The organism is Synechocystis sp. LKSZ1, from assembly GCF_040436315.1.
Classification (GTDB): Bacteria; Cyanobacteriota; Cyanobacteriia; order Cyanobacteriales; family Microcystaceae; genus Synechocystis.
Genome location: NZ_AP031572.1, coordinates 3,163,652 through 3,220,207 on the forward strand (window position 1 = coordinate 3,163,652; position 56,556 = coordinate 3,220,207).

At 51.3% G+C, this 56,556-nt stretch carries 53 protein-coding genes, 2 tRNA genes and 1 riboswitch (2 of these 56 only partly in view); of the genes, 25 read left to right on the top strand and 30 right to left on the bottom strand.

Translation table 11 applies throughout. The features are described 5' to 3' along the window. The 3 genes from ABXS88_RS14325 to psbD all read right to left on the bottom strand — a co-directional run. Positions 1-270, bottom strand: partial view of a hypothetical protein gene (locus ABXS88_RS14325; protein ID WP_353672726.1) — the start only. The gene continues 372 nt to the left of window position 1, outside the view; the window shows 270 of its 642 coding nt (coding positions 1-270); its start codon is at positions 268-270; its stop codon lies beyond the left edge, outside the window. A gap of 12 nt (positions 271-282) precedes the next feature. After that, entirely contained in the window at positions 283-1,485 is a 1,203-nt protein-coding gene (locus tag ABXS88_RS14330; RefSeq protein ID WP_353672727.1) for a class I SAM-dependent methyltransferase, read from the bottom strand. 156 nt (positions 1,486-1,641) lie between these two features. Continuing rightward, positions 1,642-2,700, bottom strand: a complete 1,059-nt coding sequence (gene psbD, locus ABXS88_RS14335) for a photosystem II D2 protein (photosystem q(a) protein) (protein WP_353671912.1) — start codon at positions 2,698-2,700, stop codon at positions 1,642-1,644. A gap of 279 nt (positions 2,701-2,979) precedes the next feature. Here psbD and ABXS88_RS14340 point away from each other — a divergent pair, with 279 nt between their 5' ends. Continuing rightward, complete coding sequence (locus ABXS88_RS14340; protein WP_353672728.1) at positions 2,980-3,252, top strand: hypothetical protein; 273 nt, start codon at positions 2,980-2,982, stop codon at positions 3,250-3,252. A gap of 268 nt (positions 3,253-3,520) precedes the next feature. Here ABXS88_RS14340 and ABXS88_RS14345 read toward each other — a convergent pair whose 3' ends face one another. Continuing rightward, positions 3,521-3,847: a DUF3155 domain-containing protein gene (locus ABXS88_RS14345; protein WP_353672729.1), complete on the bottom strand. Its 327-nt coding sequence runs from the start codon at positions 3,845-3,847 to the stop codon at positions 3,521-3,523. 234 nt (positions 3,848-4,081) lie between these two features. Between ABXS88_RS14345 and ABXS88_RS14350 the strand changes: the two genes are divergently transcribed. Continuing rightward, the gene (locus ABXS88_RS14350) at positions 4,082-5,425 is read left to right on the top strand and encodes a GAF domain-containing sensor histidine kinase (RefSeq protein ID WP_353672730.1); all 1,344 of its coding nucleotides are present in this window, start codon (positions 4,082-4,084) and stop codon (positions 5,423-5,425) included. Here the strand turns inward: ABXS88_RS14350 and ABXS88_RS14355 are convergent. Beyond that, positions 5,426-5,498: transfer RNA gene (locus ABXS88_RS14355), tRNA-Arg, on the bottom strand. Positions 5,499-5,723: 225 nt separating this feature from the next. Here ABXS88_RS14355 and ABXS88_RS14360 point away from each other — a divergent pair. Both ABXS88_RS14360 and ABXS88_RS14365 read left to right on the top strand, forming a co-directional pair. Next, on the top strand, positions 5,724-7,109 hold the full coding sequence (locus ABXS88_RS14360) for a DUF4335 domain-containing protein (RefSeq protein ID WP_353672731.1): 1,386 nt from the start codon (positions 5,724-5,726) through the stop codon (positions 7,107-7,109). A 261-nt stretch (positions 7,110-7,370) separates the two neighbouring features. After that, positions 7,371-9,566, top strand: a complete 2,196-nt coding sequence (locus ABXS88_RS14365) for a DUF5777 family beta-barrel protein (RefSeq protein WP_353672732.1) — start codon at positions 7,371-7,373, stop codon at positions 9,564-9,566. On the opposite strand, the gene ABXS88_RS14370 is transcribed toward ABXS88_RS14365, so the two are convergent. The 3 genes from ABXS88_RS14370 to murA form a co-directional block, all read right to left on the bottom strand. Then, complete coding sequence (locus ABXS88_RS14370; RefSeq protein ID WP_353672733.1) at positions 9,563-10,279, bottom strand: RibD family protein; 717 nt, start codon at positions 10,277-10,279, stop codon at positions 9,563-9,565. The genes ABXS88_RS14365 and ABXS88_RS14370 overlap by 4 nt on opposite strands. Positions 10,280-10,285: 6 nt before the next feature. Then, positions 10,286-11,212 carry a serine hydrolase gene (locus ABXS88_RS14375; protein WP_353672734.1) on the bottom strand — a complete coding sequence of 309 codons (927 nt, stop codon included), beginning with the start codon at positions 11,210-11,212 and terminating at the stop codon, positions 10,286-10,288. A 90-nt stretch (positions 11,213-11,302) separates the two neighbouring features. Beyond that, positions 11,303-12,679 carry a UDP-N-acetylglucosamine 1-carboxyvinyltransferase gene (gene murA / locus ABXS88_RS14380; RefSeq protein WP_353672735.1) on the bottom strand — a complete coding sequence of 459 codons (1,377 nt, stop codon included), beginning with the start codon at positions 12,677-12,679 and terminating at the stop codon, positions 11,303-11,305. Between the two features lie 115 nt (positions 12,680-12,794). On the opposite strand from murA, the gene ABXS88_RS14385 reads away from it, so the two are divergent. From ABXS88_RS14385 to ABXS88_RS14395, 3 genes are all read left to right on the top strand, one after another. After that, a tRNA-Leu gene (locus tag ABXS88_RS14385) sits at positions 12,795-12,878 on the top strand. Positions 12,879-12,890: 12 nt separating this feature from the next. Further along, on the top strand, positions 12,891-13,694 hold the full coding sequence (locus ABXS88_RS14390) for an RNA methyltransferase (RefSeq protein ID WP_353672736.1): 804 nt from the start codon (positions 12,891-12,893) through the stop codon (positions 13,692-13,694). A 9-nt stretch (positions 13,695-13,703) separates the two neighbouring features. Next, a complete protein-coding gene (locus ABXS88_RS14395) occupies positions 13,704-15,221 on the top strand; it encodes a hypothetical protein (RefSeq protein ID WP_353672737.1) in 1,518 nt (505 codons plus the stop codon). 18 nt (positions 15,222-15,239) lie between these two features. Here the strand turns inward: ABXS88_RS14395 and ABXS88_RS14400 are convergent, their stop codons facing one another. After that, positions 15,240-16,937, bottom strand: a complete 1,698-nt coding sequence (locus ABXS88_RS14400) for a SulP family inorganic anion transporter (RefSeq protein ID WP_353672738.1) — start codon at positions 16,935-16,937, stop codon at positions 15,240-15,242. Next, on the bottom strand, positions 16,931-18,370 hold the full coding sequence (locus ABXS88_RS14405) for a YdiU family protein (protein WP_353674829.1): 1,440 nt from the start codon (positions 18,368-18,370) through the stop codon (positions 16,931-16,933). The genes ABXS88_RS14400 and ABXS88_RS14405 overlap by 7 nt, the downstream gene beginning before the upstream one ends. A gap of 223 nt (positions 18,371-18,593) precedes the next feature. Between ABXS88_RS14405 and ppsA the strand changes: the two genes are divergently transcribed. The 3 genes from ppsA (at position 18,594) to ABXS88_RS14420 (ending at position 22,765) form a co-directional block, all read left to right on the top strand. Beyond that, positions 18,594-21,050 carry a pyruvate, water dikinase gene (gene ppsA / locus ABXS88_RS14410; RefSeq protein ID WP_353672739.1) on the top strand — a complete coding sequence of 819 codons (2,457 nt, stop codon included), beginning with the start codon at positions 18,594-18,596 and terminating at the stop codon, positions 21,048-21,050. 145 nt (positions 21,051-21,195) lie between these two features. Then, complete coding sequence (gene argC / locus ABXS88_RS14415) at positions 21,196-22,254, top strand: N-acetyl-gamma-glutamyl-phosphate reductase (RefSeq protein ID WP_353672740.1); 1,059 nt, start codon at positions 21,196-21,198, stop codon at positions 22,252-22,254. 88 nt (positions 22,255-22,342) lie between these two features. After that, entirely contained in the window at positions 22,343-22,765 is a 423-nt protein-coding gene (locus ABXS88_RS14420; protein ID WP_353672741.1) for a DUF1036 domain-containing protein, read from the top strand. Positions 22,766-22,793: 28 nt separating this feature from the next. On the opposite strand, the gene ABXS88_RS14425 is transcribed toward ABXS88_RS14420, so the two are convergent. After that, positions 22,794-23,933, bottom strand: coding sequence for a 5-(carboxyamino)imidazole ribonucleotide synthase (locus ABXS88_RS14425; RefSeq protein ID WP_353672742.1), 1,140 nt, complete (start codon positions 23,931-23,933; stop codon positions 22,794-22,796). A 25-nt stretch (positions 23,934-23,958) separates the two neighbouring features. Further along, entirely contained in the window at positions 23,959-24,465 is a 507-nt protein-coding gene (locus ABXS88_RS14430) for a pentapeptide repeat-containing protein (RefSeq protein ID WP_353672743.1), read from the bottom strand. Positions 24,466-24,641: 176 nt separating this feature from the next. Between ABXS88_RS14430 and ABXS88_RS14435 the strand changes: the two genes are divergently transcribed. The 3 genes from ABXS88_RS14435 to ABXS88_RS14445 are packed head-to-tail and all read left to right on the top strand — an operon-like array spanning position 24,642 to position 26,820. After that, the gene (locus ABXS88_RS14435; RefSeq protein WP_353672744.1) at positions 24,642-25,019 is read left to right on the top strand and encodes a hypothetical protein; all 378 of its coding nucleotides are present in this window, start codon (positions 24,642-24,644) and stop codon (positions 25,017-25,019) included. Positions 25,020-25,040: 21 nt separating this feature from the next. Continuing rightward, entirely contained in the window at positions 25,041-25,958 is a 918-nt protein-coding gene (locus tag ABXS88_RS14440; protein WP_353672745.1) for a MoxR family ATPase, read from the top strand. Between the two features lie 10 nt (positions 25,959-25,968). Continuing rightward, a complete protein-coding gene (locus ABXS88_RS14445; protein ID WP_353672746.1) occupies positions 25,969-26,820 on the top strand; it encodes an ABC transporter ATP-binding protein in 852 nt (283 codons plus the stop codon). Positions 26,821-26,826: 6 nt separating this feature from the next. Here the strand turns inward: ABXS88_RS14445 and ABXS88_RS14450 are convergent, their stop codons facing one another. Next, positions 26,827-27,480, bottom strand: a complete 654-nt coding sequence (locus ABXS88_RS14450) for a bifunctional 4-hydroxy-2-oxoglutarate aldolase/2-dehydro-3-deoxy-phosphogluconate aldolase (RefSeq protein ID WP_353672747.1) — start codon at positions 27,478-27,480, stop codon at positions 26,827-26,829. 7 nt (positions 27,481-27,487) lie between these two features. Next, entirely contained in the window at positions 27,488-28,324 is an 837-nt protein-coding gene (locus ABXS88_RS14455; RefSeq protein WP_353672748.1) for a 3'(2'),5'-bisphosphate nucleotidase CysQ, read from the bottom strand. A 248-nt stretch (positions 28,325-28,572) separates the two neighbouring features. Here ABXS88_RS14455 and glcD point away from each other — a divergent pair, with 248 nt between their 5' ends. Both glcD and ABXS88_RS14465 read left to right on the top strand, forming a co-directional pair. Continuing rightward, entirely contained in the window at positions 28,573-30,051 is a 1,479-nt protein-coding gene (glcD, locus tag ABXS88_RS14460; protein WP_353672749.1) for a glycolate oxidase subunit GlcD, read from the top strand. A gap of 345 nt (positions 30,052-30,396) precedes the next feature. Further along, positions 30,397-31,131, top strand: a complete 735-nt coding sequence (locus ABXS88_RS14465; protein ID WP_353672750.1) for a Tic22 family protein — start codon at positions 30,397-30,399, stop codon at positions 31,129-31,131. 172 nt (positions 31,132-31,303) lie between these two features. On the opposite strand, the gene psb29 is transcribed toward ABXS88_RS14465, so the two are convergent. Both psb29 and ABXS88_RS14475 read right to left on the bottom strand, forming a co-directional pair. Beyond that, positions 31,304-32,014, bottom strand: coding sequence for a photosystem II biogenesis protein Psp29 (psb29, locus tag ABXS88_RS14470; protein ID WP_353672751.1), 711 nt, complete (start codon positions 32,012-32,014; stop codon positions 31,304-31,306). 67 nt (positions 32,015-32,081) lie between these two features. Continuing rightward, positions 32,082-32,741: a response regulator transcription factor gene (locus ABXS88_RS14475; protein WP_353672752.1), complete on the bottom strand. Its 660-nt coding sequence runs from the start codon at positions 32,739-32,741 to the stop codon at positions 32,082-32,084. 118 nt (positions 32,742-32,859) lie between these two features. Between ABXS88_RS14475 and ABXS88_RS14480 the strand changes: the two genes are divergently transcribed. The 3 genes from ABXS88_RS14480 to ABXS88_RS14490 all read left to right on the top strand — a co-directional run bounded on the left by ABXS88_RS14480 (position 32,860) and on the right by ABXS88_RS14490 (position 36,952). Then, positions 32,860-35,064 carry an ATP-binding protein gene (locus ABXS88_RS14480; RefSeq protein ID WP_353672753.1) on the top strand — a complete coding sequence of 735 codons (2,205 nt, stop codon included), beginning with the start codon at positions 32,860-32,862 and terminating at the stop codon, positions 35,062-35,064. Positions 35,065-35,140: 76 nt separating this feature from the next. Beyond that, positions 35,141-35,980, top strand: a complete 840-nt coding sequence (locus ABXS88_RS14485; RefSeq protein ID WP_353672754.1) for an inositol monophosphatase family protein — start codon at positions 35,141-35,143, stop codon at positions 35,978-35,980. A gap of 48 nt (positions 35,981-36,028) precedes the next feature. Further along, entirely contained in the window at positions 36,029-36,952 is a 924-nt protein-coding gene (locus tag ABXS88_RS14490; RefSeq protein ID WP_353672755.1) for an NAD-dependent epimerase/dehydratase family protein, read from the top strand. A gap of 5 nt (positions 36,953-36,957) precedes the next feature. Here the strand turns inward: ABXS88_RS14490 and ABXS88_RS14495 are convergent, their stop codons facing one another. Continuing rightward, on the bottom strand, positions 36,958-37,293 hold the full coding sequence (locus ABXS88_RS14495; RefSeq protein WP_353672756.1) for an STAS domain-containing protein: 336 nt from the start codon (positions 37,291-37,293) through the stop codon (positions 36,958-36,960). A 137-nt stretch (positions 37,294-37,430) separates the two neighbouring features. Here ABXS88_RS14495 and ABXS88_RS14500 point away from each other — a divergent pair, with 137 nt between their 5' ends. Continuing rightward, on the top strand, positions 37,431-39,092 hold the full coding sequence (locus ABXS88_RS14500) for an NAD(P)/FAD-dependent oxidoreductase (RefSeq protein WP_353672757.1): 1,662 nt from the start codon (positions 37,431-37,433) through the stop codon (positions 39,090-39,092). A gap of 5 nt (positions 39,093-39,097) precedes the next feature. After that, the gene (locus ABXS88_RS14505; RefSeq protein WP_353672758.1) at positions 39,098-39,502 is read left to right on the top strand and encodes an NIL domain-containing protein; all 405 of its coding nucleotides are present in this window, start codon (positions 39,098-39,100) and stop codon (positions 39,500-39,502) included. A 225-nt stretch (positions 39,503-39,727) separates the two neighbouring features. Here ABXS88_RS14505 and ABXS88_RS14510 read toward each other — a convergent pair whose 3' ends face one another. Next, positions 39,728-40,840: an extracellular solute-binding protein gene (locus ABXS88_RS14510; protein ID WP_353672759.1), complete on the bottom strand. Its 1,113-nt coding sequence runs from the start codon at positions 40,838-40,840 to the stop codon at positions 39,728-39,730. Between the two features lie 139 nt (positions 40,841-40,979). On the opposite strand from ABXS88_RS14510, the gene ABXS88_RS14515 reads away from it, so the two are divergent. The 3 genes from ABXS88_RS14515 to ABXS88_RS14525 all read left to right on the top strand — a co-directional run bounded on the left by ABXS88_RS14515 (position 40,980) and on the right by ABXS88_RS14525 (position 44,005). Then, on the top strand, positions 40,980-41,759 hold the full coding sequence (locus ABXS88_RS14515; protein WP_353672760.1) for a hypothetical protein: 780 nt from the start codon (positions 40,980-40,982) through the stop codon (positions 41,757-41,759). A gap of 234 nt (positions 41,760-41,993) precedes the next feature. After that, positions 41,994-42,674: a response regulator transcription factor gene (locus ABXS88_RS14520; RefSeq protein WP_353672761.1), complete on the top strand. Its 681-nt coding sequence runs from the start codon at positions 41,994-41,996 to the stop codon at positions 42,672-42,674. Beyond that, positions 42,674-44,005, top strand: coding sequence for a HAMP domain-containing sensor histidine kinase (locus tag ABXS88_RS14525; protein ID WP_353672762.1), 1,332 nt, complete (start codon positions 42,674-42,676; stop codon positions 44,003-44,005). Before ABXS88_RS14520 ends, ABXS88_RS14525 begins: the two co-directional genes overlap by 1 nt. A 98-nt stretch (positions 44,006-44,103) precedes the next feature. Here the strand turns inward: ABXS88_RS14525 and ABXS88_RS14530 are convergent, their stop codons facing one another. Next, on the bottom strand, positions 44,104-44,289 hold the full coding sequence (locus ABXS88_RS14530; protein ID WP_353672763.1) for a hypothetical protein: 186 nt from the start codon (positions 44,287-44,289) through the stop codon (positions 44,104-44,106). A 210-nt stretch (positions 44,290-44,499) separates the two neighbouring features. Here ABXS88_RS14530 and pta point away from each other — a divergent pair, with 210 nt between their 5' ends. Further along, on the top strand, positions 44,500-46,611 hold the full coding sequence (gene pta, locus ABXS88_RS14535) for a phosphate acetyltransferase (protein WP_353672764.1): 2,112 nt from the start codon (positions 44,500-44,502) through the stop codon (positions 46,609-46,611). Between the two features lie 8 nt (positions 46,612-46,619). Here pta and ABXS88_RS14540 read toward each other — a convergent pair whose 3' ends face one another. Beyond that, positions 46,620-46,964, bottom strand: a complete 345-nt coding sequence (locus tag ABXS88_RS14540) for a XisI protein (RefSeq protein WP_353672765.1) — start codon at positions 46,962-46,964, stop codon at positions 46,620-46,622. Further along, the gene (locus ABXS88_RS14545; RefSeq protein WP_353672766.1) at positions 46,952-47,365 is read right to left on the bottom strand and encodes a XisH family protein; all 414 of its coding nucleotides are present in this window, start codon (positions 47,363-47,365) and stop codon (positions 46,952-46,954) included. The genes ABXS88_RS14540 and ABXS88_RS14545 overlap by 13 nt, the downstream gene beginning before the upstream one ends. Positions 47,366-47,619: 254 nt before the next feature. Between ABXS88_RS14545 and ABXS88_RS14550 the strand changes: the two genes are divergently transcribed. Further along, positions 47,620-50,169: a response regulator gene (locus ABXS88_RS14550; RefSeq protein ID WP_353672767.1), complete on the top strand. Its 2,550-nt coding sequence runs from the start codon at positions 47,620-47,622 to the stop codon at positions 50,167-50,169. 70 nt (positions 50,170-50,239) lie between these two features. Here the strand turns inward: ABXS88_RS14550 and ABXS88_RS14555 are convergent, their stop codons facing one another. From ABXS88_RS14555 to ABXS88_RS14595, 9 genes are all read right to left on the bottom strand, one after another. Then, positions 50,240-50,683 (bottom strand): HupE/UreJ family protein, encoded by a 444-nt coding sequence (locus tag ABXS88_RS14555; protein WP_353672768.1) that lies wholly within the window; start codon positions 50,681-50,683, stop codon positions 50,240-50,242. 123 nt (positions 50,684-50,806) lie between these two features. Next, entirely contained in the window at positions 50,807-51,937 is a 1,131-nt protein-coding gene (locus tag ABXS88_RS14560; RefSeq protein ID WP_353672769.1) for a hypothetical protein, read from the bottom strand. Positions 51,938-51,972: 35 nt separating this feature from the next. After that, positions 51,973-52,194 carry a CbtB domain-containing protein gene (locus tag ABXS88_RS14565; RefSeq protein WP_353672770.1) on the bottom strand — a complete coding sequence of 74 codons (222 nt, stop codon included), beginning with the start codon at positions 52,192-52,194 and terminating at the stop codon, positions 51,973-51,975. Beyond that, positions 52,178-52,323: riboswitch (cobalamin riboswitch) on the bottom strand. (Overlaps the previous gene by 17 nt.) Positions 52,324-52,359: 36 nt before the next feature. Next, a complete protein-coding gene (locus tag ABXS88_RS14570) occupies positions 52,360-53,280 on the bottom strand; it encodes a dienelactone hydrolase family protein (RefSeq protein WP_353672771.1) in 921 nt (306 codons plus the stop codon). 7 nt (positions 53,281-53,287) lie between these two features. Next, on the bottom strand, positions 53,288-54,208 hold the full coding sequence (locus ABXS88_RS14575; RefSeq protein ID WP_353672772.1) for a hypothetical protein: 921 nt from the start codon (positions 54,206-54,208) through the stop codon (positions 53,288-53,290). 68 nt (positions 54,209-54,276) lie between these two features. Then, positions 54,277-54,861, bottom strand: a complete 585-nt coding sequence (locus tag ABXS88_RS14580; protein WP_353672773.1) for an OsmC family protein — start codon at positions 54,859-54,861, stop codon at positions 54,277-54,279. A gap of 102 nt (positions 54,862-54,963) precedes the next feature. Then, complete coding sequence (locus tag ABXS88_RS14585) at positions 54,964-55,944, bottom strand: homocysteine S-methyltransferase family protein (RefSeq protein ID WP_353672774.1); 981 nt, start codon at positions 55,942-55,944, stop codon at positions 54,964-54,966. A 103-nt stretch (positions 55,945-56,047) separates the two neighbouring features. Then, positions 56,048-56,206: a hypothetical protein gene (locus ABXS88_RS14590; protein ID WP_353672775.1), complete on the bottom strand. Its 159-nt coding sequence runs from the start codon at positions 56,204-56,206 to the stop codon at positions 56,048-56,050. 95 nt (positions 56,207-56,301) lie between these two features. Continuing rightward, positions 56,302-56,556, bottom strand: the final stretch of a protein-coding gene (locus ABXS88_RS14595; RefSeq protein WP_353672776.1) for an AI-2E family transporter. 822 nt of this gene lie beyond the right edge of the window; the window shows 255 of its 1,077 coding nt (coding positions 823-1,077); its start codon lies beyond the right edge, outside the window — the gene reads right to left on this strand; it ends in the stop codon at positions 56,302-56,304.

Below are 56,556 nucleotides of genomic sequence, written 5' to 3' on the forward strand. Positions count from 1 at the left end.
CTGGCCAGCGGCCCGCACTTCCCCCTGGTTACTGGAGTGAATTTCCAACAATCCGTACAAACGCTCAACGAATAGAACCCCCGGCCGAACAACCGCTGACTTGAGGGCAATATCCGTAATGCGATTAATCTCGATCCCCGGCGACACCTCCACCCAGAGGGAGCAGTCCCCCGGTAGGGGCAAAAAACCCACCGCCACTGTGCCAATATAGGCGGCATGTTGAGGTTGTAGGCTATCGAGATAAACGTAACTCCGCAGTTCTAAACCCATGGGGATTGATTTCTAGGCATCGGGGGGATTCACCGGAAAGAAAAATTCAACCCCTTGGTCGATGAGGGCCTGGTTATTGGCGAGGATTTCCCGCTTGAAGTTCCAGGCCAGGACGTAGTAAATGTCCGGCAGTTCAGTTAATTCCTTTTCAATCACCAGGGGAATGTGCATGCCCGGAGAAATCAGGCCCCGGCGCAATTCATTTTTTTCCACCAGGCAATCGAGGTACTGAGGGCCAATGCCAAAGTAGTTGAGCAGGGTATTGCCCTTAACGGGGGCCCCAAAGCCCCAAATGCGCTTACCGGCCTGCTTCGCTTGCTCAAGGTAGGCCAAATTCTCCGTTTTCATCTGTTCAATCCGGCGGGCAAAGTCTAGATAGGTCTCAAAGTCATTGCTTTTTTCGTCTACCTCAGCCTGCCGCAGAGCCAACAAGCGTTCGCTGGGTTCCCGCCGGCCCTGGTGGGTAACAAAGCCCATAATCGAGCCGCCATGGATTGGAGCCAAGTAGGCATCAAATAGGGAAAGGCCATGGCGATTCAGCAGGACTTCGATGGTTTGCAGATTATAGTACAGTAAATGTTCATGATAAATCTGGTCAAAGGCCAGGTTTTCCACAATGCGCTTCATGTAAAGAAACTGCACCACAAAGACCCCGTCCTCTGCGAGAGCCTCGCGAATGCCCTCCGTCACGGAATGGAGTTCTTCAAGATGGAAAAAGACGCCCGCCGCATTGATCACATCAAACTTACGGTTGAGTTTCTTGACGACGTCTAGATTAAAAAAATCATTCAGGGTCGGCACACCGGCATCGTTGGCAATCTTGGCCGTGGTTTTGGAGGATTCTACCCCCAGCACATCGTAGCCCAGGGCCTGGAAATGCTTGAGTTGGGTACCATCGTTGGAACCAATATCCAACACCGATTTTTGAGCTTTGTCCGCTAGGAACCGTTGATCAACTTCCTCGGCAATTTTGCGAAAATGCTCACTCAGGGATTTCGTCACACCCGACAAGTAGGTATGATCGCCAAACATGATTTCTTTTTTGACGGTGTAATCCAACTGGGCCGTACCGCAGTCCTGACAGTACAGCACCCGTAGGGGATAGTAGGGTTCCTGCCCGACTTCCTCTGGCCGCAGAAAATGGTTACACCAGGGTTGTTTCCCCAGGTCAATGGCCAGGTCTAGGTGGGTAGAATCACAAACACGACATTTCATGAGCAATCTGGAGGATGCGAAGGGAGTCGGCTCAGCGAACAATATTGCCAAAAGCCTTATCATCTTCCCATGTTTCTTGGCCTCCTCGGCAAAAAAATAACCCCCAAACGGGGGCTATCACCAATTATCGAGAGTGTGTTCGCACCAGAGCAACGCTTAGAGCGCGTTACCACGGGGCAGAACTTCTTCGGGGAAGATGAAGTTTTCGTGGGGTTGATCTTGGGGGGCCATCCAGGCACGCATCCCTTCGTTCAACAGAATATTTTTGGTGTAGAAGGTCTCAAATTCAGGATCTTCCGCTGCCCGTAATTCCTGAGAGACAAAGTCGTAGGCCCGCAGGTTCAGCGCCAGACCGACGATGCCCACAGAACTCATCCACAGACCCGTCACCGGCACAAACAGCATGAAGAAGTGCAACCAGCGTTTGTTGGAAAAGGCAATCCCAAAGATTTGAGACCAGAAACGGTTCGCCGTCACCATGGAGTAGGTTTCCTCGGCTTGGGTCGGCTCAAACGCCCGGAAGGTGTTGGCTTGGTCACCGTCTTCAAATAGGGTGTTTTCCACCGTCGCACCATGAATAGCGCAGAGCAGAGCACCGCCCAGAATCCCGGCAACGCCCATCATGTGGAAGGGGTTCAGCGTCCAGTTGTGGAAGCCTTGCAGGAAGAGAATGAAGCGGAAGATACCAGCGACGCCAAAGCTGGGAGCAAAGAACCAGCTAGATTGGCCCAAGGGGTACATCAGGAAAACACTGACGAAAACCGAGATGGGGCCAGAGAAGGCAATGGCGTTGTAGGGACGAATGCCGACCAGACGGGCAATCTCGAACTGACGGAGCATAAAGCCGATCAGACCGAAGGCCCCATGGAGGGCAACGAAGGGCCACAAACCACCAATTTGACACCAGCGGGTGAAGTTACCTTGGGCTTCAGGCCCCCAGAGGAAGAGCAGGGAGTGACCAAAGGCATCCGCAGGAGAAGAAACGGCAACGGTGAGGAAGTTAGCCCCTTCGAGATAGGAGCTAGCCAAACCGTGGGTGTACCAGGAGGTAACGAAGGTGGTGCCGGTGAGCCAACCGCCCAGGGCCAAGAAGGCGCAGGGGAAGAGCAACAGACCAGACCAACCGATGAAGACGAAACGATCGCGCTTTAACCAGTCATCAAGGGCATCAAACCAGCCTCTTTCCACTGGGGCGCGTCCGACTGCAATAGTCATGGGCGCGAATCTCCAAAAATTATGAATAATTACGAGATAGCTGACTTCTCTACCTCTCTCCAGCGGTTTAGGCTTAAACAGGCCACCCTAGAGATGAAATGTGAGAAATCTTAACTTTTCTTAACTTACACTATATTAGGGAAAATTGACGGGCGTGGCTAGGGCAATCCTAAACAAAAGCTAAAATTTGTCCCTTGGGGATCCGAGCCGGATTTTAGGGAACGCCTTCTTCATGCCTGATAATGATTTTGTCCTCCTTCAACCCCATCGTCCGAGCCTATGATTAGCATTGATTTGACTCTAAAGTATTCTCCCGTCCCCGTTTCTGTTCAGCGCAAAGAAGCCGCAGATGCCGAGGCCCTCTACGCCCAGATTACAGCGGCCATGCGTTCTGCTACCCCGGAATTATTGGAACTCACCTGCGAGAAACAAACGGAAAAAAAAGTGGCCCTGATGAGTGATCAGATTAGCGCCGTGATTCTTTCCCAAAAAGACGGCTCGGCAGTAGCAGGTAAGGTACCCGGTTTCTTTGCTCTGGCCCAGGACAGCTAGGAAAATCGGCATCAAAGCTAAGCCGTCTCCCCAATCTCTCTAGGCCATGGGTTAAGGCAAAAATGAGAATGGCTATGACATCAGTGGTCAACCCTGCACCCGAGTGCGGGGAAGAAAGCCCATGGACTTGAGTTTCGGGTAAACAGATGCCCCCGTGTCCGTATTTCAGCGCTCACCCATCCGAAAAAATATCCCACCCAAGTCCAGAGAACTTGATGGGAATACAGGATATTTTTTAATAGCGATTTTTTTAAAAAACCTCAAGTTTTTAACGACCACTACCAACAGCCACAGGGGTTTTGGTAGCAGGAACAGGGGGCTGATATTCACGTAGACTGGGGAAGAGGAAATGATTCTCCTCGACGTACTGAGCACCAAAAAGTCCTTTTTCAGCCCAAAAATATCTGTCGGTGGTGTGCTCGTTTCGTTTTACAATAAGTAGCGCAGGTGGTTGAATCCCAACGGACTGAATATACTTGCGGGCCGCTGTAACCGGCTTATCTTCACCGCTTTCTATATTAAATTGAGGGATTAATTCGAGTATCTTGCGACCTTCCTGCCGACGGCGACTTTTCCGTTTGCGTTTACGTGCCAACCCAGTTACCTCCTATTTCAGGTAGATGCTGTAATCATAGTTACAAAAGCCGGGTCGATTATATCCGGTCTGGCCTAGAAAATCAACCACTGTTTCTGCTTTCTAGGCATCTACCATCTCTACAGTTAGGCCCTAGCTGAAGCCTGGTTTCACCGTTTTGGAGGTCTAGTTTTTAGGGAAGCCCCCATGCTCAAAATCTTATTATTCCTTCACAAATCTCTTCTAAACGATTAAATGTCTGCCCAGGACTATTCGGTCTACGCTTTTAGCCCAGAGTTAGTGGCCCTTTGTCAGTCACAGGTTCGGCTTTTGCAACAAGGATTGCGAGTGGACTGGGGGGGAGTCTATTTGCGGGTACCGGAGGAGGTTTATACGCCCCTAGGCGAGGAAACGGAACTTAGTTTTATTCCGATTGCCGTCTATCCGACTTATCTAGAAGCGGAGACCAGCATTACCACAGGGCTCATTAGCTTACCACGTCTCGGTCATTTTCCGTCTAATTTTTCTTTACCCATGGGCAATGACCCGTTTTCTTTGGCGGGGGTTCCTGTCGGAGATGGAGAGTCCCTGCCCCCAGGGGCGCTGATGCCCTTGCCAACAGAGCCGCTGGTTCTGCCCCTACTCTATCAAGAGATGATGTTAGGGGTTTTAGTCGCTAGCCGTACGAAGGATGAATGGCAAGCCTCGGAACGTCAACAACTGGAGGCGGTCGCTTACTCCTTGGCCATTGCCTGTGTCCTAGACCGTCGTCAGGCCTGGTATCAAAACCAATGGCAACGGCAACAACAACGACAGCAATGGGAACATGACCATTGGGATGACCTGTTGCACCAACTCCGTAACCCAATTACGGCCCTGAGAACCTTTGGCAAGTTACTCCTAAAACGCTGGACTGGCGATGATAAAACCCAAGGGATTATTCAGGGGATTGTGCGGGAAGGGGAGCACCTGCAAGATTTATTAGTCCATTTTGAACGGGACGTGACAGCAGTCGAGGCCAATAGCCTGGAGGCCGATGAGGAAATGTCGGCCCGTGAGCCAGCGGCCCTCTTGCCGAGTCGGTCGTTGTCCCTCGTTCCCCTATCCCTTCAACAGGCCCTAGAACCGGTCATTCTAGCCATCCAAGCCATTGCAGAGGAACGGCACCTGGCCCTAACGGTGCCTATTTCGGAGTCTGAACCCTGGATTCATGCCCAGGCGGCGGCACTCCGGGAAGTCCTGAGTAATTTACTGGATAATGCGGTGAAATATAGTCCCGATGGGGGCCAGATTTTTCTCACCTACCGCTCCCATACCATTGCTCCCGAGGCCTGGATTGGGTTAGAAATTGCGGATACAGGCTACGGTATTCCCCCCGATGATCAGCAACATATTTTTGAGCGGCATTATCGTGGCCAGCAGGCCCGAGGGCCAATTCCTGGTAGTGGACTGGGTCTCGCCATTGTCAAGGAGTTGATGGAGGCGATGCAGGGCCAGATCGAAGTCATTAGTCCTAACCACGCCGATCCCCAAGGTCATTACCCTGGCACGAGTTTTCGGCTATGGTTTCGGCGGGCTGACCCCTTGATTCATCCTTAACAGGTGCGGCAGGATTCGAACCTGCGACCGTCCGCTTAGAAGGCGGATGCTCTATCCACTGAGCTACGCACCCTAGAACCATGCCAATTATACCAAGCTCAGCCTTAGAAGAGGGCCAATTCATCCTTGACAGTCTCTGGGCTTGGGGCCTCAAATACTATCTTGGGAGCCTGACGCTTCGATAGAGGTTTTTGCATCGGCGGCAGGAGCTGAGCTGAGGATGATACCATGCTAGGGAAGATTCTTGAAGTAAGCCACTGTTCAAGCGTCGTCGTCAGGCCTCGAACGCTGTATGCCAATGCTATCCCGTACCCGGATTCTCCGCAGTTATACCCCACCGACCTGTCGGCTAGAATTATTGGCCCGGCTCCCACTCTGGGAGGCCCTGGGGCGTCAATCCCATTCCCCTCTGCCTGAAGATTTTCAATTTGAGCTTCGTTTTGATGACCCCCGTCTACCGGAAGACCGTCAGGCAATCCTCCGAGGGAGCGCCACTCAATTGCGGGAACTCCAGCAGGTGCTTGAGGCCTATTTACAAAATTTTCTCTCCCGCTCTCTTGTCCCAGCTTCAGCGGCTCTCCCCGAATCATCCGAGGCCCCCGTTCAATATGCGACCCTTAATTCCTTAAGCTTGCAATACTGCCCTCCTCTCCACCACCAATTCTGCTTTGGTCGTTTAGACAGTCCCAGTCATGCCAATCCCCTCCTGACCCTAAGTAGCTCCCAACTTTTTGATTTAGCCCAGGCCCTAACGGCTTTTGCCCAAGAGACGCACGCGCCAGCCGCGCCCCTGCCCTGGAGTCGTACTCAACGCTGGGGCTGGGGGGTTGGGGCCGTCGTTGGCATCGCGACGGTCATGGCCCTCACCCATTTTGGTATTCGGACTATCTCAGAAAACCCAACGGCCCTAGAGAATTTACCGAGCAACCCTCCCATAAAAAACCGCTTTAGCTTTACAGAAGTCATCCCCCCAGTTCCCCCTGCTCCTGGACAAGGCCCTTTTCCCCAGGCTAATCTCCCTACGCCATTAGCGGCCAGGCCAACCTTACCTCCGCCGGGTAACCTCTCCAGTGCAACACCTCCGCCCCGCAATGCCACCGTTAATCTCGTCGTCCCGCCGAGCCGAGTTCTGCCCCCGCCTCCCGTCGTACCTCCGGCCCCAGCCAGTAATACGATCACCATCCCCCCTCCTAGTGCTGTCGGTAGTTCGGTTATTCCTGAAGCGGCCCTCCTGCCCCAGGCTAATTTGCCCATCTTGCCACCGCAAGGCCCGGGCATCGCCAATTTTCAAGGTCAAATTCTGCCCCAGGCCCCCCAATTGCCGCCCCTGGCCCAAGGAAATGTGGGTTTCTCTTTCCCCTCAGCCCCACGTCCCGAAATGCGCCCGACTCCCAGCCTGCTAGACCCTATTCCCCAGGTCGCAGAAGTCAGGGCCTACTACGAAAAATATTGGCAACCGCCCCAGGAACTCCAGCAAACCCTAGAATATCGCCTACAACTGGATCCCAATGGAACCTTAAAGCAAACGACTCCCCTGGGTAAAGCAGCCAGTCTCTACTTGGCAAAACTGCCCCAGCCTAATCCTGGTTCTCCCTGGGTTTCTCCCCTGACCGTTGAGGGAGAAAGAACGATTCGCCTTGTGCTCAGTCCTAATGGTAGTGTTAAGACTTTTCTGGATGAGTAAGGAAGTTACGGCTCCATCTTGAGGTTGACTCACTGCTAATTTAGGGGCTAATGCCAAAGTAAAAGGGGAGGTGGATCGGCCATCACCCTAGGTGACTAGTGGATTAAATTAGAAAAGCCGTTAAGAGTGTACCACGTTGCACAAATACTACGTTTATCTCCTGGAAAATTCTTATATAATTTCAATAAATTTTAAAGCGTGAGGAGTTTTAAGATAATGCATTTAGCGTGGCGATATCCTAGTTTAGCCCTTGGTTTACTAATGCTAGGTATTTGGAAGGCTCCTGTTTACGCTAACGAAGCTCTTGCTACTGAGGGACAGGAAACCCTGACGGCTAGGCCTACGACCGTAGATAGTCAAGAAGAAATATTGACAATTGTTGAAGAAGTTTCTGTCACTAGCGAGGGCCTCGTTCTTAAAATTCAGGGAACGGCCCCTCAAACAAAACTCAAATTGACAGTTGATGAGCAAAACCAAACGAATCAATTATTATTAACCCTAGAAAAAACCAAACTGGCCTTTTCTGTTCCGATCAACAAAAATCAACCCACTCAAGACATCAGTGGCCTGCAAATTCGCCAAGACTCGACACGCCAAGTCGTTGAAATTCGTTTTAATTCTCTACAAAACTGGCAAGTTATCACCCAGCAACAAGCTTTACAACTAAGACCCGCCGCCCTGGCCCAAAATCCACCTGATTCTGTTACCCCCCATTCCCCTAGTCAACCAGTCGTGACACCGGAAAAGTCTCCGCTCTCGACAGAACCCAAAGCCCTAGCGCCCCTGGCCCAGAGTGCCCCAGAGCAAGTACCCACAACCCCAGAGGAATCTCTTCCAGAAACGGAGAATATACTGGAAACTCCGATTGATAAGGCTCCGATGCAGCCGGTTACCCCCCTCAATCGTCAACCGATTCGTCTACTTCATTTGAACACAGCGAATCAACTCCAGCAGGGCGATGTTGCTATTAGTTTCGGCGAAACTCAAACCATCCAAGGGGGCTTTGGTACGGGTAATCAAAGCTACTTTGCCTATCTGGATTGGGGCGTGACGGATAATTTGCAACTCGGTTGGACTTATATGATCAATGACGATCCGACCTACAACCCAATTAATAGGGTTTTCATTCCTCAGCAATATCAGGCCACTGGCCCCAACTTGAAGTATCGATTTTATCAAGATGAGCACTGGAGTTTAGGAATTCTAAGTTCCTTGGAACAATTCCAAATCTATAGTGGCCCTGGCCTGTTTAATAATTATCGCTCTCCAACGGTGAGTAACACGATTGCAGGAACTGTTCAATTCCCTATTTCCTATCGTTTTAATGAGCAATTTCAAGTTCACATTACGCCAGCGGTCAATATTTTTTCCAATAGCCTGAATGGCGTTCCCTTCTATGGAACTGTCTTTAATTTAGGCCTGGGCGGTAGTTGGTTAGTTAGCCAAGATTTTTCTCTCTTTGCCAATGCCGTGATTCCTTTAACCGGCGATAATGCCTTCAATGCTAATCGAGATTTTTATAAAACTGTTATTTGGTCTGCGGGTGGAACCTACGCCTTCAATAAGGCGATTGCTGTAGAACTTCATGTCACCAATTCCTTTGGGGGAACGCCAACGACAGGAGTGCTAACCTTGCCAACGGCGGCCAATGAAGTATTGATTGGAGGTCAATTTATCATGGTTCCCTCCGCCAAAGAAGTGCGTCAGATTCCCTACAGTGAGCACCAGAAAAAATTACTGTTTGATGGTTTTACCCTCACCTCTCCCTACGTTCTACCCACGGATAATTTTGGCATCCGACTGGCGGGGGATTCCAAGGGCAGTATTGGCGGGGGCCTCTACTACGGTTTCTTGCAAAACTTTCAAGCCGAAGTTCTTTTTTCTTCCATTAGTGGCTTTGATACCCAATCGGTGCTGCAAACCGAAGCAGGTACAGAAACCCAGTATCGGCTTGGGGGCAAGCTGATGTTTTTAAATCAAGCAGACCAGGACCCCTTTTCCCTAGCGGGCCGCTTAACGGTGGGTCGAGATATTGGCAATGAACAGGGATATATGATGCTGGAATTTCCGTTCATGTACGAATTCAATTCCCAGTTAGCGGCTTTGTTTTCACCGAAAGCGGCCATTAACGGTGGTAATACCCCTGTCGGTTTGGGGCTTGGCCTGAACTATCAAATCTTACCGGCTGTTCAATTGATTGGTGAAGTGACTCCCATTGTGACCGGTGAGCGAACTGTCTGGGCAGCGGGTTTGCGTTTCTTGCCCATGGATAGTTTGGCCATTGACCTACTGGGAACCAATGCGACGAGTCTATTAGATCTGGGAGAATTAGTGGCAGAACCCGGTACTCGATTTTCGGCTAGTATTCAGTGGCATTTTGGCCCATCCTCTAGTAGTCGTCCATCCCCAGCTGCTGTACCCTCCTCTCAGGATAATCCCCAGAAGTCATTGAATTAAGCGCTGGGACTTCTAGGCCAGAAGCGATAATGCAAAAAAACTTCTTGGTCAATCGTCGCTGCACTCAACAATTCTAGGCCCTGGGCCTGATTAAGGGGCAAACCGATTCCCCCCAGCGGTGTCGGGGCCAAACGGCCGCCCACCCAGTAGGGACACAGAGTCAACCAAAGGAAATCCAATAAATCGTCAGCAAAGAGGGACGCGATCAGTTGACCGCCCCCCAGCAGGCCTAATTGGTGAATGCCTTGCTGCTTGAGCAGGGCCAGCGTTTGGGGCCAATGGATATTTAGGCCGTCCTCCTGATAGGGTGTGAGGATAATGTGCTCAAAAGTCTGGGGCCTGGCCTGCCATTGTGCCAACGCCTCTGGGCTGGGTGTTAGGAGCCAGCGGGAAAAGGGTTGCTGAAAAAAGCGGCAGTGGGGGTCTAACTGGCCGGTGGCTGAACAAACGATTTGAACCGGCTGGGGTGGGCGCCCTTGGCTTTCTCGCTCGGCCAGCAGGGCCGGTTGGGTGATCACTAAACTGGAGCCGTAGGCCCGTAGGGTTTCAGCACCGAATAGGACGGCATCCATCTGGGCCATTTGTCGTTCTAGGTGCTGTTTATCTGCCGCAGAGGCAAATCGTGCCGCTGAGCCGTATTCATCACTGATCTTGCCATCGGCAGTCATGGCCAGAATCACCGTGATTTTGGGACGGGGCAGGGATGGGGTCAAGGTGATTTAATGGGCGCTGGCAAAGGCCTGGGAGAGAAAGGGTAAGATCTGGCGATTGCTAGCGTTCTCTGGCCCTTCCACAAAAACAGTTAGGAGATAGGGATTGCGATTGGGGATTTCGATATAGGCGCAATCGTGGCGGACTTGACTCGTCCAACCGGCCTTCGACCAAAGCAGGGCCTTGCCTGGCAGGGCCTCCCCTAAAAAGCCGCTGACTTGATTTTCTTCCCCAGGAATCGGAGCAGTAGCCGGTAGAGAGCGTTGGAGCAGGGCCATCATGGCCTGGGAGCGAGCAGAAGAGACGGCTACCCCACCAACAATGGCATGGAGTAGACGGGCGACGGCATTAGTCGTCAGCATATTGCGATTTTCAAATAATTCCCCCAGGAAGGCCCGTTCTCGTCCGTAGGGGCCATCGCACCAAGTTTTTTGATTGACATTGATCGCTTGTAGTTCTTCCCAGCCAAGGCTTTGCAGATAGCGATTGACAATATTGCGCTGGTGTTGCCAGGTGGTGAAGGGCCCTGCCGTTAGCATGGGGCCACTGGTGGTACCGCTGAGCACATCAACAATCAGACTGGTAGCATCGTTACTCGAATCGACGATCATATCCCGCGTGGCCCGCTGGAGTTCCGGTGAATCTTCCACCATGCCCCCTTCCAGCCATTCCTGGATAGCGAGGAGATAGAACAGTTTGACGACACTAGCGGGATAGATGCGCTCAATGCCACGGTAATGGAAACCTCGCACCGGATGTTGCCAAAATTCTTGGGCCGACAGGGCCCCGCCGGTATTGACGATTACGGGTGGATCATAAACGAGCCAGGTCAGGGCAATCTGATCCCGCTGCAGACTGGGAAAGGTTTGCCAAGCGCTCTCTAGAATGACCTCGGCCATATCTTGCAGGGCCGTATCCGGTTGAAAAAATGGCATGGTGTGTTTCGGTCAGCAAGGTTAGAAAATGGGGCCAGAAAAGATGGACTTCCTGGCCTGAAAATAAGGGAGAAAAAGCAACTTGGATGGTTACGGCTCAATCCGGCGCAGGTTGGCCCCTAGGCCTTTTAGCTTACTCACAATGTCCTCATAGCCTCGATCTAGGTGTTTGAGACCTTGGATCACCGTGGTTCCTTCCGCAGCGAGACCCGCGATAACTAAAGCCGCCGAGGCCCGTAAGTCCGTGGACATCACCGGCGCACCAGAGAGGAATGGGACACCTTGAACCACGGCCGTATTGCCTTTGACCTTGATATTGGCCCCCATGCGCTGGAGTTCAGCAACATGCTGGAGACGATTTTCAAACACCGTTTCCGTCACCAAGCTATTGCCCTCACTGACGGCCAACAGGGCCATAAATTGGGCCTGCATATCCGTGGGAAAACCGGGATAGGGCAAGGTTTCAATATCTGTAGCCCGTAATTCAGCCGGCACGAGGCGGACACGATCTGGCCCTTCAATCACCACCTCCGGGCCAATTTCCCGCAGTTTTGCAATAGCCGAAGCCAAATGGTCGGGAACGACGGGATAGAGACTGATTTCAGAATGGGTAATGGCCCCAGCACAAAGAAACGTACCCGCTTCAATGCGGTCGGGAATAATGGGAAAGTCGGTGGTGTGTAGGCGTTCGACCCCCTGAATGACAATAGTATTGGTGCCATCGCCTTGGATTTGGGCTCCCATGGAGCGGCAGAAATTAGCTAAATCGATGATCTCCGGCTCCTGAGCCGCATTTTCGATGATGGTTTCCCCTTCTGCCAGGGTCGCCGCCATCATAATCGTTTCCGTGGCCCCGACACTGGGATAGTCGAGGTAAATGCGAGCGCCGCTGAGGCGTTGACTGCGACCTTTTACATTGGCATGAACCACCCCATGCTCAATCCGCACATCGGCTCCCATGGCCTGGAGTCCTCGGACATGGAGATCAACAGGTCTGGCCCCAATGGCACAACCACCGGGTAGGGGAACTTGGGTGGTGCCCAGACGGGCTAGGAGAGGGCCAATCACAAAAAAGCTGGCCCGGAGTTGGGAAACCAGTTCGTAGGGGGCCTGGGACTGGCCAATGTTGCGGGCATCAATGTCTAAAACATCCCCTTCTCGCTTGAGCTTAACGCCGATGGCCGCCAGGATTTGGCCCATGCGGTCGATATCCGCTAAGGCCGGCAAATTACGGAGACGGCAATCGTCAGCACAGAGTAGGGTTCCGGCCATAATCGCCAGGGCCGAGTTTTTAGCTCCACTAATCCGGACTTCGCCACTGAGGGGGGCCCGGCCATAGATTTCGATAACGGGTTCCAGGATCGCCGTCGTTGGGGTGGTCTGATAGGTCGCTTTAATAGTCGTTTCCTCCCGTTGCAATACTAAATATTTTTTTCTATACCGCTGTGTTATAGAAATCGGTAACATCTTAGCCGAATTTAGTCAATTTTCCCGCCCTTGAAAATTTTTTGGGCCAGAGCGTTGACTTCTCGCCCTAACTACGCCATGATAGTTATTCGGAAATTATTCCGACCCCTAGCCAGCGGAACTGGCGGAATTGGTAGACGCGCTAGATTCAGGTTCTAGTGTTCGCAAGGACTTCCGGGTTCAAGTCCCGGGTTCCGCATTTCAATAAGCGATGTCTGAGTTGACCCCAGCCATTACCAGCCCCCAAAACCCTTTGGTCAAGCAGATTCGTCAGTTGCACCGACCCAAGGGCCGACGGGAACAGGCGCAGTTTTTGCTTGAAGGGACTCACCTCCTAGAGACGGCCCTAGCACTGGAATGTTCCCCGATAGTGGCCTGTTATACCCCCGCTTGGCAGGCTCGCTATCCCCAGCTTTGGCAACGGCTCACCCAGCAGGCCCAACGAGCGGTCTTGGTTAGTCCTGACGTATTGGCCCTCCTGGCCACAACCGTTAACCCCGATGGGGTTGTTGCTACTTTGGCCCAATCGGATTTTGAAGCCCCCCCTCCTGCAGTGATGCAGTTGGGCCTAGTCCTAGAGTGTCTCCAAGACCCCGGTAATTTGGGAACGATTTTGCGTACTGCCGTGGCAACCGAAGTTGGGGGCCTCTGGTTAAGTCAAGACAGTGTGGATTGGCAGAATCCAAAGGTGCTACGGGCTTCCGCCGGTGCCTGCCTGCAATTAATTCCTCAGACAGCAACTAATCTTAAAACCGTCATTCAATCGTACCAGGTCCAAGGCTTCCAGATCATCGCGACCCTGCCCCAGGCAACAAAAACCTATTGGGAGATCGATTTCCGGCGACCCAGCCTGCTCCTGTTCGGCAATGAAGGTCAAGGCTTGAGTCCTGAGCTTGTTGCACTGACCGATGAACAGGTAGTCATTCCCCAGGCCCGGGCAGTAGAATCCCTCAATGTAGCGGTAGCGGTGGCGCTTCTGCTATACGAGGCCCAACGCCAAAAACAGTTTACGTGACATTCCTTCATGGTGCTGAAATTAAATAAGGTCCGCTATTTTGAGGCTGGGTTACTGCTGGCTTTTTTCCTTCTCGGTCTAGGAGGGATTCTCAACCATGCTATGTGGCGGGATGAACTCAATGGTTGGTTAATTGCTAGAGATAGTTTAAGCCTGGGAGATTTTTGGCACAATGTACGCTACGAGGGCCATCCTCTGCTGTGGTATTTGTGCCTGTTAGCACTCAACCAAATAACGAGCCATCCCCTTGCCATGCAACTGTTTCACCTGGTTTTGGCTACGTTAGCTATCAGTCTTTTTATTTTCTATTCTCCCTTTACTCGCCTACAAAAATTATTATTTTGCCTAGGTTATTTGCCAATCTATGAATATTTGCTGATTAGCCGCAATTATGCCATTGGTTTGCTTTTTTTATTTGCTTTCTGCTGGATTTTTCCTCGACGAAAAAAAGATTATTTGGCCTTGTCTTTTATCCTGGCCCTGATGGCCAATACTAATGCCTACGCCTTATTAATCAGTGTTTGTCTAGCCATGGCCTTGGGTTATGAATATTTTTTTCGTCGGTTCCTCGGTTTTAGAAGCCAGGCATCAAAGTTAAATATGGGTCTCAGTATCATCATTTTTGCGGTTGGCTTAGGCCTGTCCATCATCATGTTATTCCCCCCAGCAGATAGCCTACTCCAGGGGGGAGCAGAGCAATGGTTTTGGCAATGGGATGGCCATCGCTTTAATCAGGCCCTAACCCGCCTGTGGAATAGCTATATTTTAATTCTAGTCCCTGGTGATTCCCAACCCTGGGCTGTCGGATTATTTGCAATTTTATCTACTCTAATTCTTAGTTTTTGGCTAATTTTCCTAGTAGATAGGCCGGTCATTTTTGTTTTTTACCTTTTGGCCACAGGGGTAATTTTGTTGTTTACTTACCTTAAGTTTTTAGGCTCACCCCGTCACTATGGCCATTTATATTTAATCTTGATTAGTGCTCTCTGGTTAAAAACCTATTATCAACCAATGGCTCTAACGACAAAACTAAGCCATCGATTGCCTCGACTCCAGGCCTGGGTAAAAAAACGAGCTTCTTTTTGTTTGATGATTATTTTAATCTGCCAACTGTTAGCCGGACTCGTGGGCTATATCCGGGATCTAACCCTGCCCTACTCTGCTAGTCGAGCTGTGGCCTATTATCTTCAGGAACAAAGGCTAGATCATAACTTCCTTGTCGGTAGTGAGGACTTTGCCGTCAGTCCGATTAGTGGTTATTTAGGCCAGAAAATTTATTATCCCGAAAGCCAAGGTTTAGGCAGTTTCGTGCTGTTTAATCGTCAACGTCAAGGCGTGAGCCAAGCTGAAATTCTCCGACAAATTCAGACCCTGGCTAAGTTTCCCACTGTATTAATTCTCAATCATCCTTTAGACACTCAGTCTCCAGGTTTAGAGTTTCAATTTTTAGCTGATTTTAAGCATAGCTTCATTGGTAATGAGCAATACTATCTCTATCAAATTAGCCCGAATGTTTCTATTCCTTAATTTGGTCGCTCAATTGACTTAATCTGCGGCCTGAATCAAAAAAGCTACAACCCCCTCACTAATCCGTTCATAAAAACACTGTGGCCCCAGCGTCTTGACAAAACTATCGCGCTCCATTAATTGATAGACGGGGTCTCGGACTCGGGCAAAGCTGAGACGGATCCCCTGAGCTGTTAATTCTCGGTGGACAGTTTTAAGCATTTCCACAGCGGTAATATCGATTAAATTAATACTTTCCGCGTCAATTAAGACCTGCTGAACTGGGAAAGGAGATGACGCCAGGGCCTGGCGTAGTTGAGCACGAAAATAATTGGCGTTGGGAAAAATTAAACTACTGCCAAAGCGAAAGATAAGGAGGCCAGGAATCAGAGCCGCATCGGGATGGCGCTTGATGTCCCGATACATTTCTTCTTGGGGTAGTTTGCCTAAAATAGCCGTCTCGGGGTGGGTGGCCCGTTGGATCAGTAGGAGTAGGGACAGGCCAACGCCTAAGCTAATGCCGGCCAAAACCCCCAGCATCAAGACTCCCCAAAAAGCAACCATGGCCAGGGCAAAGGCCAGAGGATCGATGCGTCGCAACCGCCACAGGGCCTGCCACTGGACTAAATTCAGCATCGCCATAATTACCACCGCAGCCAGGGTCGTGTGGGGCAAAAGCCGAAAGAGAGGCATGAGAAGGCCCAAGGTTAGCAAAATCAAGCCAGCATGGATGAAGGCCGTCAGTTGGGTTTTCACTCCCGCCGCCTTAGCTACCGAGGTTTTGGATAAGCTCCCCGCCACCACAAAGCCAGAGGAAAGGGCCGAGCCCCAATTGGCTAGCCCATAGGCAATGAGTTCCTGATGTCCGTCAATATCTGGCTGGCCAGGGGTAGCCGTTGCCATGGCGGCCCCCAGAGATTCCACATAACACAAGAGGGCAATGGCCAAGGCCCCCGGTAACAGGGCCTGGAATCGTTCTAGGTCTAGTACGGGCAGGGTCAGGGAAGGAAGGCCGGTGGGGGCCGTGCCAATTAAAGCCAAAGAGCTATTTTCTAGATGCAACAGGGCCACCAGGCCCAGTGCCCCGATGACCGTTAGTAATTCGGCGGGGAGTTTCGGCCAGGCTCGTTTCAAGCCCCAGAGGAGAGCGCAACTGCATAAGCCCAGAACACTTGTGAGCAGGTCAAGCTGGGGAAATTGTAGAAGGAATATCCTGAGTTTTTCTAGAAAAGGGCCCTGGGCTCCCTCCAGACCAAACAGGATCGGTAGTTGACCCAAGATCGTCACCCAAACCAGGCCCTGAATAAAGCCCCGCATCACCGGCAAGGGAATAAAGTCCGCTAACCAGCCCATTTTGAGCAGGCCCGCTGTGAAGAGTACAGTGCCAACCAGGGCCGCCATCAAAGCCGTGGTTGCAATGTAATCCCCCGTTCCGGCCTGGACTAGGGGAGCAATCGTCACTGCCGACAACAAAGCCGTGGCGGAATCAGGGCCCACCACTAAACAGCGGGAGGTACCCAGGATACCGTACAGCAATAGGGGTAGGGGAACGGAATACAGCCCATAGATGGCGGGCACCCCGGCGATACTGGCGTAGGCCAGGGCCTCCGGTACCATGACGGCCCAGAGGGTCAGGCCCGCTAGAATGTCCGCTTTGAACCAGGGCCGCTGATAGCGGGGAAACCAACCAAGAACCGGCAAATAGTGTTTCAGACCCGATTCTAGCCCCGTTAACATAGCGTAAAGGGCTGTTGAGTTTGTAAACAAGCCACCAACTGCTGGAAGGGTTGCCAGTTGTCCTCCTGGTCAATGGCCTCCCAGACCAATTCAATCACCGGCCGGAGCAGGGCCGTGGGAGGATTGGCCGCCGCGAGGGTCTGGGCTATCTCTGTCATATCCGCCGGGGAAAGCGCCTGTAGATAACGGTGGTAGAGTCGTCGCCAGGTGCCCCAATCTGCCGAACCCAGCTCACTGTTTTCCAGAATAAAATCCGCCGACTCCCGCCAACTGGGGTTAAATCCCTCGGTGAGGGCCGAAAAAAAGCCGGGATAGCTACATTGACTTTCTTCGAGACACAGGAGCGTCATTTCCAGCAGTTCTCGTTGCAGATCCGCCAGGGACGGTTTCGGTGTCGCCAGGCCCAATCGCCGTAGCAAAAGCTGTTCATAGGCGTGCCAATATTCCCGCTCAAATTCCGCCAGGGCCGTTTTCATCTCCAGGGCCGGTATGACTCGGGCCAGGGGCAACTGAAGTAGTTCTAAATTATGACGACAGATCAAGGGCTGATTGCCGTAACAGTAGAGGCCGTGGTAGTCAAAATAGGCCGCCACAAAACGCGGATTGTAAGTAGGAATAAAACCATAGGGGCCATAGTCAAAACTTTCCCCGGTGATGGACATATTGTCTGTATTCAGAACGCCATGGCAAAAGCCCGCCACCATCCACTGGGCCACTAGCTGAGCCGTTCGTTGAACTAGGACCCGATAAAATTGGCTGTACTGCCCCGGTTCCAGTTCAGGGTAATAGTATTCAATTACATGATCCAGCAAGCACTGTATCAAGTCCGTCCGCTGGTGGTAGTGCAGACGCTCGAACGTACCAAAGCGAATGTGGGAACGACTAAAGCGAATCATCACCGAAGACCGGGTGGGGGAAGGTTCATCGCCCCGCCAGAGGGCCTCCCCCGTCTCGATTAAACTCAGGCAACGGGAGGTTTTGACCCCAAAACTAGCCAGGGCCTCCGCCGCCAAGACTTCCCGGACACCGCCCTTGAGGGTCAGTCGTCCATCCCCCCGGCGAGAATAAGGGGTCTGACCCGAGCCTTTGGTGCCAAAATCATAGAGTTCTCCATCCTGGCCCCGAACTTGACCGTAGAGAAATCCTCGGCCGTCACCCAGATCGGGATTATAGGATTGGGTTGGCCCTGCAATCTGATGACCGTGGTAACGCAGGGCCAGAAAGGGACGCACCCCAACAAACAGGCCAAAACATTCAATAAATTCCTGATCTGTGACCTGCTGAGGATCGAGGCCCAGCTTGGGCAACAGTAAATCATTCCGAAAGCGTAACTGATGACTTGGAAAAGACGCCGCCGCCACAGGGTCGTAGAATTCACTTCCCAGAGATTCCAGGGCCGGCTCGTAGGCTAGATTCAAAAAGGCGTTACTCACATCACTGCGCTCAATAACCACGCTTCACATCCTAACGGTCTTTCCCCATCCTTGTTGTGAAAGAAAACCCTCTTGCAGTTCATTAGTGTTTATTCTGGCTTGGTCGGCCGCAGGATAGGCTCAACGGTTTCTGTAAATAAATTCAAACTTATCTCGGGGGAATTAGGGGACGTTGCTAGACTATAAGTATTACCCGTAAGGAATATATACTCGGGAGGCTTCTATGGTCAGTACCGTCCTAGAAACAACTAGCAAGCTTGATAAAGAGACCGCTCTAATCCTCTGGTTTGAGGAGGTCGGAACCCATGATGTGGGCCTCGTCGGGGGTAAAAACTCTTCCCTCGGTGAAATGATTCAACAGCTACAGCCGAAGGGGGTGAATGTGCCCTCTGGTTTTGCAACCACCGCCTACGCCTATCGTTACTTTATCCAATCCGCTGGCCTAGAAGCCAAGTTACGAGACCTCTTTGCTGATTTGGATGTCAATGATGTTGCTAATCTCCAGGAACGGGGGGGCCTGGCCCGACAGTTAATCCTCGATACGCCTTTTCCCCAAGATCTACAGGTGGCCATCGCTGAAGCCTACAGTGCCATGTGTGACCGCTACAATCACAAGATGCACCGGGCCGGGGTAGATGTGGCGGTTCGTTCCAGTGCGACGGCGGAAGATTTGCCCGAGGCCAGTTTTGCGGGGCAACAGGAAACTTACCTTAATGTCCATAGCCTGAGTGGGGTTTTGGAATCCTGTCATAAATGCTTTGCCTCTCTCTTCACCGACCGGGCTATTTCCTACCGTCACCACAATGGTTTTGACCATCTGGCCGTGGCCCTGTCCGTTGGGGTTCAAAAAATGGTGCGGTCTGACCTGGCCACCTCTGGGGTGATGTTTTCCATTGATACCGAAACCGGCTTTAAAAATGCGGCCTTGATCACCGCCGCCTACGGCCTCGGAGAAAACGTGGTGCAGGGGGCCGTTAATCCCGATGAGTACTTTGTTTTTAAGCCGACTCTGAAGGAAGGCTACCGGCCGATTCTCGAAAAACGCCTGGGTAGCAAGGCCATCAAGATGGTGTACGACGTGGGCGGCTCTAAACTGACCAAAAACGTTGAAGTTCCCGAGCCCGACCGGCAAAAATATTGCATCACCGACGATGAAATTCTGCAATTGGCCCGCTGGGCCTGCATCATCGAAGACCACTATTCTCAAGTGCGGGGTATTTATACTCCCATGGATATTGAATGGGCCAAGGATGGCAAAACCGGCGAGTTATTTATTGTTCAGGCCCGGCCCGAAACTGTGCAGTCCCAAAAATCTGCCAACGTCATTAAAACCTACGAACTCAAGGCCCATAGCGACATTCTGGCCACGGGTCGCAGTGTCGGGGCCGCCATTGGCCAGGGTAAGGCCCAGGTAATTCACAACGTCTCAGAAATTACTCAGTTTCGACCTGGGGAAGTGCTGATCACCAACCGCACTGACCCTGACTGGGAACCGATCATGAAACAGGCCTCGGCCATCGTTACCAACCAGGGGGGGCGCACCTGCCATGCCGCAATTATTGCCCGGGAAATGGGCATTCCGGCCATTGTTGGTTGTGGCGATGCCACGGAAACCATTCCGACGGGTCAGGATGTCACCATCTGCTGTTCTGAAGGGGATGAGGGCCATGTTTTTACCGGTCTATTGCCCTATGAAGTCCGCGAAACTGCTCTGGATAACCTGCCCCGGACTAAAACCCAGATTTTAATGAATGTGGGCAACCCCGAACAGGCCTTTGGTCTGGCCAGCTATCCCGCTGATGGAGTCGGCCTAGCTCGTTTAGAGTTCATTATTGCTAACCATATCAAGGCTCATCCTCTAGCTTTGATGAAATTTGACGAACTAGAAGAGGGTATGGCTAAAGCTGAAATTGCTGAACTGACCAAACTCTACGAAGACAATCGGGCCCAATTCTTTGTTGATAAACTGGCCCATGGCATTGGTATGATTGCCGCCGCCTTCTATCCCAAACCAGTGGTGGTGCGGATGTCGGATTTCAAATCCAATGAGTACGCCAACCTACTCGGTGGCCGTCAATTTGAACCGAAGGAAGAAAACCCGATGATCGGCTGGCGCGGGGCCTCTCGCTACTACGACCCCAACTACCGCGAAGCCTATGCCCTAGAATGCCAGGCCCTCAAAATGGTGCGTGACGACATGGGTCTGACCAATGTGATTCCCATGATTCCCTTCTGTCGGACGCCAGAGGAAGGTCGCAAAGTCTTGGCAGAAATGGAAAAACACGGCCTGAAACGGGGCGACAATGGCCTGCAAGTTTACGTTATGTGCGAACTGCCCAGTAACGTGATCCTAGCCGATGAATTTAGTCAAGTCTTTGACGGTTTCTCCATTGGTTCAAATGATTTAACCCAATTAACCCTTGGCCTAGACCGGGATTCCTCGCTGGTGGCCCATCTCTTCGATGAACGCAATGAAGGGGTGAAACGGATGGTTAAACTGGCCATTGAAACCGCCAAACAGCAGGGTCGTAAGATCGGGATTTGTGGTCAGGCCCCCTCAGATTATCCTGAATTTGCTGAATTTTTGGTGCAATTGGGCATTGACTCCATTAGCCTCAACCCCGATTCTGTCCTAAAAACCATTTTGCGGATTGCGGAGGTGGAAAAGGCCAACGCCTAAGCGGTGACATGCTCCTAGGGCCTACTCTTTGAGATCTTTCTCAGGAGGAGTATCAGAACTCCTCCATTTTTTAGCGAAATTGATTGGCTTAAATGGGGAGTTTGGCCCTAAAATTCAGCATCAGTTGTTTTTGCGGGCAATTATCATGACGGGGCAAGAACGGGTACCAGTTGGCATTATCGGGGCATCGGGGTATGGCGGCATTCAGTTGGTTCGACTTCTTTTGGAACATCCGGGGGTTGAACTGGTATATCTAGGGGGCCACAGTAGTGCGGGCAAGGCCTATACGGATATTTATCCCCACTTAACCCATCGTTGCAATCTGAAAATAGAACCCATCGATTTAGAGGTCATTGCGGCGCGTTGTCAGGTGGTCTTTCTCGGCCTGCCCAATGGCCTGGCCTGTGACATGGCCCCGGCTTTGCTGGCAAAGGGTTGTAAGGTGCTTGACCTGTCAGCAGACTACCGCTTTAGGGATTTGAGCGTCTATAGCGAATGGTACAAAAAGGAGCGTAGTGATAGCACCATTGTCGCCAAGGCTGTTTATGGATTGCCGGAGCTTTACCGTGAAAAAATTAGGACTGCCCAATTGATTGGTTGTCCTGGTTGTTACCCCACCGCCAGTTTAATGGCCCTGTCTCCCTTGCTCAAACAAGGCCTGATTGACCCAGCTACCACAATCATTGATGCTAAATCAGGAACCTCCGGTGGTGGACGCGAGGCTAAGGTCAATATGCTTCTTGCGGAAGCCGAAGGATCTTTAGGTGCCTATGGTGTTGCTAAACATCGCCATACCCCAGAAATTGAACAGATTTGTCGGGATTTAGCCGGCCAAGAGGTGCGAGTCCAGTTTACGCCCCATCTGATTCCCATGGTGAGAGGCATCCTGGCTACCGTCTACGCTACTTTGCGAGATCCGGGCCTGGTGCGAGACGACTTAATCACCATCTACAGTGCCTTTTATCGAGCCTCTCCCTTTGTCAAGATTTTGCCCAATGGCCTTTATCCCCAAACCAAATGGGCCTGGGGAACCAACCTCTGCTACATCGGCATTGAAACCGACCCCCGCACTGACCGCGTTATCGTCATGTCGGCCATTGATAACCTGGTTAAGGGCCAGGCGGGTCAAGCGGTTCAGTGCCTGAATTTGATGATGGGCTGGGAAGAATCACTTAGCCTACCCCAATTGGCCTTTTATCCTTAAAAATAGAGCTTTTTTATTACTGTCATCAGAAATTTTTCCAGTAAAATCGGCGTAGAGATTATTTCACTTCGGTAGTGAGGACATTGTTGTGATTAAGCGTACATTGCATTATCTTGGCCTTGGTCTATTGCCGGCCCTGTTGGGAAGTGTGTTTGTGGCGACCCCTAAGGCCCAAGCCGGCCAGACCTGCAACTATATCAATCAGAATTTATTCATGGCCCAGGCCTATCAAAACGCGAACCAAGTGTGGGTCAGCGAGGGCTGGTGGGTTATCGAGCCGGGAGAATGCGTTGTCTATGCCGACAATGTCAGCACCTTTTTTAAAATTTCTGAAAACGTTACACCGCCCCGCCTCCAACCCAAAGACGTACAATTAGCAGATTTATGCGTTGTCAATGACCGCTTCATGGTCTACCAAGCGGACAATTTAGCAGCCTGTGATAGTCAAGATGGGGATCTAGCAACCTTTCTCAATCCAGGTTCTGGTAAGGAATTGCTTCAAGAACCCTAGGCTCTGGATTTACTTTCCAACAATGGGCTCAGGGGGCCGGATACCAAAGGCCCTCTACCTGGGCAATTAACCCCTGTAGTTCTGTCGAGGTTAAGGGAGGGGTTCTGTCCACCAGCACCGTGACATGGCCTAGTTTACGACCGGGACGGGCATCGCTTTTGCCATACCAATGCACAATGGTATGGGGCAGGGCCGCCAGGGCCTGGCGTTGGGGCAGATAATCATTCTGGGCCGTTTCGTAGCCTAATAAATTGACCATCACGGCCTGGGAAATCTTCAGAGCCGGGGAGCCTAGAGGCAGTCCGGTAATGGCCTGGAGTTGCAGGGCAAATTGGGAGGTTTCGCAGGCATCGAGGCTGTAATGACCCGAATTATGGGTACGTGGCGCTAATTCGTTGACCAAAACCTGTTGATCTGGGGTGAGAAAAAACTCAATCCCCAGTACACCCACAAAATTCAGGGCCGTTAAAATGCGCTGGGTATAGTCAGCAATCGTTCGCTGAACCTGGGCCGATACCTCCGCCGGCGCGATCACCCAACGACACACCTGATCGACTTGCCGGGTTTCTACCACGGGATATAGACGCATTTCTCCCTGGGGATTACGGGCGGCCACAATGGCTAATTCTCGCTCAAAGGGGATGAATTCTTCTACCAGCCACTGGCCGGCCCCCAGTCGAGTTTGCTGGGCTGACCAATCTGCCTGGGTTTTCAACACGAAAGTCCCCTGGCCATCGTAGCCATGGCGACGGGCCTTGAGGACGCAGGGCAAGGGCAGGGACAAAGGGGCACCGGGGGAGTAGGCCTGAAAAGTCGGTACGGGAATATCCAGATCTTTGAGCAAGGTGCGCTGATCCAGCTTATCCAGCAACGGGGCCAGGGAAGCCAGGGAAGGGTAAAAGCAAGTTCCCGCCTGAACGAGGGGCGCGAGAGCCGCCAAGTCAACGAACTCATTTTCAAAGGTGATTACCCCACAGCTTTGGGCCAATTCTGCCGTTGCCGGGGCCGAATCCACGGGGGCCAACACCACTTGCTGGGCCAGGGCCACCGCCGGGTCATCAGCCTGGGGCGTTTGCACTCCCATCTCTAGCCCCAAACGCTGGGCTTCCTGGGCCAACATCCAGGCCAGTTGTCCACCGCCAATCACGCCAATCCGTTGCACTGCCATGGCCAAGGGTCTTTTCTACCGGTGCTCAAGAACAACCCAAGGATTCCCGCGTACTGACGCCGGTTGTGGGGTTAATGCCGTCGGCCACTTCACAAAGACGACTGACCTGTTCACTATCCAGGACGGCCAGACTAAAGTCGGCGCCTTCAATCTGGGCATTTCTAAAGGTGCTTCGCATCATGATGGCCTCCGTTAAAACCGCATTGCGCAGATCCGCATTATTGAAACTACTGAGGTAGGCTAGACCATTGGTGAGGTCGGCCCCCTGCAAATCTGCTTCATTGAGGACAGCGCCGTTAAAAACGGCCCCCCGCAGATCTGCTTCCCGGAAGTTGGTTTGGGAGAGGTCAACGTTAGTGAACTGGGCCATCTGTAAATTTTGGCCGGTAAAATCTTTGCCCACGAGTGCCGTATTTTCAAAGGTAGAGCTGGAACCCGTCACCGAGGCAGAACTGGCGGCCAGGGCCGGCCCTGACGACAGAAACAACAGGAGCGGCAACAGGGCCAGGAAAAACCGAGCCAAACTTTTCATAAATAATTCTCAAGGGACACGACGCAAGGGCGTTCTTTATTGTATCGGAATTGGTTCTTTTCCCCTAGAAACCCGAACAAAAACACCATTTTTGCCGGTAGTACCGAGTCTAGGCGCGGTCTAGGGAGTGTGTCACAATAAGCACTAGCGTTTTCGGAAGATTTTTGACTTATTGCATGGTGTGTCTTAGTTCCCAAGCCATTGCCCAGTATCGTTCCCAGCTTGCGTCCCTACCGGAAGCCCTCTGGGCCCTGGATTGCATTGAAGATTGTGAAGGGGATTTAGAAGATGCGGCCCTCACCCTGGGGATTCAAGTCGGCCAGCAACCCGACTGTACCGACTGGCTAGCAGGTCTGGCCAAGCGCTGTCGAGCCGTTCTCTGCGAGGCCCCCTGGGAAGCCGAATTACGCCAGGGCAATCTGGCCACTGTTGTGAGCCATCTGATGGACAGCCAAATGTGTCATCCCCGCTTAGCCCCGGTCATTGTGCTCTACGTCCAGGCCCTAGGAGTACAAGCTTTTTGTGAGCCCCTCCATCTCAAGCTAAATTATTAGTGACTAGCGTTCCCATCATCCATGCGCCAACAAATTACTACCCTGACCGATAACCTCAGTCGTACCATCGTCGGCAAAGGTGAGGCCATCCGTCTCGTCCTCGTGGCGCTCCTCAGCGGCGGTCATGCTCTCCTAGAAGATGTGCCCGGGGTCGGCAAAACCCTGCTAGCCAAGTCCTTAGCCCGTTCCATTAACGGCAAATTCCAACGGGTGCAATGTACGCCTGACCTTCTCCCCACCGATATTACCGGCACCAATATTTGGAATCCCAACCGCCGGGAATTTGAATTCCTGCCTGGCCCAGCCTTTGCCAATGTCCTGCTGGCAGATGAAATCAACCGGGCCACCCCCCGCACCCAGTCGGCCCTGCTGGAAGTGATGGAAGAAAAACAGGTAACGGTGGATGGCGAAACCCGGCGCGTCCCCCATCCCTTTTTTGTGATCGCCACCCAAAACCCCATTGAGTACCAAGGCACTTTTCCCCTGCCCGAGGCCCAGATGGATCGCTTCACCCTCTCCCTCAGCTTGGGCTACCCCACCGAAGCGGAGGAGCTACAGATGTTACAACGCCAGCAAAATCCTCTGCCCGTTGAGGCCCTGGAACCTTGTATTTCCCTAGAAACCGTGGAGGCCCTACAACGGTCGGTGCTAGAGGTAAAAGTCAGCTTGGCCCTCCAGCAATATATGCTTAATCTGGTTCGTTGTTCCCGCCAGGATGAGGATATTACCCTCGGAGTTAGTCCCCGCGGTACCGTTGCCCTGCAAAAGGCAGCCCAGGCCCTGGCCTTTTTAGAGGAACGGGACTACGTGATTCCCGATGATGTCAAGACCGTTGCCCCCCACGTCCTGGCCCATCGTCTGATTCCTGCTGGCAACAAAAATGCCAAAACCATCGTGGAACGCCTCCTCCAGCAGGTTCCTGTGGATACTGACGTATAAAACCAAGGCCATGACCGTTGCTATTCGTTTAGACCAAGTTTTTAAGTATTACAATCAAGTCCCCGTGGTTCACAATCTGTCCTTTGAGATTGGGGCGGGGGAAATGTTTGGCCTGCTAGGCCCCAACGGCGCGGGCAAATCCACCACCATCCGCATGTTGATTACCCTGACCGAACCCAGTCAGGGGCGCATTGAAGTGGCCGGTTACGATGTCCAAAAATCCCCGGAGGGAGTTAAGCGAAGTATTGGGGTGGTGCTCCAGCAGGTGAGCGTGGATGGCGACCTGACGGTATGGGAAAATATGGAATTTCACGGCCGCATGCACCATATCCGCAACCCCCAACGTCAGCATCTGATTAGCCAGTGGCTGGATTACGTGGGCCTGACGGAGCGACGGGATAGTGTGGTGAAAACCTTGTCGGGGGGTATGAAACGTCGTCTCCAGATTGCCAGGGCCCTGTTGCATGAACCCCAGATTCTGTTCTTAGATGAGCCAACGGTGGGCCTCGATCCCCAAAATCGTCGCCGCCTCTGGGAAGTGATTCGTGACCTCAACCGTCAAGGCATGACTATCCTCCTCACCACCCACTACATGGATGAAGTGGAATTTCTCTGCGACCGCATTGGCATTATGGATGAAGGGAAATTGATTGAGTTAGGAACCCTGGCCCAATTCCGGGCCAAGTATGGTGAAGGGCTGGCGGTACGGCAGGTGGAAGACCGCCTCCAGTCCCAATTCTTTCCGACCCTCCAGGCCGCTAAAGACTATCTGGCCCAGGCAAGTGATCAAACAGGCCTGATGGTTAGGCCCTCGAACCTCGAGGATATTTTTGTAGAGTTAACGGGTCATCAATTGGATTAATTTCCTTTAAGTCGGGTCAACAAGACTATTGACTACCTGTTGAATCCGCTGGTGAATAGCTGGCCAATCCTGGCTTTGTACCCAAGCCGGGGGAAACAACTGCCCCGCCAGGCCAACGGCAATGGCTCCCGCTTGGATTAAGGGGGCCGCATTCTGCACAGTTACGCCCCCGGTGGGAATAAGAGGAATCGACCCCAGAGGGCCTTGGAGGGCCTGGATGTAGGTTACCCCGCCCAGGGCCTGGATGGGAAACACCTTTACCGCACTGGCCCCGGCCTGCCAGGCTGTGACAATTTCTGTCGGGGTTAAGGCCCCAGGAATAATCGGAATATTGGCCCTCACGGCCTGCTCAATCAGGAGGGGATTGGTGTGGGGCGTAAAGCAAAACTGACTGCCACAGGCCAGGGCCTGCTGGAGATCTATGGGCGTTAAAACCGTGCCCGTTCCCACCCAGCAGTGGGGCAAGGACTGGCGTAAATGGCTAATCACCCGTTCCGGCTGAGTACTATTCCAAGTAATTTCGATTAAACGGACACCGGCCTGAGCCGCGAGTTCCGCTAGTGTGATAGCAAGTTCTGGGGAATCGGTGCGGAGTACCGCAATTAGGCGATGATGTCGCAGACATTGGCCCCAGGTTTCCCGTAGCGTTGTCAAGGTCATCGGCAAGCTAGATGGGTAGCGTGGCCAGGGTTTGCGTCGCTAATTGACAGAGGGCCAGGTGTTGGGGGCTATTACTGGCCAAAATCCCGCCCCATTGGCAGACATCACCCCGGTTGTACCGTAGGGGTTGGCCATCAAAAAAGGTGAACTGGCCCCCGGCTTCCGTCAGAATAAGCTCCGGGGCGGCAAAATCCCAATCCTTGGCGGCGGATTTACCCGATAGGGAAATATAAACGTCGGCTTGCTGTTCGAGGATGGCCACGATTTTGCAACCGACACTGCCCACGTAATGACGGTCACGGAAGGGCAGTTGGTCGATCAGGTTTTGGAACCGTTGGTCTCGGTGGGTGCGGCTGACCACGAGGGTCAGGGCCTGGTCAGGGGCCGGGGCCACGATGGAGACGGGCCGGATTTCCCCACCAGAGCCATTTTCGACAAAACAACCCTGGCCTTGGGCCGCAAAGTAAAGTTTGTTGGCCTCAGGCACACCGACAAAGGCGAGGACGGGCCGTTGTTGATAGGCCAAAGCAATATGCAGGGCATATTCCCCAGTCCGGTCGATAAAATCACGGGTGCCATCGAGGGGGTCAATAATCCAGACCCAATCCTGGGGCAGGGGGTCTTGGCCCTGGTGGGTTTCTTCGCTGAGATAGCCAAAGGCCTCCGTACCAAAAGCCGCTGTCAGTTTTTCTAGGATGTGATGATTAGCCGCCAGATCTGCCGCCGTCACAGGGCCATCAGGTTTGCGGTGATCGATATTTAGTTGGGCACTGTCCTCGCCCTGGTAATAGGTCTGGAGAATTTTCATCGCGCCCCAGGCAATGGCCCGGACGGTATCAGCCATAGAAGCAATAACAGGGTCAGGATTGGGGTAAAGCACGGGCAAAATTCAAAACAAGAGCGGAGTACCTGCCGGAATCGGAATGATTTATCGAGCCAACCTCATCATAGCGGTGTTGTAGAGTCGTTAATGCACCGAATTGTTGCTAGAGTCCTCATCGGGAAAAGCACCCAAGGCTCAGCTCAGGCTAAACCGGCTGAAAATATGGCAAAATCCAGATCATTCCTTTTATTTTCCTCACCTTTATAATCATGGCTCTTTCTGCCCCTCCCCAAGGGAATCCTGTGTTCCAAATGCTTCTACCACAGCTTGAAAAAATAGTGGGGCCCGATGGGGTAATTAAGCGGAAAGATGAACTTTTGACCTATGAATGTGATGGCCTGACAGGTTATCGACAACGACCGGCGGTGGCAGTGTTACCCCGTACTACAGAACAGGTTGCGGCCATTGTTCGCCTTTGCCATGAGCAAAAAATTTCGTGGGTGGCCCGCGGGGCCGGCACGGGCCTCTCTGGTGGAGCCTTACCCCTAGAGCATGGCCTGCTCATCGTCACTACCCGGATGCGGGAGATTTTGAGTATTGACCTGGAAAATCAGCGCATTGTGGTTCAGCCCGGTGTGATTAACAATTGGGTCACCCAGGCCGTTAGTGGGGCCGGTTTTTACTATGCCCCCGATCCCTCTAGCCAAATTATCTGTTCCATTGGCGGCAACATTGCGGAAAACTCCGGCGGTGTCCATTGTCTCAAGTATGGTGTAACTACCAATCACGTCCTGGGCTTGAAGTTGGTCACGCCCGATGGGGACATCGTGGAGGTGGGGGGTTATCTGCCAGAAATGCCGGGTTATGACCTGACGGGCCTGTTTGTGGGCTCCGAGGGAACCCTGGGAATTGCCACGGAGATTACCCTCAAGATTTTGAAAACCCCAGAATCGATTTGCGTAGTCCTGGCGGACTTTATGAGCCTGGAGGCCACGGCCCAATCGGTGGCAGACATCATTGCCGCCGGTATTATTCCCGCCGGTATGGAAATTATGGATAACTTCAGTATCAATGCCGTAGAAGACGTCGTGGCGACGGGGTGTTATCCTCGGGATGCTACCGCTATTTTGTTAGTGGAACTGGATGGCCTGCCCGCCGAAGTCCAGGCCAATAAGGCAAAAGTGGCCGCTATTTGTCGTCAAAATCAGGCCCGAAGTATTACTACGGCCAACGATGCTGAAACCCGCTTCAAGCTCTGGAAGGGCCGCAAGGCCGCTTTTGCTGCTGCCGGCAAACTCAGTCCCAGTTACTTTGTCCAGGATGGCGTGGTGCCTCGCACTCAATTAGTGCAAATTTTGCAAGATATTGAGCAGTTAAGTCAAAAGTATGGTTTTCCCATTGCCAATGTCTTCCATGCGGGGGATGGCAACCTACATCCTTTAATTCTGTACAATCACCATATTCCGGGAGAGTGGGAACGGGTCGAAGAACTGGGGGGGGAAATTCTGAAGCGATGCGTGGCTTTGGGAGGGAGTCTCTCGGGGGAACACGGTATTGGCACCGATAAAAATAACTTTATGCCAGCCATGTTCAATGAGACGGATCTAGAAACCATGGCCTGGATACGCTACTGTTTCAATCCCGACAATTTGGCCAATCCGGGTAAGCTCTTTCCCACCCCCCGCTCCTGCGGCGAAGTGGCCAATCGTCAGCCACCATTGAGGGAGAGCTCTCTGCCTTTGTTCTAAGGCCTGTCCTTCGCTTGTCTTTGGACAGTTATCAAGCTGGAGTATGGCTCGTCACCAACTCGAAATACTCTATGCTAGCGTGAATAGGCCTGGAACCTTTTCACCAAGATTAGGTCGGAGAAGTTGCTCTGAGGTCTCACTACTCTGCTGGAGTTTCAAATAAAAAAATGATTATCCATAGCGGTTAACTAATGCTTAATTAAGTACTTTTTAACAACCCAGAGGCAGTACTAGAGCCTTTACCTTTGCTCCACAGACATTAGACATTAGAAATAAGGTTACTTGTGAGGAGCACACCCATGTTTGATTGTAGTTGTTTCATTTAATTCACCGAGGTTACAAGACATGCATTCGTTGATTCGTTGGGGAACCACCCTAGGCCTAGTCGGCAGTACCGTACTCAGCACATTTCTGGGGGGAATGCTGAAAGTTGTCGCCCTACCCACGGAGGAGGTCGCCAAAATTCTGCAAGGGATTCCTGTCTTTACCATTGCTGATCCCCAGGGAGCTCCCTTAGTGGCTGTCGCAGAGAATAAACAAAGAGTGACCGGTGTTTTTATTAGCCAAAAAGAGGCCCAAAACTTTTTCAACGAGTTGAAAAAGCAAAAGCCAGATGTGGCCTCAAAGGTTAGTGTCCAACCCGTTTCCCTCGGCGAAGTTTATAAACTCATTGTTGCTAATGAGAAAAAACCGGATGCCCTCGTCTTTTCCTATGTTCCCACCCCCCAGGAAGTGGCCTCCGCTAAGCAGGTAGCAGGTCAGGACTATACCGGTGGCGTGCCTTTGTTTGTGGCTCGGGGCGGCAAAGAAAAGGGCTACCTGACCATTGAGCAAAACAAAGAACAGGTGATTCCCTTCTTTTTTGAGAAAAAGCAGATTACCGAAATGGTAGAACGCTTCAAAAAAGATAAACCCGACCTAGCTTCCACGGTTTCCATTGATGTCGTCCCCCTTGAAAACGTCATTTCTACCTTGCAAAGCAGTAATGATGCCATGCTGAAGCAAATTCGCATCGTTCCAACGGAGGAAGCCCTACAGTTTATTCGCTCTCTTTCGGCCCAACAACCTCAGAAAAAATAAGTAATACCAATTCTTCAAGTAAAGGCTACAAATTTTTACCCCTCCGCCTGCGGCACCTCCCCTTACCAAGGGGAGGACGGGTGGGGTCATTTGTGTCATCAGGTTTCAGAGATTTGGTATAAGCCCTGGAGGGCTTACACATAAGAGAAGTCCGGCCAAAGGGCCGGCTTTTTTATTCAGGGCTGGTCTCAGCGGAGACAGTAGAATTTTCAGCTTCGGCGGCTGCTTGTTTTTCCCGCTTTTTGCGCTCGGCTTCGGCCGTTTCTTCGAGAACCTTAAGCAGTTGGTCAACTTTATCGAGGTTACTGCGATACAAATCTAGATCTTTCTGGAGTTTTTCGTCAGTGAAACCCAGACTCTCAGCTAATTGCTTTAGCAGTTGTTGACGCTGTTCGGCGTCGGTTTTGAGCTCGGGGGCTGTTTCTAGCATCAAGGTGTAGAGACCAATGGCAAAAAGACGACTGTATTTAAAATTGGGTCGTTGTTGAATCGTCCGTAGGGTTTGCAGGAGGGGAAAAGCCGTATCTTGGCTGGCTTCACTAAGTTGAGGCAGGAGTTCTGACCAGACCAGGCCTTGGCAACTCTCGCGCAGGGCCTGGGCATCGCGGCGGTATTGTTCTGGTTGGCCCCCTACCGCTCGACAGAGAGCCGCAAAAATGGCCGGTAGGTCGGCAGCGGGTTGGTAGCCTTGCATAAAGCGGTCGAAGGCCGTCACCACGCCTAGGGCAAAAATAGGGTCGTAGCGGAAATCCCCATTGACCATCAGTAAATGAATTTCTACCAAGAGTTCTTCTACAAAACGTCGGTAAATGGAACTGACCGGCCGAGTGTAGTGGGTGTAGAATTCACGTTTGGCTTCTGAAACAGTGCGAATTTTAGTCACAAACCCAACTTAACAAACATTAACGTTATCCTTATTTTCCCCCCTCGGGTCCCCTTTGCCAAGGCGATTAGACCAGACCCGAGCGCAGGGCCAGGACAGCGGCCTGTACCCGGTCATCCACCGAGAGTTTATTCATAATGCCCCGGACATGGGTCTTGATGGTATTGGTGCTGAGGTAAAGTTCACTGGCAATTTCTTGATTACTTTTTCCTTCGACGATCAGTTTCAGGACATCCATTTCCCGTTCCGATAACGCATTCAGGCCAGGAACAACGGGATTAACGGGGGCCTTCAGGTTTTCGACGACTAAACGCGCAATCTGGGGATCTAGATAGGTTGCGCCTTCCTTAGCTGCTTCGATAGCCGCCAAGAGACGCTCTAAACTGGCCCCCTTGACACAGTAAGCATCGGCTCCACTGGACAGGGCGGCGACCACCTCCGTTTGCAGTGTGTGGGAGGTCAACATCACAATATGAACCTGAGGTCGTTGGGCCTTGATTTGTTTGGTAGCAGCAATGCCATCCAGGCCGGGTAGGCCGATATCCATCACGATTAAGTCGGGCATCAGGGCCAGGGCCTGCTGAACGGCACTATAACCATCTTCAGCTCGACCGATCACCGTAAAATTTGCTTGCTCACTGAGGGCTTGCTCCAATCCCAACTGCATGAGGGGGTCATCTTCAACGATTAAAATTCGCATAGCATCAGCGAGAAAAAGATTTTTCATCCCTTGGGGGGAAGTAAAGCCATCTACAGTGTAGGCAATCTGAGGAGGGTATGACAGAATTTGTGAAAAACTTCGCCGCTGCTGGGGTTCTGGCTTTGCCGGTGCTAACCTCGTTTCTATGGTAGTTCGCCTTGATCCCTCTCAATTTCGACGCAATTTACTGGCCTTGCCGGCGGTTTTTCCGCCCCTAGCGCTTCCATCGATGGTTAGGATTAGCCTGCTGGCCCTGGCCTACAGTCTGTTGGGGGCCTGGACCCATGCTCTGCCGATAGTCTTCACCCTGGGTTTTGCCTTAGCCGTTCTGTTGCTTTGGGACAGCGTAGGCCTTTGGCCTTGGATCTGGGGAGAGTTGGCCCTACAGCTCTGGCTCGGCCAGGGAGTTGCTCAGGCCCTACTCATGGCCCTAGGCGCTGGCCTGGCTTTAGTCTTAACCCAAAAGGCCCTAACGTTTTGTCAATTTTCTCCCCAGTTGGCCCGTCTGCGGGATGTGATCCTGCTGATTCTATTAGGAGCCTTTTTCCCATCCCTGCTGAAGGCTTGCTTTGACCACGGCTTGTGGAACCTTGGGCAGGGGGATTGGCTGTCCTACAGTAGCGGGAGCCTACTGTTAACACCGCTATTGTTACGATTCGGCTTGGCTGGTCGTGGCCTTTGGCGTCGGCGCCACCGTCGTCAGCGGTTGTTAGAGGCCTTGCTCTGTTTTAGTTTTTTAGCAGTGTTGGGCTGGCTAATTTTTGCCAGTCAGCATTGGCGGCTTAATCCTTGGGATGAGGGCCTGCGTCATGCCCAATCCTTGGAGTATCTACCCTTTCCCTTTGTTGTTTGGGCGGCCCTGCGTTTTCCGACCTGGGGAGCGGTGGGTTCGACCCTGGTGATATCGGCCCTCGCCATTGTGGGAACGCTCCAAGGAGAAGGGTCGTTCATTGTACAAAGCCAGGATTTTGGTCAGGCGGTCATTGTCCTACAAATCTTCATTATCATTCTTACTAGTACTACTTTGTTGTTATCGGCGGCAGTGGCCGAGCGTCAACGTATGGAAAATCAACTGCGTTTGACCTGGGAACGAGACCGTCTGATTGCTGAAACGGCCCAAAAAGTCCGTCAATCTTTGGATCTGTCCCACATTTTTCAGACGACGGTGACGGAAATTCGTCGGCTTCTTCACACCGATCGCGTCTATATTGCCCTACTCAATACTCACCATCGCTTTGAAGTGGTGGCGGAATCCCTGGCCCCCGGCTATCCTTCCCTTCGCCAAGGCCAACGGGAAAACCCCCGCTACGAAGATATTGTTTCTCTACTACCCAAAAGTACTTGGATGGTTCACAACGTCGAGCATCTCACCATCTCAAGTACCCTGGCCAACTACTATCGCCACTATCAAATCAAAGGCCTATTGACTGTCCCCTTGGTAGCCCAGGGGGTTACCCTTGGGTTGTTAGTCGCCCATCATTGTCATGGCCCCCGCCATTGGCACCGGGGGGATATTCGTCTAATGGAACAGTTGGGAACCCAGGTGGCCATTGCCATTCAACAAGCTCAACTGTATCAAAAAGTCCAAGCCCTTAATCAAAACCTAGAGGAACAGGTCAAGGCTCGCACGGCAGAACTAGAGGAAAAGATGCTGGAGTTGGCTGACCTCAACCAGATGAAAGCCATTTTTCTACAGGCCGTTTCCCACGATCTGAGAACCTCCCTAATGGGCTTGGTAATGTTATTAAAAAATCTGCAAAATCGTTCTGACGAAACCCTGGTTCTCTCCCGCCCCGTCTTGGATTGTTTAGTACAGAGTGGCGAACGTCAGTTGACCCTGCTCAATGCCCTGGCGGAACATCATTTTGCCACCCCCCAGGCCCTCGTACTCAACTGTCAGGCCCTGGCCCTGCCAACTTTGATAGACCAGTTAAACCAGGACTGGTCGGCCCTCTTCCAGCAAAACCAAATCCAGTTTCAGAGTGATGTGACCGAGCCCCTTCCCTTAGTGTGGGCAGATGGTACTTATCTACGCCAAGTGTTGGATAATTTATTGACTAATGCCCTCAAACATAACCCTCCCGACATTGAGCTTCATCTCTCGGCTGTCTTAGAACAAAAATACGTTCGTCTAATGCTCCAAGATACGGGTATTGGTATGGATGTCAACCAGTGCCGTCAACTCTTCCGGCCCTATCTCCGTAGTGTGCATAATCAGCGTCTGACCGGAATTGGTCTGGGCTGTTATCAATGTCGTCAAATTATTGAGGCCCACGGCGGCCAGATTGGCGTCGAGAGTCAACCGGGCCAGGGAACGACTTTTTGGTTTACTCTGCCTCTGGCGGAGTAAAATCAGGCTCCTCGCGTAATATCCTGAGTAAACTTGCTTGCATTGGCTGGGATGTTTAGGTATCCCAGGGAGTACTATGTCCACGGAACTTCAAGACCGCCTTGCCCTAGCCCATCGCTTAGCGGATCTGGCCGGCACTGTCCTGCGCCAGTATTTTCGTCAACCCTACTTGCCCGCTGAAACCAAAGGGGAAGAAGTGTCTGCCATCGTTACCCTAGCGGATCAAGAAGCCGAAGATGCGATGGTGGCCGCCATTCGAGAGCAATTTCCTTTGGATGGTATCATCCGCGAAGAAGGGGCCGATTACCCGAGCCAGAGTGGTTACGCCTGGGTGCTAGACCCCATTGATGGGACGTCGGCCTTTGTCCGGGGCCTGCCGACCTTTGGTATTTTAATTGGCCTGGTGGATAGTCTCGGAACCCCCCTCCTGGGAATTGCCGATCAACCCATTCTTGGCGAACGCTGGCAGGGCCTGTGGGGAGAAACCAGTTTCTATCAAGGCCAACCCATCCAGAATCCCTACGGCCATTCGTCTCCGCTGGCCCTCGACCAGACCTGTTTGGCCAGTACCACGCCCTTAATGTTCACGACGCCCCGGCAACGGGCCATTGCGGCCCATCTCCAAAACACTTGTCGGCGCACCGCCTTTGGCGGGGATTGCTACAACTATCTCTGCCTAGCGGCGGGAAAAACCGCCATGCCCCTGCTCATTTTGGAAGCGGATATGAAGTACTATGATTTTTGCGCCTTGATCCCCATTTTGCAGGGAGCGGGGGCCTCAATCACGGACTGGGCGGGCCGGCCCCTCACCCCCTACTCGACGGAAATTCTGGCGGCGTCTAACCCCAGTCTCCACCAATTAGCCCTCCAGGCCATTGCTCGTTGTCCTGCCTCCCAAGGCCCTGACGATGATTAACACCGTAACGACCCAAATCCCGGCGCTCACGCCCACTCGACTAACCCTATGAAAATTCTCGTCACGGGTGGTACTGGCTTCTTAGGCACCATGCTCTGCTCCCACCTCGAGGCCCAGGGCCATGAACTAACCCGCATCAATTCCCGTAACTGTGACCTGACCCAGGCCGATTCCCTCCAGCAGTTTAATGGCGAACGTTTCGACCAAATTTACCATTTAGCCGCTTGGACCCAAGCTGGGGATTTTTGCCTCTTCCACCCCGGCGAACAGTGGATCATCAATCAAAAACTCAACACCAATGTCCTGACTTGGTGGCAGGGCCAACAACCCCAGGCCAAACTGATCTGCATGGGCACCAGTTGTGCCTACGACCCCAATCTGCCGCTACGGGAGGAAAATTATTTAACCGGGCTACCCATTGATAGTCTGTTTACCTACGCCATGACCAAACGCATGCTCTATACGGGTCTATTGGCCCTGCATCGGCAATATGGCCTTAACTATCTCTGTTTAGTTCCCTCTACTCTCTACGGGCCGGGTTATCATACCGATGGCCGACAAATGCATTTTATTTTTGACTTAATTCGTAAAATTATTCGTGGCAAGCTCTACGGGGAACCCGTGATCCTGTGGGGTGATGGCTATCAGTCTCGGGAGTTGGTGTATGTCGGAGACTTTGCCCAGATTGCGATCCAATTGGCCCAATCCGTTGACAACGATCTGATTAACATTGGAGCGGGGGAAGAGTTTACCATTCGCCACTTCGCTGAATTGATTTGCCAAGAAGTAGGCTACGATTTCCAGCAAATTCAGTTTGATACGAGCCGCTACGTCGGTGCTAAATCCAAGTGTTTAGAAGTGGAGCGACTTCATCAGCGTTTACCCGATGTATCCTTAACGCCTCTGGCAAAAGGGTTAGCTCAAACCATTCAATGGTTCTGGCAAGAACAAGAAAAACTCCTACCCGCCTAGGAGCTTTAGTGCTTGGTTTGGGATTGGGAAATTTGGTATTCCAACTCTTCTCGACCGGTAAAAACTTCAAATACCCGCTCCATCCCCGTTAATTCAAAGAGCATTTTAATTTGTTCATTGAAGGAACAAAGGAGTAGCTTAACACCCGCTTCACGAGTTATTTTCAAGGCCTGCACTAGAGAGCCCAAGCCAGAACTGTCCATAAAGGTGACATCTTTAAAATCGACAATAATGATATCAACTTTACAGGCAATTAATTGATCCACATCATGACAGAACTCAGCAGCTTGAGCACTATCGAAAATGCCACTGGGTTCTACGACTCTAATACTGTTTGCCATATTTTTACGGGCCAACCTGAGGATTTCAAGGGGAAAGAAACAGTCGTCAACAGGAGAGAAAGAGTCGGTCAGGCTTCCCCTATAATACCGTTAGCAAAGCTCACCTTACCAGGAACTTTTTTCCCCTTTACATCTGAATGGCCATTAATTTATCAACCTCAGCAGACTACGACATTGTCATTATTGGAGCCGGTCATAACGGGTTGGTGTGCGGGGCCTATCTCCTGCAAGCAGGTTATCGAGTTCTTTGGCTAGAAAAACGTTCTTTACCGGGGGGAGCGGCCACCACAGAAGTTCTCCTCCCCGAGACGGCCCCCGATTTTCGCTTTAATCGCTGTGCCATTGACCACGAGTTTATTTTCCTTGGGCCGGTATTACAGGAGCTTCAACTTGCCAACTACGGCCTGGAATACCTGTTCTGTGACCCCAGTGTCTTTTGCCCCCAGCCTGATGGTCGTTTTTTTTTGGCCCATCGTTCCTTGACCCAGACCTGCGCCGAAATCCGTCGCTACAGTGAGCGAGATGCTGCCCAGTACCACGACTTCATTACCTACTGGCAAACCATTCTCAAGGCTATTCAACCCCTGTTTAATGCCCCGCCCCAGGCCATTTTTGAGATTATCCGTACTTATGGCTGGGAGGCCCTTCAGGCCGCTTTCCAGGTGGCTGGTTCTAAAAATAAGGCCCTGGATTTTGTCCGTACCATGCTCAGTTCTCCGCAGGATGTCCTAGAGGAATGGTTTGAAACGGAATTAGTCAAAGCGCCCCTGGCCCGGCTGGCCTCGGAAATTGGTGCGCCCCCCTCCCAAAAGGGAACCAGTTCCGGCATGATGATGCTGGCCATGCGTCATAGCCACGGTATCGCCCGGCCGCGGGGGGGCACGGGGGCCTTGGTGCAGGCCTTGGTTAAATTAATCCAGGCCCTAGGGGGAACCATTCTCACCGAGCAACAGGTTAAGCGGGTTTTGGTGGAAAATGATACGGCTGTTGGCGTGGAAGTGGCCGATGGCACGATCTATCGGGCCAGGCGGGGGGTGATTTCTAATCTGGATGCCCGACGACTCTTTTTGCAACTCCTGGAACCTGAAGCGATTCAGTCCGTGAACCCAACCCTGCGCCACCGGATTGACCGCCGCTTGGCCAATAACAATGAAACCATTCTAAAAATTGACTGTGCCCTGACCGAATTACCTCGTTTTACGGCCCTGGAAGGCGCCGAAGGGTCGTTAGTGGGAACGATTCTGATTGCCGATTCCGTGGCCCACGTCGAGGAAGCCCATGCCCTGACCCAGATGGGACAGATCGCCGACCGCAATCCCTCCCTCTACCTGGATATTCCCTCGGTGCTAGATACTTCCCTGGCGCCCCCCGGAAAACATACCCTCTGGATTGAGTTTTTTGCCCCCTACCAAATTGCTGGCTTGGAGGGAACGGGCTTAGATGGCACCGGCTGGACAGCGGCCCTCAAGGAACAGGTGGCCGACCGGGTAATTGATAAACTAACGGACTATGCCCCTAACCTCAAAAACGCGATTCTGGCCCGCCATGTGGAAAGCCCGGCGGAATTGGCCCAACGCCTGGGGGCCTATAAGGGTAACTACTACCATCTGGATATGACCCTAGAGCAGATGATGTTTCTGCGGCCCTTGCCCGAAATTGCCAATTACCGAACTCCCATCAAAAACCTTTACCTGACTGGCGCGGGTACCCATCCCGGCGGCTCCATCTCCGGTATGCCTGGGCGAAATTGTGCTAGGGTCTTCTTGAAAGAACAGCGAGGCCTGGCCTTGTTCCGGTAAACCCCATGAAAAAACGGGTCACTCTTACCTTTCCCCAGCGCACCATCCAGATGCCCCTGACCTATCGCTTGGCCAAGGATTTTAATATTGCGGCCAATATTATTCGGGCTCAGGTGGCCCCCAACCAAGTGGGTAAGCTAGTCTTAGAACTTTCCGGCGATATTGATCAACTCGAAGCGGCTATTGAATGGATGCGGGCTCAGGAAATTGCTGTTTCCCTGGCCAGTCGAGAAATTGCCATTGATGAAGACAGTTGTGTGGACTGCGGACTCTGTACAGGGGTTTGTCCCACAGAGGCCCTTATCCTTGACCCAGAAAGCTTTAAGCTAACCTTCCGTCGCTCCCGTTGTGTTGTCTGTGAACAATGCGTTGCCACTTGCCCCGTCCAGGCCATTTCTACTAATTTTTAGTGGGGGACGCCTCAGGGTACACTGGGGGCAACGCGACGTTGTCTTCTCTATTCCTTCAGCATCCCTATGACCCTGATTGACTCTGAAAGCTTCCATGGTGTCGCTTTTTTGCTCGGAACCCTACTGTTTACTGGCATTATCCTCTGGGCCGTTTGGTTTGCCTTCAATATGGATTGAAGCCACTGGGGAAGGAATACTCCTAGACCCACCAAGGACGCAAAAAGTCTAGGTTGCTGGGGGCGTTTCCAGGCCTTGCCAGAGTTGACGATATTGCTGTTCCGAAGAATACGGTAGGGGCTGGATGACCTCACAGCGATCCAGCAGGGCCGTAGGCACATTCAATAAGGCATTTTGGGCAACAGCCGGCATGATTTGGTCAGGGGCCAAGGTCTCCAGACGGGGGGAAGCGCCACCGCCAAAGAGACTAATTTGATTGGCACTGGTGGGTTCCCAGAGAAAATTAAGCCAAGTAGCTAAGGGAGAAGCAGGGGCCAGGGCCGTCGGGGCTACCCAGAGATCGGCCCAGAGAGCTGTACCCGAGCGGGGAATCACAGCGGCCAGATCCGGTTCGGTTTTAAGTAGAGGCAAAATCTCGTTCGACCAGCCGACCGCTAACCAGACATCCTTGAGTAGCAGGGCCTGGAGATAGTGACGAGAACTATAGAATCTGACTTGGCGGTGCAGGGCCTGGAGAGCAGGCCGGAGTTGGGGAATCGCCTGTGGTTGGGGTATGTTGTAGGAATGGCCTAATTTTTTCAAGGTCAGACCGATTACTTCGCGGGGTTCATTGACCAGGGCCAGACGTTGGGCCAATTCCGGTCGCCAAAGGTCTGACCAATCCTGGGGCAACCAGCCCAAGGCCTCAAAGGCTTCACGACGATAGACCATGAGCGTTGTGCCCCAACGGTAGGGAACGCCCCACAGCTTGCCTTGGGGAGAGGGCAATCCCTGGGCATCACAACGACCCAGTTCCTGCCAGCGGCGGGCTAGCTTCGGCCATTGGTTCCAGTCCTGGGGGTCGAGGGGCTGGATTTGTTGTTGACGGATGACATCACGGAGCCAAGGATGACCAATACTGACTAAGGATTGGGGTTTACTCGGCTGGCTTAGGGTCTCGGCTAATTCTTTTAGTTGGGGTAAGGATTGAAAAGCAATCGGGGGTAGGTCAGGAAATTCCCGTTGGAAACGAGTCAGGAGTTGTGGCGGGATGGAGTTTTTGAGAAATTGAACACCGAGGGAGGTGGTCAGGCCCTGACAGGCCCCCAGGGTTTGACTGAGGCTAAGGGCAGTGGCGCCTCCTAGAAACTGGCGACGACTCAAGCGGGACAAAAAATTCATCAACAAGGGTGACAATGGCGTTATCGCATTTTAGCGGAGATGGCCAGCAAAGATATTGCTAGGATGGGGTCAATTTTACCCGTGTTTTTCTTGGCCCTGAACGTCAATTGCTACCGACTATTCTGCTCTCGATGCTTCCATGCGGAAATCTCTAATCGGCTATAGCCTAATTTTCGTGGCCACTTTGTCTCTTTTGACACTCCTCTTTGGTTTCCAAACCGTCGTGTTCCCAGCGGGTATCCGGGTCACCCTGCTAGTGGCCCTTGCCCCCTTGGTCATGGTTTTGCCCTGTGGCTTAGCGAGTCGGATAATTTTGGCGAATTACGAGAAGCGTCAGTGGCGGGTGAATTGGGTCAGTACTGGGGCGGGGGGAGCGGCCAGTTTCTTCTACTCAGCGTTTATTGCCGGGTTGATCAATGCGCCGGACTCCTTATCCAGCTTGTTAATCGTACTGTCCGTTTCTCTGGGGGCCATCGTTGGTATTTTTGCCGCCTCTCTAGGGGCCTTAGGCCTATCCGGGGGATTAATCATCGTCATTCTAGGAACAAGCTTGATTCAGGATAATCCCCGCTTGTTGGCCATGACGACCGCCAGTAGTTTCTGTGTCGGTCTCCTCCTGCTGTCAGGGCTGATGAGTTATGTAATTTTCTTTGGGAAACCCCAGGCCTTTCAGAAACAAGCTTTCTCTCAACGGTTCGATGCGGGGGGATTGCTGGATCTTGATACATTGACGTTGGCGTTATTAGGCCTGGCCAAGCAACAGAAAAAGGCCCTGACCAAAGCAGAAATCATGGTCGAACTGCAGATCTCAGCTACGACCGCAGATACGCTCCTCAAGGAAGCTGAAATTAATCAACTCTGTTCTGTGGAATTAGATCAACGGGATGGCACCCTCCGCTACCGCTTTCCAGTGGAATAGTGGAATAGGGATAGCGCGGCCAAAGCCTTAGCCACCAAGTCAAAGAAGCTGGGATCTTCCCAGTTTGGCAGATGAGTAAATAGACAAAAATATCAAGCCCTATTTTAAGCTATTGCATCATAACTATTCTCTCCTCTATGCAGAGGCTCAAGGGAAGAAGTGGCATATCCCCTTTTCTTTGAGGTGTCCTAAAATAAAAACAATTTAAATGCTCACAATATCAAAGCCGAGCCTATGAAAATTCTAGTAATCGAAGATGACGAGCGTATTGCCTATCCACTCATCGAGGATTTAAAGAATCAAAATCACGTCATTGATTTAGCAATGGACGGGCTCCAAGGATGGAACTATGCCATTACAACAATCTATGATCTTATTTTGTTGGATGTCATGCTACCAGGCTTAGATGGAATTAGTCTCTGTCAACGCCTGCGTCAACAAAAAATTAGCACTCCAATTTTAATTTTAACTGCCAGAGATACGACAACGGATAAGGTCATTGGCTTGGATGCAGGGGCAGATGACTATTTGATCAAACCCTTTGAATTGGAGGAACTGGCAGCAAGAATTCGGGCTTTATCGCGTCGAGGGAAAGAGACACAGCAATTACAATTAAGTCATGGTAAACTTTTTCTTGACCCCAATACTTGTCAAGTTAGGTATGAAGAAAAACTAATTTATTTAACACCCAAAGAGTATATGATTTTAGAGCTTTTTTTAAGAAATCCAAACAAGATATTGACTCGCTCTAATATATTAGATAAGCTCTGGAGCTTTGATCAATCTTCAGGAGAAGGTACGGTCAAAACCCATATTACTAACCTTCGTAATAAATTAAAATCTGCTGGTTGTTCCGAATCGGTGATTGAAACAGTCTATGGTATTGGCTATCGTCTAGAATCTCCGAATCAATAATGCCAAATTATACAGAAACTTTCTATAAAATTCGTTTTCGTCTTTTATTATCCTATCTTCTTGTCTTTGCGGCTTTGTTGGTTGCTTTTGCCATAGCAGTTCGCCTTTTTGTTGTTCATAGTTTTAACGAAATTTTGATAAATAAACTTCTTTATTTAGGAGAAGATGCAGAAGAAAATACCAAAATAAACGATGGTCAAATCATTGTCAATAATCAGGCGATAAAAGATATTTTGATGCGGGAAGGCGTCGTGGAATGGTTTGATAATCAAGGGAATTTAATTGCTAAGCATGGTGCCTATAAAACCACTGTGCCAGCTACCGGTAAAATTAATTCTCAAATGAAAGCGAGACTTCAAAAGAAAATCAAGCACTCTGATTATCAAATGATTACCAATTTGCAGAAATCAGATTCAGTTCTCACCAATGATGCCAAAATAAAAAGTATTGTTTTACCGCTTTACGGAATTGATAAACAGCAAGCGGTGGGATATTTGAAAATTAGCCAACCCCTTAAAGAGTTAGATGAAAATACGCATAATTTAGATTGGGGGCTCAGCCTTGGAATTGTATTAAGCTTAGGATTCAGTGGTTTGAGCGGCATTTGGCTAACTCGTCAAGCGATGCGACCAATAGATGATAGTTTTCAACAATTAAGGCAATTTACGGCTGATGCTTCCCACGAATTACGAAGCCCTCTAATGGCGATTAAAGCTAATGCGAAGGTAGCCTTAAAATATCCTGAAGGAATGAGACCGGATGATCAGAAAAAATTTATGCTTATTGCTAATTCAGCAGAGCAAATGAGTCGGTTAACAGATGATTTGTTGTTCCTGGTTCGTCATGAGAATTATCCCAGTATCCATTGGGAATCACTTAATTTAACAGCGATTCTTGAAGATATTATTCAGCTTTATTCTCCTCTTTTTGAAGCAAAGAAAGTTGCCTGTAAGGCTTCCATCGAGATGGGCTTATTTATAAATGGTGATCCTAGCCAAATTCATCGTTTATTTAGCAATTTGGTAAATAATGCATTGAACTATACCCTAGCTGAAGGAGAAATTTCAATTGAAGCCTCTTCATCTCAGTCCCATATAATTGGGATTGTGAAAGATAATGGTATTGGTATTGCACCGGAGCATCTCCCCCACATATTTAACCGTTTTTGGCGAGCAGATCAGGCTCGTTCCTATCACCAGGGAGGCTCTGGTTTAGGTTTGGCTATTGCTGCGACCATTGTTCACAATCATCACGGTTCAATTCACGTTACTAGCGAATTAAACCAAGGAACTTGCTTTACGGTTTCTTTTCCCAAGGGCAGTAAGCTATAAAATCTTAAGAATTAATAAAGCTCTCTAGGAATAACGAGGTAAAACACTAAAATCTTCGTCCCGATCCCTAAAGAGCTATTTTTTAGAAGGGTTAGTGTCTACTTTTTGGTAGGTAGGGTACAGGTTTGTTTTGCTTGGTTCCAGGTTCCCTTTTGTGCTAAACACTGTTGTTGGGTTAATTTGGGCGGAGTTTTAGTCTCTGCTAAAGCAGGAAGAACCAGAGAACCAAAACCAACGACACCGGCAAGAGAAGAAAGAACGAGAACCTTACTTAAGCGATTCATAATTAATGCAATCCTTCTTGTATTTAGGAACTGACTTTAACTTAGCAAGCAAAAGTCAAGAACTCGACAAGATTTTGGGTTGTATATGATAAATGTGATAGAGCTCTGAATACAGCCTAAGATCAGCAGCATCGAACCTCTTGGAAAGATACTAAATCTCTAAAGATCTTGCTAGGATGAAGCCGACTTGGCCTGCATCGCGTTTTCCCTATGACTAGCTCCCTTTACCTTAGTACCACTGAACCTCGTAGTGGGAAGTCGCTCATTGTGTTGGGTATTCTCGATCTGATTCTCAAGAAGACGACGAAAATTGCCTACTTTCGTCCCATTATTCAAGATCCTCCCCCCGGTCAACGCGACAAAAACATTGATCTGGTCTTACAGTATTTTCAGCTCAACCAATGCTATGAGGAATCCTTTGGCCTCCATCACTGTGAAGTGGCCGCCCTAGCCGCCGAAGACCATACTGATGCCATCTTTGACCGTATTATTGCCAAGTACAAAGCCCTAGAGGCCCGCGGTGATTTTATTCTCTGTGAGGGATCGGACTACGCTGGGGAAGAAAATGCCTTTGAATTTAATCTCAATACGGCGATTGCCAAGGCCTTGAACTGTCCGATTCTGCTCCTGGGCAACGGGGAAGATAATACCCTGGAGGATACGCTCCATCCCATTGATCTGGCCCTGAAAACCTACGAAGAACACGCCTGTCAGGTTATGGGGGTCATCATCAATAAAGTCCAGTCAGACCTCGTCGAGAGCGTTAAAACAACCCTACAAAAACACTATGGTGACCGCCCCTATCTGCTCAATGTTCTCCCCTTTGATCCCATTCTGAGTAGTCCCCGTCTCTCGGAAATTGCCAAAAAACTCGATGCCGAAGTCCTATCGGGCCATGACCGACTGAATAACTTGGTCACCCATTATCTTGTTGTGGCTATGCAGATTGCCCATGCTCTGGACTGGCTTAAAGATGACAATACCTTGCTGATTACGCCTGGCGACAGGGGGGATGTCATCCTTGGGGCCATCCAGGCCAACCAAGCCATCAATTTTCCTTCCATTGCAGGGATTGTGCTGACCACAGGATTTCGGCCTGAAGCCAGTTTAATGCGACTGATTGAAGGTTTGCCCAGTGCCCCACCGATCCTGTTAGTTCCGACTCATACCTTTGATACCGCTGCCCGCCTCGGTAAAATCCACACCATACTGACCATTGAAGATAAGGAAAAACTGGAGCGCAGTATTCGTCTTTTCGAGGATTGTATTGATACCGCCAAGCTGGAAAACAATATCAAGACTCTACAAGTCCAGGGCATCACTCCTAAGCTGTTTATCTACAACCTAGTACAAACTGCCAAGGCCCAGCAACGCCATATTGTCTTACCCGAGGGCCACGACCCCCGAATTCTCAGGGCCAGTGCCAGTTTAATCGACCAAGAAATTGTCAAAATTACCCTCCTGGGACAACGCTCCCGCATTGAGCAAACGCTGAAAAAGGAAAATATTGCCCTAGATCTAGACCAAGTTCAGGTCATTAACCCCATCAACAGTGAGCATTTTGAACAGTATGCCCAGACCTTCTACGAATTGCGCCGCAGTAAAGGAGTAACCCTGGACATGGCCCAGGACAATCTTGCGGATATTGCCTACTTCGGGACGATGATGGTCTATCTCGGTCACGCCGATGGCATGGTTTCCGGTGCCATTAATACAACACAACATACCATTCGTCCGGCGTTGCAAATTATTAAAACTAAACCGGGTTTCAGCCTGGTCTCCTCGGTCTTTTTCATGTGTTTATCCGACCGGGTACTGGTCTATGGCGACTGTGCCGTTAATCCCTTACCGACGGCCGAACAGTTGGCCGAAATTGCACTGACTTCCGCTGAAACGGCCCAAACCTTTGGCATTATTCCTCGGGTGGCGATGTTGTCCTATTCCTCTGGGGATTCTGGTAAGGGAGAAGAGGTGGAAAAAGTCCGCCGGGCGACCCAGATCGCGAAGGAACGAGCACCCCACCTCGCCATTGAAGGGCCAATCCAGTACGATGCGGCTGTCGATCCCAGTGTGGCTGCCCAAAAAATGCCCGGTTCTCAAGTCGCGGGCCAGGCCACAGTCTTTGTCTTCCCGGATTTAAATACGGGCAATAATACTTATAAGGCGGTTCAACGGGAAACCAAGGCGATCGCTATGGGGCCAATTTTGCAGGGCCTAAAGAAACCCGTCAACGACCTCAGTCGGGGCTGTACGGTGGAAGATATTATCAATACAGTAGTGATTACAGCGATCCAAGCCGGTCGCACTGAATCCGTTGTCTAAGCATGGATTTAAGCCACGGCATAGCCTGAGTATTGGCGTAGGTAAGGGGGGTGAAAGCCAATGACAATATCCTCTTTGGGGATGCCTCTTTCCACCAGGTCTTGACCAATATCTAACTCTGTATTGTTTATCTGAATCCAAATTTTGCCGTTTTTAATATCGAGATGGATGGAACAGCCGTAGATTCGCTCTTTTTTGTCCCAGCCCACGGCAACAACCTGGTAGTGATCCTGTTCGTTGTCGAACACAGTTTGAATTTCAATCTCACCATAGGAGGGTTGGTAGGCGGCATACTCCTCCAGTAATTGTTTGATAACGGTACGATAGGCTGGGAGTCTCTCTAGGCTTGCCATAGCACAATGACCTCGTTTTCAATGTCATAAACAAAGATTTCAAGCTGATACTGCTGGATGACCATGCGGGGGAATTCCTTTTGAAAAAAGGTTTGGTAGGCAATATCAGGAACAGCGAGAAATAGAGTGCGTTCTGGATCAGCGACTTTTAAGGCCACACGGTAGTTGATGAATTGTCCAAGGGCGAGATGAAAATCGGCGAGACTGGAGGTGTTGATAAAGCTTTTGATCTCGACAGCAATTTTGTTACCATTGCGCTCGGCGGCTAGTAGTTTTTCTGCTCCCAGATCAATAAAGAAATCTATCCCACCGACTTTGAGAAAAAGGGGATCATCGGTAATCTGCCAACCATCTTTGATCAGCGCTCTTTTGACGACATCGTGAAAAAGATCTTTCGCCATTCGTTGTTCCCGTAGGAAGCCAATAAAATCAATGGATTTGACCCAACAAGGAGACACTCTCCCTGATGATTTCGTCAAATCTAGTCTAGAGGCGCAGGGTGGATAGGTAAATTATGGCATTAATCTGAGGGGAGGTCTGTAACTGTATAGACGTTTCAATTTAAGATGGAGTCAGGGTGAACAGAAGCTTCAGAAACATTGATTTCTCTTGATTTCCCTCTAATGGCTCCCGTAGGCTAATCTAGACCAACTCCATGGGTATTTTTCCCTTCCCGACTCGATTTCTGTCACGGTTACAAATCGTGTCATTGTTAACCTTTCTGGGAATGGCTTCGGTGTTGGCTCTGGTGATTAGCTGGGTCGAGCAATATCGTATCGAACAACGACGGAGTGAAGTCAGGGAAGAGCTTCGTTATCAAGCGGTTGCGATTCAAAATGATTTACAACGGGCCCTCAGCGCCACCTATTCCTTGGCCGCTTTAGTCCGTCAAGGGAAGGGAACCATTCAGGATTTTGAGGGGGTTGCCCAGGAACTACTGCCCTATTATCCAGGGGTCTCCGCCTTCCAATTGGTTCCCCAGGGCGTAATTCAACAAACGTATCCCCGAGAAGGTAATGAACCCGCTACGGGTCTAAATTTGCTTCAAAATCCGAAGAAATATCCCGAGGCCCTATTAGCCCGTGAAACTCGACGCTTAACCCTACAAGGACCCTTTCTCTTGAAACAGGGGGGTCTAGGCCTCGTGGGACGCCTGCCGGTCTTTTTAGATAATCCTCAGGGGGCGGATCCGTTTTGGGGGTTTACGGCGGTTCTGCTGCGTTTTCCTGAGGTTCTCCAATCCACTTCGCTCCAACAGATTGAAAAGAGTGGCTTCCACTATGAACTATGGCAACAGGGTTCGAGTAGTCGTCAGCTATCCCTGATCGCTCGTAATACGGCCACTCCTCTGCGGGCTCCTGTGGAAGCAAGGATCCAATTACCCAACAGCACTTGGATTTTGATGGCAAGTCCTCAGCAGGGATGGTGGGATGGAGAAGAGATGGGGCTGTACGTGGTGATGGGTTTGCTGGTCAGTGGCTTAGTCACACTTCTGGTAGCCAGTCAGTATCGAACAGTTGTGGCTTTGGCTAACACCAAACAGGCCTTGGCCGAGCGAGAACGAAGCCAAGCTGACCGGGTAGCCAGTGAGCAAAAATTTCGCCTGGCCTTTGATAATGCCAATACGGGGATGTGTTTGGTGGATTTGCAGGGGAAGCTCCTCCAGGTGAATGCCAAGATGGGTGCGATCTTTGGCTACAGTCAGGCGATGTTGGAGGGTATGACGGTTAATGACCTGACTATCTTGGATGACAAAGGCATTAGTCCCCACTTTATCCAAGAGGCCGTCGCTGGCAGGGTAGATAGTGCCACCTTTGAGAAACGTTATCGCCATCAGCAAGGCCAGATCATTTATGCAGAGGTGTCCTCTTCCCTGGTTAGAGATGCCCAGGGCCAACCCCTATACTTTATTTCTCAGATCCAGGACGTTACCCAACGCAAACAGGCCTATGCTCAATTGGCTCAACTCAATGCAGAGCTAGAGGAGCGAGTGACCCAACGCACCCAGGATTTACAACAGCGAGAAGCCATTCTACAGAGGCTGAACGAGGAACTGTTGCAGGCCAACCGACTCAAGGATGAATTTCTGGCCATGATCAGCCATGAACTGCGGACGCCCCTCAATGCCATTCTGGGTATGACGGAAGCTCTCCAGGAGGAAATTTTTGGCCCCCTGACGGCAAAACAAAATCAGGCCCTGCAAACCGTCGAGCAGAGTGGGAACCATCTCTTAAACGTGATTAGCGATATCCTTGACCTTTCTAAAATCGAGGCGGGACAAATGGAGTTGGCCTTAGAACCCACTTCGATCTATACCATCTGTGAGCAAAGCCTTGCCCTGGTCAGGCCCCAGGCCCAGAAAAAACGCATTCATCTCCAGACGCAATTGCCCCCCCATCTGCCGCTGTTAACCTTGGATCAACGTCGCTGTTGTCAAGCGCTGACGAATATTCTTAACAATGCGGTGAAATTTACTCCTGCCCAGGGAACCATCCAGTTAACGGTGAGTTATCGGCCAGCAGAAGCCTCTCATACCGTGGGTCATCTTCATTTCGCTGTCCAGGATACAGGGATTGGCATTGCGCCAGACAATCTAGATAGGGTGTTTCAACCCTTTATCCAAGTTGATGGTGCGCTGAATCGTCGCTACGAGGGTACGGGATTGGGTTTAGCACTGGTCAAACAAATTGTTGAACTCCATGGTGGTCACGTTGGGGTCACTAGTGAAATGGGAGTCGGAAGTTGTTTTTGGTTCGATATCCCTTGTTCAGTAGAAGTAGAGACGTCTTTGGTCTCCGCGCCACCCCAGGCAATGCAGAACCTTGCCCAGGAACCACTACCAGAACCGCCCCTGGTGTTGTTGGCAGAAGATAGCCCGGCCAATGCGGTCAGCATCCAAAATTACCTCGAAGCCAAGGGCTACCGAGTCAGGGTTGCAGAAAATGGGCAAGTGGCCGTCGCCATCGCCCAGGCTGACCCGCCCGATATTATTTTGATGGATATTCAGATGCCAGTGATGAATGGCATTGAAGCCATGGAAATTCTGCGCCAAGACCCTCAGTTTCAAAACCTCCCCATCATTGCTCTAACGGCCCTCGCCATGGAAGGCGACCGAGAACGTTGTTTGGCCGCTGGAGCCACGGACTACCTCAGTAAACCTGTCAAACTCCGGGAGCTATTGCAACGGATTCAACAACTCTGTTGATACCGTGATCATAATGCTGGCCAAGCTGTCTGACGGGAAACGTAGAGAGGGCGACGCGGGCTCCAAGGTTCTATGAGTAGCGCTTTGTCAGGAGAAGCCCGATTACCTGAGGAAACAGTAGGGCTAAGCCCGCACCACAGACTAACCAGCCGATGGAGCTAAACCCCTTCTTCCGCAGTTCTCCCCCGGCCCCTTGACCAGGGAAAGCCTTTTGCACCAATCCCCAGACAGCTAGAGCCAGGGCCAGTTGCACCAGACTGAAACCCAGGAGGTAGGCAAATAACGGCGGCATTCCTGTTCCGACAATGGATTCACCGTAGGCGTAGCCATGGAGTAGGCCGGCTAGGATAAATAGTCCTAACGACAAACTCAAGGGCAGGGATTTCTGAAACGCCAACAGGAGGCCAATCCCTAGGACAGAGGTAGAAATGAGGAATTCAATGCCCGGAATAGTGAAGGCGGCTAAATGTAGGCCCGTTCCTAGCAAAGCAGAGACGATAAAGGCCCCCAGCAATCCCAGGCCTCGGGCTGATTAAGCGGCTGCAAGTAACCTCTGCAACAACACTGAGATTTCTCGTCAGTCCGCTCCAGCAGGTTTGTCAGACCGTTTTTGCAATCGTAGCTAGCAAAACTTCAGCTAACGACTAAACAGGATACTTGATCGAGAAGAACGTCGATGAAACCAAATACCAGCTAACAAACTTAAAGCAAAAATTCCAGTGTAGTAACTGAGTGAAATAAACCGAATGTAGAGAGGCGGTTCAATTCTTTCAACCTCTACCTCGTGACTCACTTGCAACGCAACTCCGTTAGGCGGTGTAACTTCCGCAATGACCTGATGAGGTGCACCATCGAAAAACTGCTCGTTCCAAGTTAGCTTACCCTGGTCGTCAGTGCTCCCCTGATAAGCAAACATCTGTTTATTATCTTCAAGCGCAATTGATTTCGCGTTGACAATAACATTCACTTCAGGATTACCAGTTTTTGCGTTAAAAATCTGAATAGTCTGACTTGCAAGCCGTCCGACTGTTGCCCGTTGATCTCCTGATAAACGAATCTCTAAATCTTGGGATCTCTGTACAGATAGAGTCGTCGTGGTTTGCGTCTCCTCTCTAGCGTGGGCGGATGCAAGTTCCGCGCTGATATTAACGAACAAAAGAACCGCGATCGCAAGCACAGTAACAGCACTGAGCAGTAACCGTATGGGTTGAGGTGCAATTTCACCATCTTGAACCGTTTGGTCGCCTCCAATTATCCAGCCACTAACGCCTCCAACAAGTATCAGAATGCCAATCAAAATAGCAGCATTCCTATACTTCACAAATCTTTCAGGCACTGAAAGCTTTAACGATTGCTCGAATGGCTCAAATGCCCCTGCAACAAGAGGAGTCACTTGAGCTTTCAACATGTAGTTTCCCCGAATTGGCATTACTTGCTCAAACTCTAGTTTCCCGCTAGGAGCTTTTGCATTGAGTTCAAGCAATTTAGTTCCTTCCACAATTGGAAAATCAGAAGTGAACCAAGGCGTTTTGGCCGGGGTTAGTAGTTGTAATTGGAACCGCACATCAGATAAGGGCTGTCCCATTGGATCAACTGCTTGCAACGCAACCCGAACGGACGCTTCATCGGGAATAACTTGGCTTAAAGCGGGTTCAGTCTGCACCTGTACAGTCGGCTGAGATGCCGGGGAAGGAAGAGGATTGAACCAAAGGAATACTGAAACAAGGCTAGCTGCTAAAGCCAGCCCAACATACTTTAAATTTCTCATGACATTCTCTCAGTCTGGATAACGCTGTAATGATGCTAATGGCAGGCAACTGCCGCCGTACCGTGCCGGGTCGTATGCAACGCATCATGCACGGGTGGATAAGTGCTGAAGTACAGCGTCCAGATAATTAGTGCACATAGGCTAGTTAGCAGAGCCACCTGAACTGGAAGCGAAAGTGTAACTTGCTTGGTGCGTTGCCAAACAGAAGTTGAACTGATCATGATCTGTACCTCGCAGTGGAAACTAGAGCCAATCATCGGCGGGTATTCTGACTTAGAAATTAGGCTATTTCATCACAGTTGCGGGCCAGCGCTGGACTTGCACCAAACTTTCCCCTTTACCTTCGGCGACTGTTCCCCGCCGAAACCGACTTAGTCAACATATCACACCTCGGCTAAGAAACTAGCTCAGAGAAATTGAACTTAACGACTACGGAGATGGCGTTCCAAAAAGGCCAACAGGGCCGACCAGGACTGGAGATCTGCGTGGGGATCATAGTCATCGGAGGTCCAAACAGAAAAGGAGTGCCGGACACCGCCATAAATATCCATATCAAAATTGGCCTTAACCGCGTTAAGGGCCTCGGCCAATTCCGTCACCTGGGTCATGGGGGCCACGGGATCGGCCGCTCCATGCAGAATTAGCAGAGGAGAACTTAAGGCCTTGTAATCTTGGCCAGGGGGAATGGCTAGGCCGCCATGGAAGGAAACGAGGCCATCCAGGTCGGCCCCACTCCGGGCCAATTCCAACACCGCTGACCCCCCAAAACAGTAGCCAATGGCCGCAATGCGATTGGGATCAACCCCCGGCAGTTTTTTGGCCTCGGCAATGGCCGCCAGGAGACGCTGACGCATCAGGGGCAAATTCCCGTACAGCTTGCCACTTTCTATTTTCGATTCTTCGGTATTCTTGGGGCGAACGCCCTGGCCGTAGAGGTCAATGGCAAATACGGTGTACCCCTGGGTTGACAGCATATTGGTGCGCATTTTTTCGTACTGATCCAGCCCATTCCAATCGTGGATCAGGATAACGATGGGTTGGTTTTTGCCAAAGCCAGTATTTTGGCCAACGTAACCTTCAAAGGGCTGATTATCAATTTGGTAGACCCAGGGCTTGGCGAGCATTTCGGCTTGGGCCAGGGGGGCCCAGCAAGTGAGAGCGGCAACAGTACAGGCAAAGAGAAAAGACTTGACCATGGCGGTATCTAGGACATTAACAGCAGTATGGGTCAACCCCTGGAGAAGGTGTCTTCTTTCCAGGAACTGACCTGTTAAGATTTTAGGGGCGATCAATCTAGGGGAGAAACGATTACCCAGACGGGGATAGTCCCATCGCACCGCCATGAAGACTTCAATTTTCTAAACCTTGGATTAGGGCTGTTACCTGGGCCAAGCCCTCGGGGGCAATTTTTTCGAGGGTAGTAATGAAGTGGGGATGGGTCATGCCACTGATCAGGAAAGTATAGCGGTAGGCCCTGAGCTGACGATTACTAAGTAGTGCCTTTTCGGGAGTAGTTAACAAACGACCCATGGCATTTTCAAGGCTCAGTCGGTCTAATTCCACCTGTTGTTGCAGGCCCTGGTCGATCATCTCCACAATTGCACCATAGTCCGCCAGGCCCTGGGCAATTTGAGCTGGGGTGGATTCCGCCGCTAAGGTTTCGGCCATCAGCGTATCAAGCTTGGCGTGCTGGGCCTCCTCCAGCCAATGGTGCTTGAGCAGAGAAGCAAACTGGGGGTCAAGGTGGTGATTATTCCGAACACTGTCCAAGTAATGGCGCTGGGTCATCCATTCAATGTGGAGGATGATGAGGACAACTCCTAGGGGAGATTTGGCTAGAACAGCCTGGGCAAAGTCGGCGGCAGGGCCAATCACCCCACAGGACGTTCCAAAGCCAGCTTCAAAGGCCTTGGCAAATTCCTTAAACAGGTGAATGTGTTTGGCCTCTTCCTGGGCGAATTGCAGGAGCGACCGGGTTTGGTAATCATCCCCTAGTTGGTGACTACGCACATGGTCGAGCACAAAGGGCAAAATAAATTCCTCCACCAGGCCAAAAAGATGGAGATAACTATGGCCTCGGATCTGATTCAGGAGTCGTTGTTCCTCCGGTGAGAGAAACGTCAGGGCTTGGACTTGGGCCAGGGCTTCCGGCAGAAAGGGATAGTGAAAGTTGAGGGGTTTATCGTTGCCGATCAAGTCGTGGACTTGCCAGTTGACCTTGAGGGACGCCTCCAGGGCCGCACGATAGGTGTAATGGTGCTCCAGTAACATTGTTGCTGATTCCTAAACATTAAGGGTGAGGAGGGGCGGGAGTCTTGGCCCCCGCCAGGAGAAGCGATTTAAACGTGGGTGAGAACCGGCTCTCGGACAGTAGCAATCTGTTCCAGGGAACCGCTGAGGGGAATCCCCTTGGCCACCGTCATGGCATTGGGGCTAAAGTTAACAGCTTTGTCGTGCAGGAGGGCCAATTGTTCTGGGGAAGCATCGCTATCCACTGAAATTTTGTACTGAATACCCAGCATTTCCACGGGGGCATGGGGGTCTAGATCCAAAAAGCCTGCCAGATTCAGGGAACCGGTAATGCTGACGGTGAGTTGGCGGATCGGAATCCCTAGGATGGCGGCATTGACGGTAAAACCGACGAGGATACAGGCCCCGACACCAGACATTAAATATTCTTGGGGGGTCGGGCCTTGATTGCTACCCAGGAGGGCCTGGGGTTCATCCACCGTCCAGGTAAAGGGGCGGTCGATCCATTCTTGGCCCATGTGGAGGGGGAGGGCCTTGGCGATGGCCCGCGTACCGCCCTGCCAAGCTAGCTCAACCCCGTAGGTGACAATACCAAGGTCAGGTTGGCCCTGGATATTAGTTTTGGCTTCAGCTAGGGCGATGGGATCAATGGTTGTGAGAGGAGTCGTGTTCATGATGTTTCGTGTTGGGAGTGTGAAGAGGGAAAGGGTTGCCCAGTGTTCGTTGCTGGTTTGGGCCAGGCCGACGGGCCAAAGAAAGCATTGGCAAGGAAGGGCCTAGGCGCTGAGGAGGGGACGCTGGGTAAAGTAGGGCCAGACCAAGGGGAGACAGGCCTGGCAAATCGCTTCAATGTGACGGTGATCGGTTCCACAACATCCCCCCAGGACATTAACGTGGGGGAATTGCTTGCGGAGAGTTTGATAGTGACTGCCTAGATCGGCGGGATTACCGTCATCCAGCACCGTCGCTTCATCCAGTTCCGCATGACTTTTTTTAGAAGCATTGGCCCGGATACCCCGAATGCGTTTTACAAAGGTGCCGGCTGTAAGGCTAGAAGCAAAATGGGAGGGATGAGCACAGTTGATCATGTAGTAGAGGGGGCCCTGCTGGGTCGCCTGATCGACTTGTTCAATGGCTGTCTGGAGACTTTGGCCCGAGGGAAGACGGCCATCGGTTTCCACCGTAAAGGAAATGACAACAGGCATACCATAGGCCTGGGCCGCCCGGACAATGCCTATGGCCTCTTCCACGTAGTTAATGGTCATGGCGGTAACGAGGTCAGCGGCGGTTTCGGCAAAGGTGGCAATCTGGGGGCGATGGTAGCGCTCGGCCCCAGCTTCACTCATCCGGTAGGCGGCATTGTAGCCATCCCCTCGAGGGCCAACGCACCCACTAATGACCAGAGGCGTGGTAGGAGATTCCTGTTTTTGGCGTAGGTCTTGGAGGAGGGCAATCGCTTGGCGGTTCGCTTCGGCCAGGGCCTGGCGATGGTAGCCGAGTTTGGTGCCCCAGTCGCTATTGGCCCGCCACGTGGCACTCTCTAAAATCAAACCAACAGCGTAGGTTTTGGCCAGGTCAATGTAGGTACGGTAGTAATTCTGGATCGATTGACGACCAGCCGGGTGGTTGAGTAGATCAAAGGCGGCAAAATCGCGGAGTTCCCAGCCCTCATGGAAAATTAGCGTTGTTTCCATACCACCATCGGTGATAAATAAATCGTTATCCAGTTGGGGTAAATGATTGCGGTACTTACTCACAGTAACCTCCTGGGGGTGAAAGACTCCGCAGGGAAAAATATCGTGTCCCTGCGAAGCTGCTTATGAAGAACTTAGGTTGAAGATAAACAAGAATCGAGAAGAACTAGGGAAGAGAAACCGTCCTAACGATCAAAGGGGATGAGGTCGCAAAACTGGGGGGGAAGGATGACGGAACGGTACTAATCCGAGAAACCACGAGGGTCACGGTTAAGCCCGTGGCAACCCCTAGGCGATGGAAATGTTCAATAAGGATAGCTGGCATAGCAATACCTCCTGAAACCGTAATTGAACCTGTGTTCCAAGATAGGTAGCAATCGAGAAGAACTCGGGAAAAGGGTTTGCTCCAGTGGGGGAGACCTAGGGGGCTGTTTCTTCCAGGGCCGTTGTCGGGGGCAGGGCCGTTTCCGAGATCCAGGCCCTGAGCAATTCGTAGCCCAAACTTAAAACTACTGGGCCAATAAAGAGGCCAAGAATCCCTTGGGTTAGGGTACCGCCCAACACACCAATTAAAATAACCACCATGGGAACGGGTAGGCCCCGGGCCATCAAAATCGGCTTGAGGACGTTATCCACCAACATACAGGGAATCATCCAGAGGGTATAGGCCAGGGC

What these genes read in the sequence shown, in the direction of transcription:
- ABXS88_RS14330 (WP_353672727.1), bottom strand. Translation starts at nt 1,485, where the DNA reads ATGAAATGTCGTGTTTGTGATTCTACCCACCTAGACCTGGCCATTGAC.
- psbD (WP_353671912.1), bottom strand. Translation starts at nt 2,700, where the DNA reads ATGACTATTGCAGTCGGACGCGCCCCAGTGGAAAGAGGCTGGTTTGAT.
- ABXS88_RS14340 (WP_353672728.1), top strand. Translation starts at nt 2,980, where the DNA reads ATGATTAGCATTGATTTGACTCTAAAGTATTCTCCCGTCCCCGTTTCT.
- ABXS88_RS14350 (WP_353672730.1), top strand. Translation starts at nt 4,082, where the DNA reads ATGTCTGCCCAGGACTATTCGGTCTACGCTTTTAGCCCAGAGTTAGTG.
- ABXS88_RS14360 (WP_353672731.1), top strand. Translation starts at nt 5,724, where the DNA reads ATGCTATCCCGTACCCGGATTCTCCGCAGTTATACCCCACCGACCTGT.
- ABXS88_RS14365 (WP_353672732.1), top strand. Translation starts at nt 7,371, where the DNA reads ATGCTAGGTATTTGGAAGGCTCCTGTTTACGCTAACGAAGCTCTTGCT.
- ABXS88_RS14375 (WP_353672734.1), bottom strand. Translation starts at nt 11,212, where the DNA reads ATGCCATTTTTTCAACCGGATACGGCCCTGCAAGATATGGCCGAGGTC.
- murA (WP_353672735.1), bottom strand. Translation starts at nt 12,679, where the DNA reads ATGTTACCGATTTCTATAACACAGCGGTATAGAAAAAAATATTTAGTA.
- ABXS88_RS14390 (WP_353672736.1), top strand. Translation starts at nt 12,891, where the DNA reads ATGTCTGAGTTGACCCCAGCCATTACCAGCCCCCAAAACCCTTTGGTC.
- ABXS88_RS14395 (WP_353672737.1), top strand. Translation starts at nt 13,704, where the DNA reads ATGGTGCTGAAATTAAATAAGGTCCGCTATTTTGAGGCTGGGTTACTG.
- ABXS88_RS14400 (WP_353672738.1), bottom strand. Translation starts at nt 16,937, where the DNA reads ATGTTAACGGGGCTAGAATCGGGTCTGAAACACTATTTGCCGGTTCTT.
- ppsA (WP_353672739.1), top strand. Translation starts at nt 18,594, where the DNA reads ATGGTCAGTACCGTCCTAGAAACAACTAGCAAGCTTGATAAAGAGACC.
- argC (WP_353672740.1), top strand. Translation starts at nt 21,196, where the DNA reads ATGACGGGGCAAGAACGGGTACCAGTTGGCATTATCGGGGCATCGGGG.
- ABXS88_RS14425 (WP_353672742.1), bottom strand. Translation starts at nt 23,933, where the DNA reads ATGGCAGTGCAACGGATTGGCGTGATTGGCGGTGGACAACTGGCCTGG.
- ABXS88_RS14430 (WP_353672743.1), bottom strand. Translation starts at nt 24,465, where the DNA reads ATGAAAAGTTTGGCTCGGTTTTTCCTGGCCCTGTTGCCGCTCCTGTTG.
- ABXS88_RS14435 (WP_353672744.1), top strand. Translation starts at nt 24,642, where the DNA reads ATGGTGTGTCTTAGTTCCCAAGCCATTGCCCAGTATCGTTCCCAGCTT.
- ABXS88_RS14440 (WP_353672745.1), top strand. Translation starts at nt 25,041, where the DNA reads ATGCGCCAACAAATTACTACCCTGACCGATAACCTCAGTCGTACCATC.
- ABXS88_RS14445 (WP_353672746.1), top strand. Translation starts at nt 25,969, where the DNA reads ATGACCGTTGCTATTCGTTTAGACCAAGTTTTTAAGTATTACAATCAA.
- ABXS88_RS14450 (WP_353672747.1), bottom strand. Translation starts at nt 27,480, where the DNA reads ATGACCTTGACAACGCTACGGGAAACCTGGGGCCAATGTCTGCGACAT.
- ABXS88_RS14455 (WP_353672748.1), bottom strand. Translation starts at nt 28,324, where the DNA reads ATGGCTGATACCGTCCGGGCCATTGCCTGGGGCGCGATGAAAATTCTC.
- glcD (WP_353672749.1), top strand. Translation starts at nt 28,573, where the DNA reads ATGGCTCTTTCTGCCCCTCCCCAAGGGAATCCTGTGTTCCAAATGCTT.
- ABXS88_RS14465 (WP_353672750.1), top strand. Translation starts at nt 30,397, where the DNA reads ATGCATTCGTTGATTCGTTGGGGAACCACCCTAGGCCTAGTCGGCAGT.
- ABXS88_RS14475 (WP_353672752.1), bottom strand. Translation starts at nt 32,741, where the DNA reads ATGAAAAATCTTTTTCTCGCTGATGCTATGCGAATTTTAATCGTTGAA.
- ABXS88_RS14480 (WP_353672753.1), top strand. Translation starts at nt 32,860, where the DNA reads ATGGTAGTTCGCCTTGATCCCTCTCAATTTCGACGCAATTTACTGGCC.
- ABXS88_RS14485 (WP_353672754.1), top strand. Translation starts at nt 35,141, where the DNA reads ATGTCCACGGAACTTCAAGACCGCCTTGCCCTAGCCCATCGCTTAGCG.
- ABXS88_RS14490 (WP_353672755.1), top strand. Translation starts at nt 36,029, where the DNA reads ATGAAAATTCTCGTCACGGGTGGTACTGGCTTCTTAGGCACCATGCTC.
- ABXS88_RS14495 (WP_353672756.1), bottom strand. Translation starts at nt 37,293, where the DNA reads ATGGCAAACAGTATTAGAGTCGTAGAACCCAGTGGCATTTTCGATAGT.
- ABXS88_RS14500 (WP_353672757.1), top strand. Translation starts at nt 37,431, where the DNA reads ATGGCCATTAATTTATCAACCTCAGCAGACTACGACATTGTCATTATT.
- ABXS88_RS14505 (WP_353672758.1), top strand. Translation starts at nt 39,098, where the DNA reads ATGAAAAAACGGGTCACTCTTACCTTTCCCCAGCGCACCATCCAGATG.
- ABXS88_RS14510 (WP_353672759.1), bottom strand. Translation starts at nt 40,840, where the DNA reads ATGAATTTTTTGTCCCGCTTGAGTCGTCGCCAGTTTCTAGGAGGCGCC.
- ABXS88_RS14515 (WP_353672760.1), top strand. Translation starts at nt 40,980, where the DNA reads ATGCGGAAATCTCTAATCGGCTATAGCCTAATTTTCGTGGCCACTTTG.
- ABXS88_RS14520 (WP_353672761.1), top strand. Translation starts at nt 41,994, where the DNA reads ATGAAAATTCTAGTAATCGAAGATGACGAGCGTATTGCCTATCCACTC.
- ABXS88_RS14525 (WP_353672762.1), top strand. Translation starts at nt 42,674, where the DNA reads ATGCCAAATTATACAGAAACTTTCTATAAAATTCGTTTTCGTCTTTTA.
- ABXS88_RS14530 (WP_353672763.1), bottom strand. Translation starts at nt 44,289, where the DNA reads ATGAATCGCTTAAGTAAGGTTCTCGTTCTTTCTTCTCTTGCCGGTGTC.
- pta (WP_353672764.1), top strand. Translation starts at nt 44,500, where the DNA reads ATGACTAGCTCCCTTTACCTTAGTACCACTGAACCTCGTAGTGGGAAG.
- ABXS88_RS14540 (WP_353672765.1), bottom strand. Translation starts at nt 46,964, where the DNA reads ATGGCAAGCCTAGAGAGACTCCCAGCCTATCGTACCGTTATCAAACAA.
- ABXS88_RS14545 (WP_353672766.1), bottom strand. Translation starts at nt 47,365, where the DNA reads ATGGCGAAAGATCTTTTTCACGATGTCGTCAAAAGAGCGCTGATCAAA.
- ABXS88_RS14550 (WP_353672767.1), top strand. Translation starts at nt 47,620, where the DNA reads ATGGGTATTTTTCCCTTCCCGACTCGATTTCTGTCACGGTTACAAATC.
- ABXS88_RS14560 (WP_353672769.1), bottom strand. Translation starts at nt 51,937, where the DNA reads ATGAGAAATTTAAAGTATGTTGGGCTGGCTTTAGCAGCTAGCCTTGTT.
- ABXS88_RS14565 (WP_353672770.1), bottom strand. Translation starts at nt 52,194, where the DNA reads ATGATTGGCTCTAGTTTCCACTGCGAGGTACAGATCATGATCAGTTCA.
- ABXS88_RS14570 (WP_353672771.1), bottom strand. Translation starts at nt 53,280, where the DNA reads ATGGCGGTGCGATGGGACTATCCCCGTCTGGGTAATCGTTTCTCCCCT.
- ABXS88_RS14575 (WP_353672772.1), bottom strand. Translation starts at nt 54,208, where the DNA reads ATGTTACTGGAGCACCATTACACCTATCGTGCGGCCCTGGAGGCGTCC.
- ABXS88_RS14580 (WP_353672773.1), bottom strand. Translation starts at nt 54,861, where the DNA reads ATGAACACGACTCCTCTCACAACCATTGATCCCATCGCCCTAGCTGAA.
- ABXS88_RS14590 (WP_353672775.1), bottom strand. Translation starts at nt 56,206, where the DNA reads ATGCCAGCTATCCTTATTGAACATTTCCATCGCCTAGGGGTTGCCACG.